Raw genomic sequence first — 55,017 nt, 5'->3', positions numbered from 1 at the left:
TCAATTAACCACAAATAGGTTTATTTCCCAATCATTGTTTTTAACTGTAGAACGGCTTTTTCTGCGCATTTCTCTTCTTCGAGCAGGGCAACGAACCGGCTGCCGATGATAGCCCCCGATGCATACTCACAAGCAGCAGTGAAGGTTTCTCTGTTGGATATGCCGAAGCCTATCATGAGTGGATTTTTTAAGTTCATCTCCGCAATCTTTTTAAAGTAATTACGTTTTTGCAAACTGAAGTCCTGTTGTGCTCCTGTAGTTGCTGCCGAAGAAACCATGTAGATAAATCCGTCGGTATGTGCATCAATCTGTCGGATACGCTCTTCGCTTGTTTCGGGAGTGATGAGCATAATCACTTTAACGTCATATTGTTCGGCTATGGGGCGATACGTCTCCTGATAGTCTTTAAAGGGCAGATCGGGGATGATCACCCCATCTATGCCGCAGTTATGGCACTCTTTGCAGAAGTTTTCGAATCCAAATTGCATGATTGGATTAAGGTAGCCCATTAGAACGAGTGGGATGCTAACCTCCGTCCGAATGTCGGCTAGTTGACTGAAAAGGAGCTTAAGAGACATTCCATTGCGCAACGCTTGATTGGCAGCTTGCTGAATAACGACTCCATCGGCCATTGGATCGCTGAAAGGGATGCCTATCTCAATCATATTTACACCGTGGCGTTCCAAACTGCGGATGACGTCGGTTGTTCCCTCCAGTGTAGGAGCGCCGGCACAGAAATAGATTGATAGTAAATCCTTGGGTTGATTGCTAAATAATTGATTAATTCGATTCATGGATATATTCTTTTTTATTCGTTTCTATTTAAATCGGTAAGAAAAGCCTTGATGCGTGCTACATCCTTCAGTCCCGGTCGAAGCTCGAATCGGCTGTTGATGTCGAATCCTGCCAAAAGCGGATGCTGAAACACATTCAACGCAGGGGCACTGAATGCATGAATGCCTCCACTTAGCAGAAAAGGAGTAATGCCTCGATAGTCCTTTAATACTTCCCAGTCAAACTGTTCGCCCGATCCGCCGTACTGTTCGCATTTGGTGTCAAAAAGTACATAGTCACAGATTCCATCGTAGGCTTCGATACCTTGCAAATCTTTGCTTCGGGCAATGGAGAATACTTTGATCAGCTTAGCTCCGTTTGCTTTCAATGACTTGCAATACTCGGGAGACTCTTGCCCATGCAATTGTATATAGTTTAAATCATATCGGTCGGCATAGGTTCGTACGGTTTGCTTCTCTTCATTCACAAATACCCCAACGCGATGAGCTTGCGAAGGCAAATAGCAGGGCAGCTCATCGACAAAACGGGGAGACTTGGGATAGAAGATAAATCCCATCATATCAATGCCCAGTGCCTCTACTGCTCTGATGTTCTCTGCTTCACGCATACCGCATACTTTGATTAGCTTTTTCATAGGCTGCTTAGCTGTTTTCTATTGAGTGGATAAACTGATGAAGCATCTCGCCGGGTTCATGCTTGCGCATAAATGTTTCGCCAATAAGAAAGCCTTTAAAACCGGCTTCCCGTAGTCGTATCACTGTTTCGGGCGATGATATGCCACTTTCGGATACCCATATCGACTCTTTTGGCAATAGTTCTGCCAACCGGAAGGAATTCTCTATATCGGTATGAAAACTGCCTAGATTGCGGTTGTTAATTCCGATCATATCCGTCTCTTTGGAGATATACGACAGTTCTTCCGAAGAATGGAGTTCGAGCAATACCTCCATACCCAACGCATGAGCCTGTGCGGTTAGTTCATTACATTGTTCGGGAGATAGGGCAGCAGCAATCAGCAATACGGCATCGGCTCCGATAAGGCGTGCCTGATAAAGTTGGTAGGTGTCGATGATAAACTCTTTGCGGATGATGGGCAGATCGACCAAGGGGCGAGCGGTACGTATATCGCGCAAAGAACCACCGAAGAACTTCTCGTCTGTGAGGATAGAGAGAGCTGCTGCACCTGCCGTTGCATAGGCCGGTACAATCACTTCCGGAAGTGCCTCTTCCCGTATCCATCCTTTGGAGGGTGAGCGACGTTTAAACTCAGCGATAATGCCACTTTCCGAATGGGTCAATGCTTTTTTCATGGAACGAGTGGGAGTCAGATCGCCGAGGGTCTCCTGCAATTGTTCCAATGAGATGGTTTGCTTTTGAAACGCTACTTCACAGCGTTTATTGGCAATGATTTCTGATAATATATCTTTCATATTAAAGAATGAGCATAGGGTGAAGGGGTTAAGAATTGAGTTCGATAAACCGTTTCAAAGTGCGTATGGCAGCACCACTGTCTAGTGATTCTTGAGCCAAGGCGATGCATGCTGCTATGGGTTTCTCCGGACAGATTACCTGGATGGCAAAGGCTGCATTGACTACTACTGCATTAGTCTGTGCGGGAGTAGCTGTACCTTTCATCACGCGGTCGAAGATGGTAGCTGCCTCTTCAATGCTGTTGCCGCCGTCAAGCGATGCTTCCGGGCAACGTTCGAATCCTAAACTCTCCGGCGTATAGATCTTCTCGTTTTCGCTTGTAGCTACTTTAAACTCACCGGTCAGTGATATTTCATCGTATCCGTCGAGGCTGTGCACTACGGCAAACCTTGTGTCACTTTCCTGAAATGTATAGCTATATAAACGAAGCAATGGCAGGTTATATACGCCCAGTAGTTGATACGTGGGCAGTGCCGGATTTACCAACGGTCCCAGCATGTTGAAGAACGTGCGAACAGCCAATGATTTACGCACCGGAGCTACTGCCTTTAGTGCCGGATTGAAGAGAGGGGCATGCAGATAAGCGATGTTACACTGCTCCATGGAGTGTCGTAATTGGTCTATGTTGCTCGTAAACCGCACTCCGTGATGCTCCATTACATTGCTTGCACCACTTACCGAGGTAGCTCCGTAATTGCCGTGCTTCACTACCGGAAAGCCTGCTCCTGCCACTACAAAGCAGGCAGCGGTCGAGATATTGAACGTATTCTTACTGTCGCCTCCTGTTCCTACAATGTCGATGGGAGAAAATTCACTCAAGTCTACCGGGATACGCATTTCGAGTAGTGCATCCCGAAAGCCGCAAAGTTCTTCTACCGAGATACTACGCATTAGGAATACGGTAATCAATGAGGCTACCTGTGCATCATTATACCGCCCTTGAGCAATGTTTTGTAAGATGGTGCGTGCTTCGTCGCGACCCAGGTATTGATGCTCGAAGAGCTTATGTAGAATTTGTTTCATAGGTTCAAAAAGTTTTGAATGATGATTTTGCCTTGCGGTGTTAATACCGATTCGGGGTGAAACTGGATACCATGCACGTCGAAGGTGCGGTGACGAAGCGCCATGATCTGTCCCTCGCGGCTGATGGCTGTCACTTCTAAACAGTCGGGGAAAGCTTCCTTATTCACCACCCATGAGTGATAACGACCGACCAATAGTTCGGCATCTAGCCCTGCAAAGAGTGCTTCGTCGCCACTAACGGAGATGGGAGTCTGTATGCCGTGGCACACCTCTTTCAGGTTAGTGAGTTGTGCACCAAACGCCTCGCCTATGGCTTGATGCCCTAAGCATACACCGAGTATGCTTTTGGTAGGTGCGTATCTTTTAATGAGAGGTAGCAATAGTCCTGCCTCTTCGGGGATGCCCGGTCCGGGCGAAAGAATGATTTTATCGAAACCCTCTACGTCGTCCAGATCGACCTGATCGTTGCGGACTACCTCTACGTTGTTTGCTCCCAACTCTTTGACTACATGCAGCAGGTTGTAGGTGAAAGAGTCGTAATTGTCTACTAATAGTATCTTCATAATTTTAATTCTTTAATTGTTCGGCCAGGTCTATTGCCTTCTTCAGCGCTCCCAGCTTGTTGTTGACTTCCTGTAACTCATATTCATCTTGGCTGTGTGCAACGATGCCTCCACCTGCCTGAAACCATAATTCATTGTTGCGGCTCACGAATGTACGAATCGTAATGGCTTGATTCAGCTCTCCGTTGAGGCCGATGAATCCGATGCAACCTCCGTAAGCACCCCGGTTGTGTGGTTCTATTTCGCTGATCAGCTGCATGGCTCTTACCTTGGGGGCACCGCTCAACGTACCGGCAGGGAAGGTATCGATGAAGCTCTTCAGTGGATTGGCATTCTCGTTGAGTGTTCCGCTCACGCGGCTTACCAGATGAATCACGTGGCTGTAATACTGAGGCTCTTTGTAGAACACTACCTCTACGTTGTGGCAGTTACGGCTCAGGTCGTTGCGTGCCAAGTCTACCAGCATTACGTGTTCGGCATTCTCTTTTGGATCGGCCAGCAGTGCTTCGGTCAGTGCTTTATCTTTGAGAGCATCGCCGGTACGTCGGGTTGTTCCGGCAATCGGGTCGATGTATGCCCGGCTTCCTTCGATCTTACAATGGGTTTCGGGTGAGGAACCGAAGATGCGATAGCCGCCAAAGTCAAAGTAAAACAGATAGGGCGAAGGGTTGATGCTACGTAGTGCTCGGTACACCTTGAAGTCATCGCCGGCAAAGGGTTGAATAAAACGACGGGAGAGTACGATTTGGAAGACATCACCACGTAAGCAATGTGCGATGCCCCGACGCACGTTTGCTTTGTGTTGTTCGTCGTTGATGGTGCTTGTTACCGGTGCGGTAGTAGTGAAGTTGTACGAAGCAAAGTTCCGGTTCTCAATGGCCGATTCCAGTTGGTTCAGTCCGCTTGTCTCTCCTTCGCCGAGCATCTCTACCAGTGTCAGTTCATTTTTAAAATGGTTGAAGACGAGTATATACTTATATAATAGGTAGAGCAGGTCGGGTGCATCGTTCTGTTCGTCGTGGCTCTCTTTGACTGCGATGTGCTCGAAATACTTCACTGCATTGAATGTGGTATAGCCGTACAGGCCGCATACCTTCTTGTCGTCACCTTCTACGCGAAAGCGGTTGATAAATGCATTCATTGCTTTCTCTACTGTAAACGTATCGGTAAGAGGCTCTTCCGTACAACTGCCATCGGGCAGTGTAGTGGTGACCCGTCCGCTGTTTACCCCGATACTTGCCAACGGACACAGGGCGATGTACGACATTGAGTTCTCGCCTGCATGAAAGTCCGAACTTTCCATCAATGCCGACTGTGGATACATATCGCGCACCTTAAGGTAAATGCTTACCGGTGTGTGCAAGTCGCCCAGCACCTGTTTGCTGTGTGTGGTATAGTGAATTGTTTTCATCCTTTTAGTTGTTTAAAAGATAAGTTTCAATATCCTTGTCTCCGCGTCCCGATACGGTGAGTACCACCACATCGTCGGGCTTGAAGGTGAGTTTATTCAATGCACCCAGTGCATGAGCCGATTCGAGTGCAGGGATGATACCTTCGAGTTTGGTCAGTTCGTAGGCGGCAGCTATGGCTTCATCATCGTTCACAGCCAGTACAGTTGCCCGTTGTTGGGCTGCCAAGTTGGCGTGTAGCGGACCGATACCCGGATAGTCCAATCCTGCCGAGATGGAGTAGGGCTCTTCGATTTGTCCGTCTTCGTTTTGCATTACAAACGTACGTGCACCGTGAATAATCCCCATCTTGCCCAATTGAATGGTAGCTGCGGTCATACCCGTTTCTATCCCTTTGCCACCCGCTTCGGCCAGTACGATGCGTACGCGTTCGTCGTCCAGGTGGTGGTAGATGGTTCCTGCCGCATTGCTTCCTCCGCCTACGCAAGCAATCAGGTAGTCGGGGTAGTCGCGTCCTTCTTTTTCAAGTAGTTGTTTTTTGATCTCTTCGCTGATAACCGATTGCAGGCGGGCTACCATGTCGGGATAGGGATGTGGTCCTACGGTCGATCCGATGATGTAGAACGTATCTGCCGGATGGCAGCACCAGTCGCGAATGGCTTCGTTGGTGGCATCTTTGAGAGTCATATTGCCCGAAGTTACGGGAACTACTGTTGCTCCCAACATTTTCATCTTCTCTACGTTGATGTGTTGTCGTTCTACATCGGTTTGCCCCATGTATACGATGCACTCCATGTTCATCAATGCACAAACCGTTGCCGTGGCTACCCCATGTTGTCCGGCACCTGTTTCGGCTATGATGCGTGTCTTACCCATGCGTCGTGCCAACAGTATCTGCCCGATGGTGTTGTTTATTTTGTGTGCGCCGGTATGATTCAGGTCTTCGCGTTTGAGGTACATACGGCAACCGTATTTCTCCGAAAGCCTATGTGCCGGATATAGGGGCGAGGGGCGTCCCACATAGTCACGCAATAGTTGATTAAACTCCTGTTGAAAATCCTCACTGGCGAGTACATCCAGGTAGGTACTTCTAAGTTCCTCTACACATTTATGCAATATTTCGGGGATATAAGCTCCCCCAAACTCTCCGTAATAACCATTCTCGTCTGCCTGATAACTCTTTTCTTTTGCTTGATAACTTTTCATGATGCTGTATGATTTTTAATTTATTTTGCGATGTAACATAACGGAAAGAGCCCTGTCGCAGGATGCGACAGGGCTCTTTCTTGTTTTATATCTTTAGTTAGTATATATACACGAGCACTGCTCCCTTACGACTGTAGGAGTTGTAAAGAGCGCCACCAATATGTATTTACTAATAGATTTCTCATTGTCTTGTTGTTGTTTAACGACGGCAAATATAAGCACTTTGTTTGAAACAGCAAGTCTTTTCGTTCTTTTTTTATCTTTTTTATTTGAAAACTTTTTAGCTGCTTTGCTGTTTATATATACATATAATCGAATTACTAACAACAAAAATCATATGAAACAGAGAAAAGTATTAGTGTTTATCGGTGCAGTTATTCTTAGTTTGTTATTGCTTTATTGGCTTTTTATAGCCGAAGACATGAGCGCCTGGATTTCCTAATCGTGCGTATTATTTGAGGTAAAAGTTTAAAAGATAGGTATTGTTTGAAGCAAACCCATTGACTTTCGAATGAAAGATGATGGGTTTCTTTTATATCTATACCTCAAATCCGCAGCTAATTTATAACTGATTCAAATAGCGATTTAATTCACCTAATAGTTCCTACTCGTAGCTTTTCCCCCTGCTTTTCTCCTTGATTTCAGGTTATAGGGCATAGCTTCCCCTTTCCCCAGTTAGCTGAAGGCATAAGTAATCCCACGAAAAGTTGTTTTTACGGACTCCAAAGCAACTTGTATGGTTTGTCGGAATAAATATTGAGTACCCATTGTCTGCCTGTCTTTACCCATTTCGCAGGAACTGTAATGAATCGAAAGATAAATCGTTTGACTCGGCTTACCGGTTCAATATCTTCAAACACGGCTGCAACCTTCTCAATAAGGTAAGCATAAAAGTTTTTAGCCATGGCTGTAAGTAGCAGGAATACTGTATTCTCTTTGAGGAATGAACAGGGAAGATGACTCCACCCGAAATCGTTATTCATCATGTCGAATGTTCTTTCACAGGCTCCACGAGCATTGTAGAAGAGTACAATGTCTTTTTCAGAACTTTCATGGTCATTGGTTAAGATGCACCGATAGGTGTATTCACCATCAAATAGGTCCAATTGGTTGTCCTTACGCTTTTGCCTTTGAATAACAAGTCGGTAGTTTTCTTCTTGCAAAAAGGAAGTAAAAGGTATGGAGGTCACTTCATAATTCTCGAAGTTGATTTCTTCTTTTTTCCAATCTGTGATTTTCGTCATTTCTTCATACAGAGACTGACATTTGCCGGCTCGTATGTAGAACTTGTTGCAGTAGCCATGTGTCATACGGATAATCTCTTCCGAATAAGAACCACAGTCCATCCGGCAACGGTCTATGAATATTCCCCTATCGGCCAAACGACGAAAAGTCCGTTGGAGCGTATCCGCTTGACGAAAACGGACATTTGCGTTTGCGGCCCGATTTTCCACACCAACAATGTTACCACCAATAGTTGCCGTGCCGGGGAAATAACCACGTTTTTTCTTGTAAGAATACTGAGTGTCATACTTTTCTGTGGGAATAAACTGGTGGTCGAAGTCCAAGTTATAAAGCGTGTTTGGCTTGAGTTGTTCTGTTTGAAGGAGCATATCGAGCATCAAACTATTAAGCTGTTCCGCCTTATTGAAAGCATAGCTTGCTCCTTTTTGGGAAGTATAGTGGATATCCAATTCTGCGAGTTCTTTTATGCCTCTCAATAAAGTATCCGGACTGGGGATTTCAGTATCCGGGCGTAATTCAAGATGTTTGCCAAGGTGTTTGCCGATATCTTCGATGTGGTCACCGCCGCAATAGTAGATCCAAAATAGGCTCGAAATAATTTCGCTATATTGGTAACCGGCGTAGGAAGAACGTAATCCTAAAGATTTATCGATCACGGAATTCAGTCCTAAACGAGAAAATTCATCCATTGCGTAAAATATACCCCCAAAAGGAGTGATATTATCTGATTTTATGGCTATTTTTGTTGTCATATGCACAAGTACCTTTATGGTTTGTTTGGTAGCACTAATTTAGGTGAATCTTGTGACATAACCAAACCTTGAGGATGTTATTCATCCTCAAGTGTTTGGATTCTCTGAAAATAATATGACTGCGGATTTAAGGTCTATACAAAAATATGTATATTCGCAAAACTATAAAGGGGTTTCTCCCATAAAATAAGACGTTATGAAAACAATGAATTATTCGCTTGTTCGCACCATCTGTTCGCTTATTATCGGCTTGGTGCTTGTGTTCTGGCCCGATGTGGCCACCCAGTATATTACCATAACCATTGGTGTATTGTTCCTCATTCCGGGAATCATTTCACTGATTGGTTATTTCACCGTTAAGCCCTCTGCCGGTAAGTCGGTTCGTTTTCCTATTGAGGGAATAGGGAGTTTACTGTTTGGTCTATGGCTTGTGGCTATGCCCGATTTCTTTGCCAACGTACTGATGTTTCTGTTGGGCTTTCTGCTTATGATGGGTGGTATTCAGCAAATTGCTGCATTATCTATGGCTCGTCGTTGGTCTACCGTTCCGGCGGGATTCTATGTGCTGCCTATTCTTATTCTTATCACAGGTCTTATCACCTTGTTTAATCCTGTCAGTGCACGCCATACAGTGCTTATTATCATCGGGGTTACTTGTCTTGTCTATGCGCTTACCGAGCTTGTCAACTGGTTCCGGTTCTCCCGTAAGCGTCCTGCTCATCCCTCAAAAGGCCATATTGAGGATGCCGAAATTATCGACCCCGATTAGTCCTCATTTCTCTCTTCGTCGCTCTCGATAATGCGTGATAGATTAAAGTTTTCGAGCGAGACGAAGGGGGACTGCCGCGTTGCACAAGAGTCTATCGTGCAATGTTCGCAATGCTGTTTGTTGCACGGATCTGAGTGAATGGACACCTGTATCCGCTCCGAAAATCGTGATACGAGTGTAGATCGCAGACTGCAACAAGCATCGTGGCTTTCGACTACATTATAATACCAAGGTAGTGTCAAGTCACAGTCAATATACAAATAACTTCCGTACTTTATAATTTTGGTATTGTGCACATCGATCCAGTCTTTTTGTCGATGCTCCTCCATGCACTGTGCCATATCGTGCAGCAATTCGTCGTCGGCCTTATCGAGCAGGTTGGTGATTGTCTTGTATAGAATACCCAATCCCGTAATGATAATGATCGATCCGAAGATCAATGCCAATGCACTATCAATCCAGGCAATCTTGGTGTAGTAAAGCAATAATAAACCGATCACTAGTCCGATGGTCGAGTAGGTGTCTGATTGCAGATGTTTGCCTCCCGCTACCAAGGCGATAGAGCGATGACGTTTGCCAATCCGGATGCTGTACCAGCCCATGATATAGTTCATGGCTCCTGCTACGGCTACTACGATAATACCCACATCCAACTTCTCGATTGTTGCCGGTTCGAACAGACGAAGAAAGCCCTCGTACACAATCAATCCGCCGGCAATGGAAATAAGCAACCCTTCGATCGAGGCAGAAATCAATTCCATTTTACCATGACCGAAGGGGTGATCCTTGTCTTTGGGCTTTGCCGCCCATCGTAAACTGTAAAGGCTGATAAAGCCCGCCGCCACGTTGACAATACTCTCCATGGCGTCGGTTAGTATACCCACTGAGTTCGTGAGGTAGAATGCCAGAAACTTGCCGCATAAGATAAGTACTCCGAAGGTAACAATCCATCGCTGTACTTTCTGTTTTATAATATCTTCACTCATAAAATGAATTTTACAATAAACACTTGAAGCTATAAAGCGGCAAAGGTATACTAATTTTGCTAAATCCCATTCATTATCGGATGAATAAAAGCTCTCTGTATTTCGGCAATGTCCACATTTGATCGTCTACAATCAATTCCAGTTTGTCGATGTGGTAGCGAATATCTTCGAGCATCGGTACAATTTGGTCGTGGTAGATAATGGCTTTCTCGCGTTCACTTTCGATGCGGTTGGCTATCTTGCGAGCCTCTACCATAGCATCTACATGCTCTTTGATGAAAGTGGTGCGGTTGGCTATCTCCTCGATCAGTTCCAGGTTTTTGGAGGATAATTGGTTGGCCTTCTCCTCTGCGAAGAGCTTCTTCATTTTGTATACATTGTTAATCAGATCCGTTTGGTACTGGGTGGCTACGGGAATGATGTGATTCATCGCCAGATCGCCCAGTACACGTGCTTCGATCTGTATCTTTTTGGTATACATCTCCCATTTCACTTCGTTGCGTGCTTCGAGCTCCTTGCGGTTCAATACGCCGGTGGTTTCGAACATGGCTATGGATTCCGGTTTCAGGTAGTTGTCGAAGATAACCGGTACGCTTGTTTCGCAATCCAATCCTCTCTTCAGAGCTTCCTCTTTCCATTCGTCGCTGTAGCCGTTTCCATCAAAATGTATGGCTTTGCATTCGGTAATGTAGCCGCGTATCACTTCCAAAATGGCAGCCAGTTTAGGTTCGCCTTTGTCAATGCGTGCATCTACATCTTTCTTAAACTTCATTAGCTGTTCCGCTACGGCACTGTTGAGTGCGATCATGGCACAAGCGCAGTTGGCACCCGATCCTACGGCACGAAACTCAAAGCGATTGCCCGTAAAGGCGAAAGGAGAGGTGCGGTTGCGGTCGGTATTGTCGATCAGCAGTTCGGGTATTTGTGGAATATCCAACTTCATGCCTTGCTTGCCGCTGAGGCTTACCAAGTCGTCGGTTGTGCTCTCTTCGATATGCTTCAATACACGAGAGAGTTGCTTGCCCAGAAACGAGGAGATGATGGCCGGAGGAGCTTCGTTGGCACCCAAACGGTGTGCGTTGGTAGCACTCGATATGCTTGCTTTGAGCAAGCCGTTGTGTCGGTACACTGCCATCAGTGTGTTTACCACAAAAGTTACGAATCGTAGGTTGTCTTCGGCTGTTTTGCCCGGCCCCATGAGTTGGATGCCCGTATCGGTTCCCATCGACCAGTTGTTGTGCTTGCCGCTACCGTTGATGCCCTTGAAGGGTTTCTCGTGCAGCAATACGCGGAAACCATGACGGCGTGCCACTTTGCGCATGACCGACATAATGAGCAGGTTATGGTCGTTGGCCAAGTTGCACTCTTCGTAGATGGGTGCCAATTCAAACTGATTGGGTGCTACCTCATTGTGGCGCGTTTTGACAGGGATACCCAGCTTAAGCGATTCGATCTCCAGGTCTTTCATGAAGGCTGCCACACGGGTGGGGATGGAGCCGAAATAATGATCGTCCAACTGCTGATTCTTGGCACTGTCGTGTCCCATCAGCGTGCGTCCGGTCATCAGAAGGTCGGGGCGTGCTGCATACAAACCTTTGTCAACCAAGAAATATTCCTGTTCCCAACCCAGAAACACCACCACTTTTTTCACATCGGGGTTGAAGTAGTGACATACCTCTACCGCTGCTTTATCAACAGCACGAAGTGCCTTCAGCAAGGGGGCTTTATAGTCGAGCGATTCGCCCGTATAGGCTATGAAAATAGTTGGAATACAGAGTGTGTCGTCTACCAGAAAGGCAGGCGATGAGGGGTCCCATGCCGAATATCCGCGTGCTTCGAACGTATTGCGAATACCACCGTTAGGAAATGACGAAGCATCGGGTTCCTGCTGCACCAGTAGCTTGCCCGAAAACTCCTCCATCATACCTCCCTTACCGTCGTGCTCTACAAAGGCATCGTGCTTCTCGGCTGTGCCTTCGGTAAGCGGAGCAAACCAGTGGGTATAATGAGTAGCGCCCATCTCGATGGCCCACTTCTTCATTCCCTCGGCTACCTCATCGGCAATACTGCGATCGAGTGCGGCACCGTTGTCAATGGCATCGATAAGTTGCGCATATACTTTGCTGGGCAGATACTTGAACATCTTTTCTTTGTTGAATACGTACTTGGCATAGTACTCCGACGGACGTTCTGCAGGCGTCACCACCTCGACTGCTTTCTTCTTGAAAGCATCTTCTACTACTCTGAATCTAAGTTTTGACATAATACCTAAAATGATTGGTTATTAATACGATTGTTAAATAGTTAATCCGAATACCATATACACCTTGTCATTGACCGGTGATGCGGTTACTTGCACAAAGATAGGCAGGGAGAAGCTGTTGGTTATCTTCAGTTCCTTCGAGGCTTTGAGTGATAGGTCGGTAAGCCCTTTTACCTGCTCTCCGGTGTGAAGATAGGAGGCTGTTGTGGCACCGATCGATGGGGTCAGGGTGATATCAGCCGGACAGGCGATATCGTACTCCGCACTAAAGTAGGTCGAGTAGCATTGCTTGCCCTCTTCGTTTCTATCGCCTCCGGCAAACATGGTGGCTACCGATAGGGTTAAGGGCAATTTCTCGCCAAAATAGTAGCTTGCAGCTCCTTCAAAGTAGTGGCTGTTTTTATAATTTCCATACGATTGACTCTCGCCTGCCCACCAATAATCCGTTACGTTCAGGCTTAGCCCTCCGATGGTGTATCCCAATGTGATATCAATCTCTTTGGGTTCCAGATCGGTGATGCTGGTGCTTCCCCAGGCTGTTAGCGAGAATCCTTTATAAGCCATCCCTAACGTAGGTTGAATCGAAGCACCCGAGCCTTGATCGAATCCGCGCCAGATGTATTTGCTCACCACGTCGGCTCCCACCGATACCTCGAACGTATCTTGTGCCATGCCTATGAGGGGTACAAACAGAGCCGACAGGGCTACTACTGCTACTTTTAGTGTTTTGTTCATTGATGTTTTCATTGTCTTTCTTACCTATACGATTAATTAGAAAATAATAATAAAATGTTGTTTTACAGCCAGTTTTTGATGCGTTGCATGGCTTCTATGCAATTAGCCCGTTCGCCAAAGGCGGTAAGACGAATGTATCCCTCACCACTTGGACCGAAACCTACGCCGGGAGTGCCTACCACATTGGCCTCGTAGAGCATCTGTTCGAAGAATCGCCACGAAGGGGTGTTTTTTGGGGTTTTAACCCATATATACGGAGCGTTTACGCCACCATATACTTCTAATCCCGCTTCCTCGAGTCCTTCTCTCATGATGCGGGCGTTGGTCATGTAATAGTCGATCGTTTCCTGAATCTGTTGTTGTCCCTCGGGCGAATAAATAGCCTCGGCTGCTCGCTGTGTGATGTACGATGCTCCGTTGAACTTGGTACATTGACGTCTGTTCCACAGCGCGTTTAATGACACCCGTTCGCCTGTCAGTGTAGCCGCTGTAAGCTCTTTGGGCACTACGGTATAGCCACAGCGTACACCTGTAAACCCGGCTGTTTTCGAGAAGCTGCGAAACTCGATGGCACATCGCTTCGCTCCTTTTATTTCGTAGATAGAGTGGGGCACGTCCGGCTCTTGGATATACGCCTCGTAGGCTGCATCAAAGAGAATCAGCGTGTCATTGGCAAGTGCATAGTCTACCCATTTTTTCAATTCGGCTTTGGTCAGTGTCGTGCCGGTAGGGTTGTTGGGGTAACACAGATAAACGATATCAATGCGCTTTTTCGGTATTTCGGGGATGAAGTTATTCTCGCTTGTACAAGGCATATAGGTGATGTTGCTCCACTTGCCTGTATTGGGGTCGAGTACGCCCGATCGTCCGCTCATAACGTTACTGTCGATGTAGACCGGATAGATGGGGTCGGTTACTCCCACACTGTTGTCGTGGCGCAGTATATCGCCGATGTTGCCCGTATCACTTTTTGCCCCATCGTTTACAAAGACCTCATTTACCGCCAAGGTGATGCCTCGTGTGGCGTAATCCTTTTTAATGATGGCCTCTCTTAAAAAGTCGTATCCCTGTTCGGGACCGTATCCGTGAAAGGTGCTTGCATCAGCCAACTCCTCTACCGCTTTGTGCATGGCTTCGATGCAAGCCGGTGGCAGGGGACGTGTTACATCGCCAATACCTAGGCGAATGATCTCTTTCTGCGGATGGGTTATCTTGAAAGTATTTATTTTTTTTGCGATGTCCGAGAACAGATAGCTTCCCGGTAGTTTTAGGAAATGTTCGTTTACTAATGCCATAATGCTTTTATTTTAAATGAATGACCCCTTCAAATACGTTCGTTGCCGGTCCGGTCATATATACATGTCCGTTCTGTTCGTTCCATTCGATGGTGAGAGTACCACCATCCATAACGATATCTGTTTTCCGTCCTGCCCGATGGCTTACTGCTGCCGCCACGGCAGTAGCACAAGCACCGGTTCCGCAGGCTTGTGTGATGCCCGATCCCCGTTCCCATACACGCATGCGGATTTGGTTGTCGGGTAGTATCTGGGCAAACTCCACGTTAATTCGTTGCGGAAACAGCGGATGGTTCTCCAGTTTTGGTCCGATGTCTTCAAGGTTTACCTGCGCTATGTCTTCGACAAAGAGCACTATATGAGGGTTTCCCATGGAGACGTGGATTGCTCCGGTACTCCCAGATCTACGTCCGCAATCTCCGATGGTTCGCCCATATCCACTGTAACGGCGGTCACCTCGTTGTTTTTCGTTTGCAGCTTTAACCACTTGATGCCCGAGCGTGTTTCCAGTGAGATTTCTGTTTTTACCGTTAATCCGTGTTCATAAAGATATTTTCCGATGCAGCGGCTGGCGTTTCCACACATCATGGCTTCCGAGCCATCTGCGTTAAAGATTCGCATGGCAAAATCGGCACACTCCGAGGGCTCTATCAGTACCAGTCCGTCGCTCCCTATTCCGGTATGCTGAGCACTCCAAAGAATGGCTGCCTCTTCGGGATTTTCGATCGGATAGAGGCTCGTGTCTACATAGATGTAGTCGTTGCCCGCTCCGTGCATTTTGGTAAATGGTATTTCTTTTGCCATTTTGTCTTTCTATTAAGCTTGATTAGTTTCCTTTTGTTATATTACAATGCAAATATACTTACTTTTGTTTATTAATTGATAATTTTCTATATCTTTTTTCTATAAATTGATTAAAACTTTCAGTTTATGAAAAAAAAGGCTATTCAACTTACATATTGAAACCATACAGAGGTTTCATTTGTTCAATATATATCACTAAAAACAATAGATATGACAAGTCAAGTAGAGGCATTAAAGAATGCGTTAGAAACCAGCCATTTAGTTCTGGTAGAGTTTTATACAAATAGTCAAACGCGCAACGCATGGTTGGCATCGGTGGTAGAGGCTTACAACCGGCAATCCTCCAAGCATATTTCCTTGGTTTCGGTTGATATGAACGTAGATGAGGCTTTGGCCGAGTCTTATCGGGTATCGATGGCTCCCGCCTTTTTGCTCTTATTAAGAAAGAAAGAGTTGTGGCGCAGGTTGGGTAAGCTTACGGTCGATGAACTGCAAGAGGTACTAAGTGAGTTTTGACCTTGTTGCCGAGCAATGCGTATTCGGAGAGTGAGGTTGCTTAATACACAAGTACTTCTCTGAAAACGAAATGGATGGTTAAGTAAACGGTTTACTTTTCCGAACCAATAAATAATCGGATGAATATGGGTTGTTGGTTGGGTAAACGTTTGTATATCAGTATTGAGTCGATTCTTTTTTTGAATGTGCGAACATACAACTTTTCCTTGTTTAAAAAACTAGTATATTAACGCATTGTTAAGTACGTACTGTTGGTATTAAAGAATGTATATTCATTCCTGCCAAAAGTACGTACTTTTGCATAGAAGAAAATACAAAGGAGAGAAGGGTATTAACATTGTTAAAACTCCAGAGGTATAGGCATAAAAAAAGCCCATCTTCCCAGACGAGCAATCTTTGTTAACCTTAAATCTAATACTATGAAAAACACATTGCAAAGGTAGGCACTTTCTCGAAACCTGCAAATTTGTGTGGCGTTTTACTTCTCTTTATAACATGCTTTAATAAAATAAATAATCTTGTTAACAGATATGCTTTGCTTGCTGCTTTTAAATAGACTATCTTTGCAACCATAAACGATGAAACACCTATACCTGAATATCATTAAATGGTTTCTGCCCTTCTTATTTATCTTCTACATGGCAGGAATCACGTTGTTCACCCACGCTCATGTGGTGAACGGTGTTACCATTGTACATTCACACCCCTTTAAGAAAGACAGCCCTCACGGGCATACCACTGTCGAGTTTCAGTTGCTTCACTTCCTGAACCACGTAGTGAGCACCGATGCAGGAGTCTTTCTGTTCTCACTTGCCTTTGTGGCAACGCTGTTGTGCACGCTCTTGTGGCGCTCGCAAGCTGTTCGTCACTACACCTCTTACCGGGGTGTTTTATGCCTCAGAGGCCCTCCTGCCTATCGTTTTTAGTAAGAAATTATCTCAATTACACATTTAAAAACGATTTATAATGAAGATCTTTATAACAATCCTCATAGGGCTGTGCTATGCCCTAACGCCTGCTATGGCGGTTCATCCCGAGCTAAAAAGCTCTGACGCAAACATCATCGGACACGTGCTCGACAAGAAGAGCGGCGAACACCTGTCTTATATCACTATCGCTCTGAAAGGAACAACCATCGGTACCACGACCGACAACTCGGGGCATTACTTTCTTAAAAACCTACCCGAAGGTACTTTCGTGCTCGAGGTTAGTGCCGTTGGTTTCAAAACCCAGAGCCGAAAGATACAACTAAAGAAGGGTAAGACCCTCGAAGAGAATTTTGAACTCGAAGAAGACGCTATTGCGCTCGATGGAGTAGTGGTATCGGCCAATCGTAGCGAAACTACTCGCCGCATGGCACCCACGCTGGTCAATGTGATGGATATGAAACTATTTGAGAATACCAACTCGGCTACGCTTTCGCAAGGACTCAACTTTCAGCCCGGCGTACGCGTAGAAACCAATTGCCAGAACTGTGGCTTCCAACAAGTGCGCATCAATGGGCTCGATGGACCCTATACACAGATATTGATAGATTCGCGCCCTATTTTCAGTGCACTCTCGGGCGTATATGGCCTTGAACAGATTCCGGCTAACATGATTGAACGGGTAGAGGTGATGCGTGGAGGGGGCTCGGCACTTTTCGGTTCGTCTGCCATTGCCGGAACAATTAACATCATCACGAAAGAGCCGTTGCGCAATTCGGCACAGTTGGCACATACGCTGACCTCAATCGGAGGAAGCTCCTCGTTTGATAACAATACCTCGCTGAATGCTTCGCTGGTGACTGATAATAATCGTGCAGGGCTCTATCTCTTCGGGCAAAATCGCCACAGAGATGCATACGATCATAATGGTGACGGATATTCGGAGATGCCCAAACTCAAGAATCAAACCGTAGGTTTCCGGTCGTACCTGAAAACAAGTACCTACTCTAAACTTACGTTTGAGTATCACCATATGCAAGAGTTTCGTCGGGGAGGCAACTTGCTCAATCGTCCTCCGCACGAGGCCGATATAGCTGAGCAGATAGAACATTCGATTGACGGTGGCGGATTGAAGTTCGATCTCTTTACCCCCAGCGAGAAACACCGTTGGAGTGCTTATACCTCGGTGCAACATACCGACCGCGATAGTTACTACGGAAGCAAGAAAGACCCGAATGCCTATGGAAAAACAACCGATCTGACCTACGTGCTCGGCTCGCAATACGTGTATCACTTTGATCGTTGTCTCTTCATGCCTGCCGATCTGACGAGTGGTGTGGAGTACAATCAAGATGACCTGAAAGACGATATGTGGGGCTATAACCGCTATACACAACAAACGGTACGTATCGGTAGCGCTTTTCTGCAAAATGAATGGAAGAACGAGAAGTGGAGTCTGCTGGTGGGCGGACGATTGGACAAGCATAATCTGATTCATCGTGCTATCTTCAGTCCGCGTGCCAACCTGCGCTTCAATCCGACCAAAGACATCAATCTGCGCCTGAGCTACTCTTCGGGCTTTCGTGCTCCACAGGCTTTTGACGAGGATCTGCATATTGAGAATGTAGGAGGAACGGTATCGATGATCGAACGTGCCAAGAACCTCAAAGAAGAGAAATCACAAAGTTTCAGTGCTTCGGCCGATCTCTATCACCGCTTTGGCGCTTTTCAGGTAAATCTGTTAGCCGAGGGATTTTATACCCGTCTGTCGGATGTATTTGTACTCGAGGATATCGGCGAACGTGATGGAGTATTGATTAAGGAGCGTCGCAATGGCTCGGGTGCCCGGGTGATGGGGCTGACCCTTGAGGGAAAGTTGGCTTACCTCTCGCTGTTTCAGTTGCAGGCAGGTGCTACCTTACAACAGAGTCATTACGATGAACCCGAGAAATGGAGCAAAACCGCACCTGCTGAGAAGAAGATTTTCCGTACTCCCAATACGTATGGCTATTTTACCGCTACCTATACACCGATCAAACCACTCTCTATCGCCCTATCGGGTACTTATACGGGGTCGATGCTAGTGCCGCATAAGGCAGGTTATATAGCCGATGATGTGGCAGTGAATACCCCCGACTTCTTTGATCTGGGAGTGAAGGTTGCCTATGATTTCAAACTCTACAAATCGATGGATTTGCAACTGAGTGCCGGGGTGCAGAATCTTTTCAATGCCTATCAGAGCGATTTTGATAAAGGGGTGGAACGCGATTCGGGCTATATCTATGGTCCGGCTAGTCCGCGTAGCTATTTTGCAGGGTTGCGTATAAGCTATTAATGATTCCTCATTCACGAAAAAAAAAGGGACTGTCTCAAAATACTGATGCACCCTCTTGGGCTATAACACATTGTTAATCAATGCTTGTATTTTGGCAAAGAACTCAAATCCTACATAGGAGACTACATATAGATGGTAGAACCTTGAATTATTTGTCTGGCAAAGGTACGCAATAAGTTGGATACTTTTGAGACTATATAGTCCAATTATTAAAGATTTCAAGTATCTGAAGATTAAGAGTGTGTATGTAGCCCCCTTAAAAAACTACACCGGAACTATCTCTGTTGATTGGATAGTTCCGGTGTTATGTATTAATAGGTATATGAGCTATATTATAAGGTGGAATGTACCTTACTTGATTTTACTCATGGAATCAAGGCTTTTGTGTTGAACAAAAACAATCACTCTTTTATCTGGGGTGTAACCTATGGCTCCAGTTTGGATATTATAGTATTTACGCCCTTTCTTAGCCTTTACAACAAACTTACCAAAGTTCGTCAAGCGAATCTCGTTCCCCTCTTCCAAAGACTCTTTAAGAACCTCTAAAAAAGGATCGATAATTTGTATAAGCTCCCATTTTGGATAACGACAGCCGCTATTTCTCAACTTATCGAATAACCTGTCTATGATTTCCTGTTTATTCATGCCTAATTATGTGTTTTAGAATGAATAACGGGAACAAAGCGGTTTGATGTGTATCTCTACCCGCTTGTCTGTTAATATGCGCTGTGCGGCCTGATACATGGGGAGTTTTTCTATCCCCGCTATCTTAAGTGCCTCAACTAGCATTGTGTTCTCAACCATCTGGAGATACTCGCTCTCCTTAATGGTTATATATTTTGTTGATTCCGATTTTATCTTCGCCATGTTATAATTAAAAAAAATGCTTCTCCGGGCCTCCCGGCAGGGAGAAGCTGGGTTCATAACAATCTAAAATCAATCAATTAACTTTTCTCTCCAAAGTCGGCTGGAGTCTCACCCCAACCGTCATTATCCCAGTGTCTGACTTCGATGGATTCGATTTCAGCAGCAAAGGCTTTCAGGAATATCTCAGCCCGTTTCAGTGCGGGATGCGCCTTTTTGGACGCTGTTCGTTTAGCCTGAAACCAAGCGATAGCCGTCATACTATCCGTATAGATGATTCTGGGTGTGTAGTGATTGGCGATGATATATTTCACCGCCTCTACGACACCCAGAAATTCTCCGATGTTGATGGTTTGATTTCCTATGCTCCCGCTGAATAGTTCTTCGCCTGTTGCAATGTCTACTGCCCGAAAGCGCGTCAGCCTGTTTTTAACGGAATGAGCGCCATCGGTGGCTATGCCACACTGAGGGCGCATCATTTGAGTGTGTAGTCCGGAATAATGAATCCGTCGTTCTGCATACGCTTAACAACCTGTTTGGCTTGTTTTGTCAAGTCTTCGATGACGAACTCTGGATTTTCAATATCTTCTCGTTCACGAAGGAGTTTTATGACTCCGGCCAGCGTGCGACTTGATGCACTCTTGCCATCCTTCGGGTCGAAGAATACGGTTTTGTTGCCGAAGGTTACCGTAACCTGATAAATACTCTTGGGGACGATTAGCGTGTCCACCTGCGCTTGAAACAACATGGGTGATGCTTTGACCACCACATATCCACTGCCGTTGTGCATAGGTTTCAGTTCGACAGCGTACAACTTGTTTGGCTGGATAGTTCCTTTCAGTTCTTCTGAAAGTACACATATCTTCTTACCAAAACGGGAGTCTTCACGAACTCCCATTAACTTCTGTGTTTTGGAGTGGCGGGACACAAATCCAATCAGTTCACCCGTCTGCTCCGATTGCGCAAACTTAATCTGCGTTTTTTCTACGATCATTTTTAATTCATCATTTTCAACTTTTTTCGATCAATTTACAATCTATTTTTCAGTCAGTATTCTCTTTGAGGAGACCAAAGTTATAGGATTTTTCTCACTCCTCCAAACTTTATATTCTTAATTTACTGATGGTTATAATTCGGAATATACAGTACAGTACCATATTTACCTTGTTTGCGTTCTGTCTCGGTAAAATGCGTATAACGTTCATCTGTTGAGGAGGTTCGCCAACAATCCCAGTAGCGGTATGTCCGTAAAGAATCGGGCGATGGAGGATATATATCAATTTCTTTTATATACATAACTCCTTGGTCGGTTCCATAGTAGGGTTCTGTGCATCCGCCGCCAGGCAAATCAGGATTAGGACGTAAATACTGGTCTTCCAGCCGTTGTCCAATCACAAAAATATTTACCAGACGAACATCAGGGTCTACGTCGAACTTTTTAGCGTATTCGGCTACCTCATAAATGTCGGTGTTAAAGAAATTGTGATTGAAATGATCGGCGACGGTTTCTACAAATTCTTTTTGGGCTTCTCGGATGTGTTTTCGTGAACTAATTTCCTCTGCCCTTTTCTTAGACACTGCGTTGGTGGTGTACCATAAGAAATCAAAGCCGACTCTGGTGCTGTCATAAACAGCGTGCCGGTCATACATTTCCCGCTGCTTCATATAAGTATCGTCCATCGGGTCGATCTTTTCTCCAAAACAGCTTTTGAATAATCCAATGATAACAATAAGAATTATAAGAGAAGTGGTACCACCAATCAAACCGACCAGAAAACAGCCGTCATTGATTATCCGTACTATCTTGCCCATTCTCTTCCTGTGCTATATTAATAACGAAACTGCCGGATTCATCACGCATCTCAGAGATGCAAACGGCATGTCCGGCATCCAACAATCTATTTGAATATTCTTCTATGTCTGACGCTTGAAACCTGACCGTTTTTAACTCATCTTCTATAAAAGTTTCTAAAGTGAAGACTTTGCCGATAATTTCTGCGTCTTTATCATACGCCTCATAATAATCTCCATTACGGAAGAGGATTAACGTGTTAGTTCCCCGGCGGCTCTTCATTTCTTTGAGCATTTTCATTTTCGCTGCCTGTTTCATATTCATAATTTTTAATGGCTTTTGTAATACAGCTATCACAGACTCCGTTATTCCGCCCCCATTTGTATGCGGTAACGAGTCTGCCACATCGTACACACTGTTTCCCTTTGCTTTGTTTATTACTGTAGATGATAAGTTCGATATAGCTTTTTGATACATCATACTTGTCCATCAATGCCTTGATTATATGTCCTTTCCTGAATCTTTTCTCTTTTGCCAAGCAAGTAAACTCATATTGGATAAGTTTACTACGAACCTTTTGGGGATCGAGACAATCTTGCATACGGGAAAGTAGTGCTAAGTCTATCTTTTTCAGTCGTGCAAGCATAAACAGCTCTTCTTTTGTTAGCTTTTGCTTCATTGCTACTATATACGAAAAACAGCAGTCTATCCCTTTGTTCGCAAGAGCATTATACTTATACGACATTTACAGGAAAACAAAGATATTCGTTTTTTACGTAATTAACTGCTGTTTTGCTTTTAATTGATTATTAATTAGTTGTAGTAATTCCTCAGTATCGGATACTAATTGTCTGTCTCCTATGGGATTTGCATTTTTCATCGGGGTGAAATATATTGCATAGTCGCCATTGCCAGGAACAGAAAATCCTCCGACCGTTGTTAGTCCAATCTTTATTCTATAATAGCCTTTTATAGGGCGATAAGTTTGTGTGGTAGGAATTTTCACGCCTTTTTTGCGTATGATTTCTGCCAGACTTTTGAAAATTGGAATAATGACTTCTTCCAAATAAGATGGAGTCTGAGGCAATATTGTCGATCCATTTCGATTAGCACACTTCTCTTCAATTTGGAGGAGAAATTCATCAATTCTCTTTTTATATGCGTCAGTTAATTCTTGAAAGTTCATTGTTTGATATTATTAAGTTGTTGTACAAGTGAATTTATTCGCTGCTGTAATGGCTCAAGTTCGATAAGCAATGAAGAAGGGATTGTAACATCGGTGATTGGGTATTTCTCAATCTGATGTATCAATCCCTTGATGTTTTACTCCAAACCCATTTGCAAAAATACCAGCTTGTCCCGCTGGTATTTTCGCAGTTGTTCATGTTGTTGTTTGTTCATTAGGAAGATTATTAATTACTTTGTGAATTTCTTTGATGTTACTTCTTACTCGATCAGCCGAGAATAAGCGTTCAAATAATTGTTCTATCGACTCGTCTTCCGAACTGTCGATATGATTTTTGAGCATATCAATTGCCACAACGAAATATAATGGTGTCAGAGGCCCCAAGTTTACCGCATTTTCGATCCGCTCATTCAATGTGGGCGGTTTGTTTTCCTTTTTCTTTGCCATACTTGTTTAATATTTAATGAAACGCACCCAATAAACTTGGTCGGCAAACATTTCGTCGTTACATTCTGCGGCGAATTCATCAGGAGTAAGTTTTCTGGTGGGAATCTCATATTCTACCTCACTCTCCCAGTCATAGATAATTTCTTTATTTGTTGCGTTGCGCTCAAAACAATCCAATGGATATAGAAAGACTGATAACTCCTTTTCTTCGGAAGATGCGAGAGCCTTAACACACTGGTTGTAAGTCTCACTTTCTTCAAAACGAGTGATTTCGAGACACGCCACATCAAGTAGCAGCCTGAGTGAGTGTTCGAGCGGATTGTTGTATGGATCTGTGTTTAAAGCTTCACGCTCTTCGGATAAATCTTGGTAATATCCATAGAGAGTCATCAGCCAATCAATATTGATTTCTGAGAGATGACGATCTGTTTCATCCTCGCCGGTTTTCGTATCTCGAAGAGTACAACTACCATCTGGCTTGAAATCAATAAGCTGATATTTTTTATAGACTGGTGTTCCGGCTCCACTTCTGTCTTCATCCTCTTCTTCGACAAAGACAGTGTGTGGTAACCAACCATCGGGACGATTAGTTATTGCCGTGATGTTAGCGATAATATCTGTTTGTAACTGATTGAATCTTGTTGTGAATGTCATAGTCGTAATTTTATAGGGTTGTTTGTACTTGTCTGAACTTAATTTTCACAGCGACAAAATCGACAAAGAAGTCTTCCATTGTCTCGTTGAGAATGATTTGTCTAAGCCGTTTCATTTCCTCTTCTGCCTGCCATTGGGTGTTGAATTCATGGCCATATTCTTTGAACTCTTCCAGAGTTATTTCTCCGTCCACAAATCTCCGCATATCATCCTCCCACGCCACGTAATCACTGGAATGGTAGCCGTGCATGAATTCAGAAGGAAAATCAGTTGTATAGTTTTCCACTGTAGGGACTTCTGGAAAATTCCGCCATTCAGTGTTGCCAGTCGTTTGGAATTGTAGCTTTACAGGAGCGATTTTATCATTTCTTTGTTTTGCCGGAATAATGAGGGAGCCACAATCAGGGCAATAGACTTTGCTGTCACGGTCGGCGAAGAAAGATTCCCAATCTTCGCAATGAGGGCACTTCTCAATTACGATCTCTTTTTCAATGGTTGCATAAGATGGCCAAGAATCATAATCTGCAAGAGCTTGTAAGTAGGCTGAGTACTCCTCTTGCGTGTTGAATTTAACCTCTGAGACCACTCCTCCATTTAGAGAAAGAAACTTATCTAATGGAACCTGACCTGTCCATTCGTGGTATTTTACAGCATCTTGTCCAAATATTACTATAATCGATATCATGTTACTTTATTTTTAAGGTGAAAAAAGACCGAGAGTGATATTAATCTCGGTCGGTCAAGTGATAGTTTGGGTATTTAGTTAGTCCAGATATTCTTCAAGATGGTAGAATTTGGTGACAATAAAATCTTCCTTCCCAATATCTACAAAATATTTAAGGTCATCGTAGCTATTGAAGTTGAAGAAAATTTTGTCATCTTCGCTCTCAACTACATCCAACGAGAGTTTGATAATTACATCCAGTTGTGAACCATCGTCTTTGTAGGTAATCTGACATTTCAAATAGTGCGGTTCCTGCTTTGTTCTGTTTTTATAGTCAGCGTATGCTTTGTTGGCTTTGGCGAGAAGAGCATCTTTTCGCTCCTTTATCATCGATTGCATAACTTCGACCAACTCCTCAGCGTAGAAATTAGAGATTGGTAGTTCGTAGTCATCTCCATCAAAGGAGGCATTTACCATCAATGATTCATTTTCAGAAAATGATTTGATCTGGCAAGGAATTCCTGTTGCTGCTTCTACGCCACTGTATGTTCTTCCTGCGGGAGACTCTATCTCTCCACCATATATTTTGGCCAGAGAGAGCATCAACTTTCCTATTGTTTCCCGTGCCTGAGTGATAGTGCTTTTGCACTTGGTAAGTTCTTCTATTATGTCCATAATTTAATTGTTGTATTTGGGCTTACATCGCCTTGTTATTTGTAAATCATCATATCCAATACTTTTCAGTTCGGCCAGAAGTTCTGCATACTCACTTTCTTTGGCGGGAGTGGTTGCCGCGATTACTCCGATATAATCGGCATCAGAGTGTTGTCCAACGCGCATATAGGAGCCAACCATCAGATTTTTCTTATTGCCTTGTTCAGGAAATAAGGCGATGATATCACCGCCTTGCTTGAATTTGCGGAAGATTACTTTCATGTTGCTCTTACCATTATGATTCCAAAATGAGAATACCATCCTCTTTACAAAAATCAAAGCCGAGTTCTGCTGCGATGCGGTCATACTCTTCATCATAGAGTTGGTTGTATTGCTCTTGATATTCTTCTTTGTAGCGGGTTGGTGTGGCATCATCAGCTTCTTCGCCTTCTTCGATGTCTGGTTCAACAAATGCTTCAAAAGGCAGACCGTTAGCTTTTACCATTTTTTCAATGGCACAGTCGCTGGCTTGCTCCATGATGAGCGAGTTGATTTCATCTTTATTCACCCCGAACTCTTCGGGTTTGTAATCATTCAGGTCTTTCATTGTTCTAATTTTTAGAGTTATTCATTTTGTCCACAGATTTCCGTTTCAAGTTCAAAATCACCGACATTTCCAAAGTTGTAGTCTGTTTCGCTGATGATGTTTTCCATATCCTCATCGGTGATTTGATTTGTCTTGTCATTGGTAATATCAAGACGTACTGTGATATATACTGTTCTTGTAGCCATAACTTAAATAGATTTTATTTTCCATGTTCCTTCAAATTCCATATCATTATCGTTGTAGAACAAAGCACCATTACTATTCCCAGCTTGGATTAATCCCTCAATCTCCTCTTGTTCACGTTCAGGAATCTCGGACAGTCCCGGTTCGTCATAGGACCATTCAATGATATGGCCTGCGATCTCAGTTATTCCTGTTGATTTAGGAAGACTTAGAGTGTAGGTAATACTATTAAGGATTATACATAGCCAATCGATGTTTGTGCAAGCTAAGTCGAGATTATCACTGGTAAGGGTTGCAGAACTGCAACAATCTTCATCATAGACCTCAACTGCAATGCCGTTGCCCTCGATTGATACCACTTTTACACGGGAATCATAGCCGTACATTTCGTCGTTGAACCATACAACCCAAGGTACCTCATCTGGGTTTTGTGATAGTTGAAGCTCGGATAGATTGTTTTCTTTGAGTATACCAATAATGGCATCAGTGACTTCACAGCGTAATAATTTGGCACGTTCTTGAAATGAATTAATTTTTTCGTTCATATTTTGGATTAATTTTTTCGGTTTCTACTAAGTAATTTATATCTCGACCTTGTGTCTGGTTATAATTGATAAGCATTGCCATATCCTCATCAGACAATTTGCCTGCTCGTTTCATTTTCGATAAATACTTGTTCAGTTCATCTTGATTTGAAAATACTCCGACCAGTTCACGGCTGTTATGAGTATGCCAGGCATCTGTGCTGTATAGCATGATTACATTATCTGAATGTCTCATCGTTTGATTGGTTTGGTTAGGAAAATGATCTCTACTCGTTGAGAACGTATATATTCGATAGAATCAGCGGAAATGATTTGGTTATTAGAAATGAGACCTTGGTCTTCAAGCATTATCATATCTTCCTCCAAAATATCACAAATAATATCTCCGTTAAGGTTTGAGATGGCGTAAATCTTACCGTCCAAATCTTTGAGAAACTCCCTATCGTCTTTGTAGATGTAGAGATGCTTACAAGGAGCCATAATGATTCTCAGATTATGTTCCCGGAACTTCTCTGCTGTCATTCCGGTTCCTCTGAACAGGGATTTTGAGTTTGTAAAAATGCCCTTCATCAGTTGTCTGACGTACTCTTCATGGTTTATTTCTTCGACTTCGGCAAAGCACATTGCCAAGTCGTCAATAGTAACTTTGAAGTCATCCGGTAAGCGATTCCCAAAGCGATCTTGATTGATGGTACGGCGTAATTGTTCATCTTCCATAGCATTGCCAAGTCCGGGATATTCTAAAAATAGGTATTTGTCCTCATACATAGCAACGCCAAAGGCATCAAACAGATAGGCTGTTACCTTTTTCTCGTCAAATTCAGGGAGGTCGGGAGTGTTTAACTCCATTTCGAGAGACATTAGCCCACCCAATGCCTCGATGTGTTTTGCGTTTATATTCATCGTTATACTTATTTGTTCGATTTTAGAATAGTGATTGAAAAAACAAAGGGGTGAAGAAATTCACCCCAATTCAATTATTATTGATTATCAGTTCAGATGGCAACCTGCAATCCGGTCGGAAGTACCAAAGTTCCGAAATCTATACTTTCTGTATGGAACTCTTTTAGTTCCTCTTTGAGTTTGTCTAATGACTCATTGCGAACCACCTCTCCGCCAATCAGTGTGGCGAAAGATATCTGTTCTCCGAGCAGTACGTTTGCGTAGATATCAATACCATATTCGGAGCCTACCTTTTTAATAGCAAAATAGCCATTGATTTGATAAGGTTTCAGAGCTTTGCTCACAGTTGGCTTTACAAACGAAGCATCATAGTCGGCAATCACCTTTTCGAGCCACGTAGTATGGAAAGTGTCGATAGACTTCGAGAATATGACTACCGGGCGGAAGGATTGAGGAGTGCGGCGCGTCATGGTTATTACGGCAGATGCTCGATATCCCCCGTCACTGATTGATAAGAATGAATTGCCCACTTTGCAGTAAGTATTCATTTTTCGTTGTTCTCGGAACTTTGTGTAACTCAACTCCCCTCCGACAAAATCGCTGTTCAGTCCTGTCTCGTCCTCAAAGTCTTTGATAAGCATCGCTGGGATATATTGGCGACAATAGTTGTGATTTCTATAAATCTCATATGCTTTCTCCAATGAGATCAACTCAATACGAACGTATTCAACATATTGGGCGCTGTACTCTAATACATTGTGCACAATCTCACGGGTCTGTAACTCTTTAGGTAACTGCTTAAACCAACGAAAATTTGTTCCATATTTCATACAGTATTCTACGAAGTCCGGTGTCCATATCGTATGTGGAAGTGCCGGCAGGTTACTATTTTTCTTAATGTAAGCCTCGCACACCTCTTTGGTGAGTAGATGAGAGAGAGTGTCGCTATCAATCACCACAACCTCGCTATTAGGCTTGCTGATGGCAGCTATTAATCGTTGTGGTGTCTGAAATACATCTGGCAGTTTCTTGAAAGCGTATGGCACTACCTCAATGATCTTGTCAGCCATCGCATCATCAATGACAGAGAAAATAGCCGCCATAAGTTCTTGGTGTTTCTCCTTTTCAGCTTTTTGTTCAGCAGTTTGGATTCCGTTATATGAGTATGAAGATGGCTCGTGAAACGATATTTTTTGATTTTCGATAGCAGCCATAAATACATCATAATCATAGAATTGTTTAGGTACAAGACTGAAATCTTTAGCGGCAACATTCAAATAGTACGTTTTCGCTTTATACTTATCCGGAGTGATAAACACCACATCCTCTTGTTTAAGATTCGTAGTAGCCAACTTAGAAAAAAACTCTTTGGCTTTTATCTTGATTGGGACATACGAGAGAAATATCTGTACCGGTTTAATATCCGTTTTGGTTGAAGAACTGTGATAGCCACCCCTACGTCCATAATTTGATACGGTTTCAGAATAGATGCTTTTTACTCCTTCAATGGCAAGTTCTACCGACCAAACTTCCGGTGCGAACAAATGTAGATACTTTAAGTTTTGCTTTGTTCGACTCAGCATTGCTTTCAGCATTGTTTTACTTCTAAACTCAACAGGTACGTTGATAATGTTGGATATATCTTTTTGTACGGCAAATTCGCATATCTCTTTGGTGCGAATCTCTTCTGGTAAACTGGATAATTTAAACCCATAGTAGCTGTATGAATTGCTATTTTTCTCAATAACGCTAACAACAACCTCTCCTGTCAGGTATTTATGAGGAAGGCAGTCTAATAATTGAATATTTCCCTCTTCAATAGCAGCAGCTGCTATTTCGGGAGTTATTAGTTCTTCGGGGAGGTTTGCTACCGCTTCATAGATTCTTTTTCCCATTTTATTATTGATTTAGAGGGTGATTGATTGTTGTGATAAGCCTGCCCTTACGAAAGACGAATATTGGTATTTGCTCTTCGTTGGATTTGGCTACGATGTCATTCCAATATTTGAGTTCCCTGGCATATAGGACTGAGAGCTCTCCTTTATCGTTTAGCTGCATGAATTCCAGTCCTTCCAATGAATTTTCCGACAAGTTGGGTAATTCCGTTTCCGGCAGATAAGTAGAAAGCCCATCGGAATAACGATAGTGCCAATTATCATCCTTAAAAAGAAATAGATGTCCATCAAGTTTCAGAAATTCAGCTTCACTGCTATATCGGGGCAGATGTTTTCCCTTTTTTTCTTTGTCATCTCGAATCTCAGCTCTGCAATGGATGCAGTCATAACCTTCGTCCCAGCTATATTTGCCATAAGGCGTAGCTCCAAGCCCAACAAGGTTGCCAAGTTCAAGTAGTGCCTCGACACGTTTTGGGGTTGGATAGAAATTTTTTAATTTGGAAGCCACTCCATTGTAAAACGGAGTCCACGAGACCGAAGTGTATTTGATAACTTCGCTTTCTTGTTGTTTGCCAATATACAAGCTCATAATTTTATTGATTTTGATTGTTTAACTTACTTTTTGTGCTCCCCAGCGAATGTGGAACTTACCTTGATCGTCCTGTTCACGACGGAAGAGGGTTTCGATGATGTCCGGTGAAATGTCGAACTCCTCAAAAATTTCGGACTCCTCTTTGACTTCGCCGCTTTTGATAAACTCGTTCAGTCGCTCTTTGGTGAGTATCAACGCCATTAGATTCTGCTCAATAGACTCCTCGTAGGTCAGATAGTGAACACGGCGCATCCCAACTGAGTCCAGGCGTATAAAGCGAAAATAAAACTGCTCCATTCGAGGGATGTTCCACTGGAGAGACTCGATTATAATGTCTTCACAACTTGGTACGTTTGCTGAACTTTTCAAACTTTGCTGGGTACAGACCAATAGACCGTTCTCTGTTTTCTCGAATTTATCGAGTATCTTCTGCCTCTTCTTAAAATCGACATTGCCACGAACAACAAACAAAGGACGTTCAGGGAAACGTTCACTCAAAAAATTGGTGTATAACTCCACCGCGTCAATTGAAGTACATCCAATTGCCACTTTCCCTTTGAGTTCATACCTAAGTTTGTTTTCGATGGTAATTGCCTTTTGTGGGTATGGCTCTCCAAAGTAGCCGCTCATTTGGTGCGGAACAGAACATGCTTTGATAAGAAGTTGTATCTGACGTACAAGATTCAACTGAGACTCCTTTTTCTTATCCTTAATGGGATTATAATAGAGATGCAGAATCTCGTGGAACTTTTCAAGGATAGTTCGATAAACTGCTCGTTCGCCATCGCTCGGCGTTACGGTGTAATTAATAATTTCGTACTTCTCACCTGCAAACTCTTTGAACTTACGGGTGATGATGGTCTTTTCGATAAGAGCAGCCAGATGTTCTTGGTTATATACGTCTTGGTTTTGCTTTTCGATACCAAACACCGAAGCTTTGCCCGGACAAAAGCAAGCCTTAAAGAGTGTCGAACCACCACGAGCCGGAAATGGTTCGAGGTAGCGGTCATTCCGTTTCATCTCAATCTCTCCGTCTTTGTTTTGGAAGTAGACGTAATAGGCATCACACATCATATTGACAGAGTTGTTATACAGCAGTTCGAATTGAGAGTATAATTCTCCAATATTGTTTCGTGTAGTTGTTCCAGTTGCCAACAACTTATACTTGGCACGACGGAAGATGTTGAGCGATTGCCTTGTGCGCTGTGCTGACGGATTCGTAATCTCATCCGATTCATCGAAGAGCAGGCAGACTTTATTTGAACGTACTTTCATAAACTCCTTGAGCGGTGCAACTAACTCACCAATCATCGTGAGAGAAAGAAGAACATAATAGCCCTTGGGAATATTTACCAGATGTTCCGGCTTGCTGGCTATGATATATTTTTCACTGTGGCGTTTCAAGAATGGCTCCCATGTCAGATGGATGGCGATTGCAGGAGCAAGGATAACCGTGTTTTTAACATTTATCCTCCTGTGCTTGCTATAATAGTAGGCCACTGCCGTTTTACCAGATCCTTGTTGCCAATTAAGCAGGGCATATCTTTTTTGAAAGACCAATCCCATGTCGTGTTTTTGCAACTCCGTGAACGAGCAAGCCTGCATCTCCTTATTAAAGAATGTCAGGGTATTAATATCTTTATCCAACGCCTCGTCCCGCTTCATTGTCGGAAAAATGCTCGATTGCAGTTCATACTCTTTTCGTTTACGTTCGATATATTTCTCGGCTGCTGCATATTGTCGCCTTAGCTTGGCGGTCATTTTTTCGGGGTGTGGCAGTGTTTTTCCAAAAGCCAGAATACCTTTGAGTGAGACTGCTGTTACCTCAACCTTGTCCAGCAGGCGAGGCGCATATCCTTTCAATTTAAAACCATAGTTTGTTTTGACCAATGCGACCTCTTTTCGTGGTACTACATTCTGGTTTTTAATATACCGTTTCAGTACGGCGAGCACCTTTTTGTAGGTTAGTTTGCGTTTGTCCCATTCCTTGCGCTCATCAACTGAACAGCCTTCTGGCGGTCGTTGATTGCGAAACTTAGCGACTAAAGCTATTGATTTATCATAGTGTTTTTGAAGTGATTTGTGAGTCTTGATTTCGTAAAGATATTTTTTTAGCTTATACTCAAACTCCCGATTTTCTGCCGACACCTCCTCTTTGGCTTCCTGTTGGATCTGCAATTTCGATTCTGCCGTGATGCCTTTAGCTTCCGCAATTCGTTCGGCCAGCTCCTCCATTGAGACAAACTCCTCGGCGTTGTACGGTTTCATATCAATGTTTTTCGACTCCCGCATAAAGACCATAATCTTGGTATCGAACTTGTCAACACCCACGCTTTTGAAAGCATCAGCGGAGAGTTTGGTCTGTCCGATGAATGAGAAGTCCCGGTTTATCGCATTGACCTTGGAGCGTTCCCAGAACTCGTTTTGCAGAAATGACACTGGGACGACCATCATCATCAATCCCGACGGTTTGAGCATCCAGTACGCCTTATTGCAATAGTAATACTGCGATTGAACACCATCGAAGTCAAGATTGAACGGCGGGTTACCAATCACTATATCGAAACGTTCCTCCGGATTGTGAGTACATATATTGGCTAGTTCTATGTTTGCGTTGGGATATAGGTGTTTGGCTACTTTTATGGCATCCGGGTCAATGTCGAACCCATAGGCATTGTGCTCATTTGGTAGGAAGTTAAAGAAGTTGCCCATCCCACAACACATATCCAGTACCATCTCATTCGGCTGTGGTTGAATTGCCTCAACCATCTTGCGGCATATTTCATGCGGAGTAAAAAACTGTCCCATTTCGGCCTCTCGTTTTGCTTGAGCAAAGTCGTGATACGATGAGAAATCCGCTTGTTTTAGTTCGTGTAGACCTCCGATACCGGTGTATCCGTTATAGATTTCTTCGGCAGACATGGAGTTGCCAGTCCCTATTGTTGAAAGTATTTTTGCGTTGAGCGTTTTTCTGGCACTCTGTGATATTTGTTGTGGAGTTATTTGATACATTATCTTCTGGTTTATTACATTGATACTAAATAGCCGAACTCTCTGCGTTCCTGCTCACACTGCTCTTTGAAAGCATCTGTTTTATAAAAAGGCACTGTGTTCGATGCGTATTTCTCTGTCATCTCGCGCTTGAAGTAGTTAAAGTGCTCTATAAGCATGTCACTACCCTGATAGATGTCGAGAATATTGATAGCATCGACCACATCACCATCAAGGTTCACACGACTATTGCCATAATCTTTTGCATACTTCTTAAAGCCCTCGGCTCCAAGTATGCGAGCTATACCTTCTAAGGTTTGTACTCGTCTCATATTCTAAAATTTGATTGAGTTAAAAACTTTGTCTATCTCAGCCTGTCGAAGTCCGATGTAGACCTTTGTAATATCTATGCTTGAGTGCCTGAATATTGAGTTGAGCAATATTAGAGACTCGGCACTTCGACCATTGCTTTCGTATACATATCGTCCGAAAGTCTTTCGAAAAGTGTGTGTGGAGAATGCCTTGATCGGTAATCTGTATCTCACCCTAAACTTTTTGAGCAATCGGTTGATATGCTCCAAAGAATAGACTGTTTGAGTTTTTGGGTTTAAAAAAGGCGAACCTTTTTTATCGGGTTCGCCTTGTAGAGTGTATAGCTCTTTGATCTTTTGTTGGACGGAGGAGTTAAATGTGATCCGTCTTCCTTTCTGGGTTTTCTTCTCAGTCTTATCGAGAAATTCTCGGTTAAGTATATCCTGCCATGTGAGGGTTAATACATCTGAGGCTCGTAAAGCAGTACAAAAGGATAACCTGCAATAGAGCTCCCACATATATAGTCCATCATTATGCAGTCCATCTACCAATCGATTGAAGTCTTCTATCGACAAGTAGTCTGCTGTTGTTAGTTTTCCTTTGTCTCTGCTCATGGTTTTTTACGGTAAATTGTCGTTTGGGATCTCTTTTCCGGTGTAAGGGTCATAAACCTCACAAGACGAAAGACATTCGGATTCAATCCCCCATAACCCTTGGTCATAACTATAAAATATCTCTATCGGAATTGGCCTGAGCAAACAGTTTTCGGCTTCGTCCTCCGTCATTCCGCAATGCTCCATCAATTCCTTTTTCTTTCGTTGATATGCTACCGGTGTTTTGTCTGGGGATAGGTAAATATCAACCACATCGCCCTCGTCTTCAGTTATTCTAAGTTCGTCATCCATTATATTACATTTTTAATTATTCTTTTCAGCATTGTGAACCAAATAGATTAGCTCCACAATTTCAGCTTTGTTGTTTCTCATAAATTCAGCAAATCCATCGTCAGTAGATTCCAAGCCCTCTTCTTTACAATACTCGTGATACCGCTCAAACATGGCATCTTCAACGGAATGAGAGTTCACTACCATCCGATTGTAACATATTTCAGGATCTGACCAACTACCTCTCCAGATAAACCTTATTGGTTTTATGCCATACCAATATGGTAGTGATTCACGTCCTCTTTTTGTCGTAATCAACTGCCGCTTCGATGGGACACTCGAAAAACTCAAGCCTCCTTCCATAGGGGCTTTGTTGGTTTTATCTATGTATTCACTCAGTTTCATCTTTTGTGACCTACTCGTTGTTCGTACTTTGCCATTTGCTTCATAATCATATCACAGAACTTTTGACCATCTTCACTGCCGAGACCGAAGTAGTTAACCATTGCCATAATATTGTGACGATACTCGCTCTCCCATTTGATAGCGTAATGATCGCCCATAACCTTGCCGTACGTTTCGGCAAAAAGTTCGCGGGTGAGTCCTTCGCCATCACCGTAGTTATTGACCCATAGGCAAACTCTGGCAAGATAGTTTTGATTTAACTCATCCATATTATTGCTTATTAATCACTGATAATGGAACCCAAATGGCCTGAGAACTGAAATCATCGAATGCCTTGCCGTACTCAATAGATTCGCACAGTTCAAAGATGGACTTCTTTTCGTATTGCAGTTCGAAATATTCCTGGGATTCAGGCCATGTAACCGGAATAAAGAGTTTGTTAGCATCTGGCTCAGTGCCGGTGTGGGCTGTATAGAAGTGTTCTGGCACATACATCGCTCCGTTGTCCTCCGAGTTGTAACTGTCGTACCCAACTTCACAGTCAGAGAAAAACTTGCTATCTTCAGGATATTTGACCAACACATATCGTCCGGTCGGTTCTGTAAACTTCCAACTGTGATCGCAAGAGTGACAATCGTACATTTCACTTTGAGAATCAAATGTGCTGGCACCTTTACCGCACTTAGGACAAATAAATTTAGGGATTTCTAAACCTTCACTGGCAATGATTTCCATGCTCTGCCAGAATAGTTGTTCGCAGTAATCACTTTCCATCTTTTGTGCAAGCTCTCGCATATCTTCATCATCGACATCATCGACATCAAAACCTCGGTGTGTTAAATCTTCTCGGCTTATTGCGGTAATCTGAAAGTATGGCAACTCTTCGGTGAGCTGATTGAGAAAACTCACCTCTGAGGCATTCTTATTATCTTTTTTCTCGAAGTATTGGTGGAGATCTTCTACTAATTTTCGATTCATATAATTTACTATTTAGGTGTTTGCTTTGATTACCTGTTCATTATCGAGTCCGATAAAATTTGCCCCACACTCTGAGCAAGAGTACCCCTCTTCGAGGTTGGTGTCATCTACGTCAATCATTGCATATTTCAATGCTTCTTCCTGACAATCAGGACAAATTTTAGGCTCATTGGGCTTATTGTCGTTGAATTTGCCGAGCAGAGAATCCATAGACCAACCACACAGAGCTATCAGAAGTGCATCACAATCGCCATTCTGATATGCTTTGATAATATTGGAGCCAATGTGATGCGGCTGTTCTTCGTCACTATTAATTTCGTCTAATACAACTTCGGCAAACCTTTCGCACTTATCCGTGTCTTCAAGTATGGATTCAAGGGTGTCTCCGTTATCCTCTTCTGAACTATCGACTTTCCAATAGCCATAATCTGAACCATCTCCGGGGTGGGTTCCAAATGTATAGCCTTCCGGTGCGTATTGCTCAAGCGTTTCCAACAGCTCTGTAAATAGCCATGAGGCATCCTCGCTTTCCCACCAATTAGAGGTTTTATCTTCTTGTGCATAAGCGGGAAGTTGATCCATCAGTTGCACATACTCAGGGGTATCGCGAATGACATTCATAAAAGCAGGAATAAGTTCCTGATATCGCATCGTCCCATGCGACACGCTTTTGTCAAGTGTGGCGTGGATAGTATTTTGAGTTTTTTCGTCTATGAACATGTGTATATTATTTTTTGATGTATTGTTAGGTTGTTTTTTCTCTTCCTCGATAATAATCAGCTTTTGATTTTCCTCGCAGTTGCAGCACCAACAGTCGGCAGGCTCTCGAATCATCTCATCGATAAATTCAGTGGTGGTTTCGTAATTCTCGTTTAGTTTCACCCAAACTTTGGCCTGCACGTCATCAGACCCACAAACCGAACATACTATTTTTGACATATTATTTGATTTAGCCGCTTAGTACCAACTCAGCAGAACGTCATCATTGTTCTGGTCGCTGGTTGTGATTAAATTGTCGAGAGCTGACACAAATTCGTCAATGGTCAATCCGATTTTTGCCAACTCCTTAGTAAGGAACCCCTCTCGTTCCTTGAAGTAGTCAGTTTGATTGATAATTTCGTCTTTTAACCGTACCAGTTCACTTCTCGGCAGGTCGTATTCGTTATCATACTCATCTCCCTTGTTAGTGGTGATTTCGAACTCCATAAAGATTAAGTCCAACACCTCTTGTGATTGGTAGCCACATATAACTGTGGAAGTGTACTGCACTTGATATTTTTTTGCTATATGTAAATTGATACTCATGTATTGATTCTGTTTAATAATGATGTGATTACCAATAGGGGCATTTCTTTACTTGTTTGATGTGAGGCCACCTACTTGATAGAGGAGCCCTGGCATTTGCAGTGGGCTCCTCATCAATGTAGGGGCGACAACTAAATTTACTGATCCACCACATCGTGCCTGCCAAGCAATTAAATTGTTTACTTTCTCTTACGCCACTCTGAGACCTTTTTCTTGATATCAATATTGTTGTCCGCCAGCATCTTTTTCAAGACAGCAAACAGTCGCCATCCTTCACCATTCTTGTACATTTCTGCTTTGGCTGATAGAAATGCAAGAGACTGAAATTTGTCCAGACGATTTCCTGCATCATCAATGGCAACACAGTTATGGAAACGAACGAGGTTCTGCATTGTAAAGAATGCACCAGAACCTTTGTAGGCATCTACCCATGCTTTGCTCTGGGGTGTGTCACATCGCATATTGATACGCATTTCATTAAACTTTTTAGCCGCAGTGTATAGTTGGGAAGCGTTCTTTGCTTGTTTGATATGTGTTATTGCTGCGTATAACGGGTTATACAATTTACTTTGCAAATCTGACACGAAAATATTCTGGCTATTAATGCGCTTGTAAGGTACTCCCTTACATTTTTTCACATTCAGGTTATTCACACGCTCTTTTAGCTGTACAATATAATCATTCGCCATAGCCATAACAACGTCAGTGTTAAACCAACGATTACGATCTGTGAAATTTACGGCATCCCTTTCCGACATTTTCATCTGAGCGTATAACTCATCCATTAACATTTTCCACTGATAATCATAACCCAAACGATGAATCATGTTCGTCACACCTACCGGTTCTTTTGAACGATGAGGTGTATAAGACATCATGTGAAACATTTGAGCCATAACCCAGCGTCTGAACAGACGGCGGTTAGGGACTGTTCCTTGTTCAATGATGTGACTGAAAATAGGATCGTTGTCATCAAGCATGGAAAGTACACCATCCTTGTTTGAACCGATATACTCGCCACCGTTGGCCCCCTTCATGGCAAATAGATTATTTACATCCACGCCGGCACTGCGAAGTGCATCAATACGTTCCTGTGCTGTTTTGGGCAGTTTCGTTGAGGGGCTATGTTCCGTTGCTGTTACCTCCAAACCTAAACCCTTGCCTACAATTGCGATTACAGCAGTAAAGTCGCCCTTTGCAATTTCGGGCTTTGCGCCGCACTTGGGACACAACATTTTTGTCTCTTTTTTCATTTTCTTCTTTTTATTATTGTGATTAATTACAGTTAGTCTCTATCCAGTTTTTGAGTATCACCAAATCTTTATCGACCTTACTTTTCCAGAACCATTTGCCCATCTTTTCTGGGTTCCATTTAAACCCGTTGATAATCTGGCAGAGAACATATAATTCGAGTTCAATTTGTGCTTTATCCCGACGTTCACCATACAACATAGCATCATCACTTAAACTCCTTTCGGGCACTGCCATGAAATATTGGTGCGGCTTGCTTTCGCTGCGCTCTGATGGAACTGAGTTTTTATACCGAGAATACAGTTCTTCCACATTTGCGAAAAACTCATCTTCGTTGCAATCCGTCACCCCCAATTCACCTTCATATCTGCCGTCTTGTATGATAAACTTGCCGTTCAGTTTTAGACTTCGGGACTGGAAATCAATTCTGAAGTTTGCACCGTCCTCGACAGCTTGGATAGATGCTTGATAGATATTATTCATGTTTCCTCAATTATAAATTAGATGCATTCAAATCGCTGACGCATTACTTTATCATTCTGATAAATACAGTTTCTCCTGGTCCTGAACCTCGGTTATAACCAGGTTCAGGGACCAGGTATAATACTGTATGTTAAATTCGACTCCTTGTGCATTAATCGGTTGCGTTACCATTTCTCTTTTAAAAGAAAGTCTCAATTAGGATGGCACATAACTTTACTGTTTTTGATATGAGCAGCTATTCTGCTGGCCCCATCACGTCATATCGGAAGATATACGGAGATGACGTATGGTTCCAGCAGTTGCAGAGCTGCACCATTAAATTTCCTAATCTGGGCTTTCACTTTGTGCTAAGTTCTTTTTGTTGTGATTCTCAGAATATTGGCACATTCCTCTATGAATTTGATGTTTAGCGTGGCTGGAAGCCTAAGCAGCGGCGTCGTATAACGGTAGGGATCACGACGCCGCAGCGGAGGCTTATTGAGCACGATACACTAAATATTATTCCCTTGAATCACGTTTTGTGCTAAGAATAAGAAAGTTCTCATAACAACGACACATTGCTTTATACTCTTGATGTTACCCGCGTTTCCAGCTCAGAAGAGTCTGAAGGCGGTTTATGAACGGCCTTCAAGACTCTGTAGGAGCTGGTTCCGTACGCGGGTTGGTAAATTGTTGTTCCTTGAACTTCACTGATGTGTTTCAGTATCTCTGTGTGAATGTCAAGCAAGCGACACATCTCTTTAATCTCTTGATATTTACAGGTAATTCCAGAACCAAGATGGGATTCACCGGTTGCTAGACCGGTGAATCGTAATATGGGTTCTGGTATACATACCTGTAACATTAAATTCTCGCTCTTCATTCATTAACCGTGTGCTCGGCATTCCTATAATGATGAAACCAATGTGTTATACACAGTATGGCTTGTAAGTATGGCATTCTGCATACAACCAATTGTCAGATAGCCTGATATGTTATTGTTGGTCTTATTGCGGTTTGCTTTTACATTCCGCCCCAAACCTCGGACAATACAGCCATCGCCCTTTGTCTTGATATATCCCAGACCGCCTATCTTGCGTTTTCTTGTCTCGATGGCTCTTAGGCAATCCATCACAAACTTGTTTAGTTCATCTATATCTTTTCTGACGTTGCATACAGGTAGTATTTGTGTTGCCCAGCTAAATTCACCGTTACCTTTATAGAGATACCGATTCACGGAGTTAATAGCTTTTGCCAGAGTGATACCAGGCTTACGGATAGTTCGTGACTCAATTTCTTTCTGGAATGTTTTGATGCGGCTGGACGATAGAGAAATCATATTGCCTTTGATGCTAAACCCCAGAAATTTGAACCACTTGTCAGCCGTTAGATATTCCACTTTTTTAGGGTTGAGAGCCATTGACATCTCACTAAGTCGTTGTTGAAGTACGGTCATTGCTTTCTCGTAATCATCTCCGATAAAAAGCATATCGTCTGAGTAGCGTACATAGAAGCCATTCAGTTGAGACAACTCATCATCGAGGTCGTATAAGAGAACATCTGCCAGCCAACTTGCCACGGCGCAACCTTGTTTCAGCGACTGGAACTTACTTTTGAAATTGTTCTCTTCATCGAAGTATAAGTCGCAGTGGTAATATTTTCTCAATACGTCAATCAGGGCTGAATGGCCATATTTTGTTTCCACATTGTCAAATGCCTCGTCGATATATCGAAGCGGCACACTGTCGAAGTATTTGCTCAGGTCGGACTTCCAACCCAGACAGTCACCACTGGGAGCATTCGTGATTTGAAGACTTACCTCTTTTACAACCTTGCCGCATCCAATACCTGTTTGATATGATTTACAAGACTTATGAAGCATTTCTGGCATCAGGTCGAACAGCAAATCGTTGGCGATACTCAGTATTACACGATCCATAGGTTCATTGACGTAAACCGTGCGGAACTCGCCATTATCTTTTGGTATCAGTGCAGTATGGGGTGGAGAGATTTCATACTTGCCTTTCAGCATTGCATCGGCAATCGCCAGTCTGGTATGCTCATCAGTCAGCCGTATGAGTTGGTCTTTGCGAATGTCTTTGAACACTCCTTTCTCAATTGCTTTCGTCCATCTGTCGATGTCGAAAAACATATGCAAAATTTTATCTGCCATAATCTTCATTTTATTGGTTTTATTCAGAGTAGCTAGTGAATTACTTTTTTGTTTATTTCAGGGTGATTAATTTCTTTCGTCAGCCCAGATACAATTATTATAGCAGCACCCCTCACTATCCGTGTGAACACCAAATTGCACAGTTGCTTTGCCGAAGTCTGTAAGTTGTTCGTCCCACAATCTTTTGACGGTTTCTTCACCCAAGTCCTTTACATATCTCAGAGCATAATATTGAAACTCATGCGTTGTTTCATCGTAAAATGCAGTTGGATTACAATAGATTAAGCAACTGTTAATCATCTCTCGGCAACTTAGTTCGTCAGCAATATGTTTCTCTTCGTATGTTCTGTTGTTAAAACGAGGCAATGAATTTTTAGCCTCTTCAATTTGTTTTCTTGTCATTTTCTGGTATTTATTAATTTGATTTTGAGCTAATCAATCCAGAAAGTTCCGCAGTGTGGGCAGTGGCTTCCACAGGGAACGTTGTTATCATAGTACACCCCTCGGTGTCGGTTGTAGTCCATATCGCCAAAAGTGCATCCTCCGGCTTTGAATACCCGATTCAGTTCTGCTTCACGAGCAATTTGGTCGGCATTTTTTGATTTGGCAATAGTTTGAGGCTTTCGTGGCTTATCCATAGAGAATACAGGGGAGTCTGATTTATCCAACCAATCGCTGCACATTCCAAAGCAGTTCTCAAGGCTATATTTGTCTGACTCTGATGTGTAAAGGTTTTCTCTGACAAATGGGAATGACTTGTCGATTTTTAAATACTCGAAATCCCCGGAACCTTCTCCAGCGTTATACAGTGCGACAGCAATCTCTCCCTTAAAGTGAATCTGTTTAAAATCGTTTTCTGAGTCAGAAGAAAGAACGGCTGTAAGTTCATTACCGAAATAGAGCCTTAGTTCGCCGCCTCCCGATGCGTTTCTTACAATGGAGTCAATTTTCTCAGCTTCGGGAGTTCCTTTTTTGACACCTAACTTTTGTCTGATTTTATATGCGTCCATTGCATAGCTTCCATCTCTCCACGGATTACACATGAAAGCGGAGTGCCAGCCGTCAATTTCAAGTCCGAGTGAATAGAACATGGAGATATTGCCGGTGTTACGTAACAATTCTTCAACAGGTGTCGATTTATCATTTTCACAGAGCCAGTCCCGAATCTCTTCCTCAGTTTCTTCGTATAGCTCTTCGGTTCCATCTTGCTCCATCTTTTGACGTATCTCTTTGAGGTATTCGCCTTCCGGATAATCCCACCATTCCAACACCTTTTCATGTATTGAATCCAGTGAGTTCGAACTGACGGATTTTTGAAGTAGGTCTTTACTCTCACATAAGTTGTCTCGGTAATCCACAAAGTATAGATTCACGTAGCTTGGTAAGTATGTTTGAATTTGTGCATTCATAATGGATTTTGTTTATTGAATTCTACACGCTGTTTGTTTATAAATTCCTGTGTGTCTTTGCGATACATCCCGTCAAGTGAAATATCATACTTCACACCAAATTTCTGTTGAAGCATTGGGGTCATGTGTGTTTCCCAAAGTTCTAACCTCTGCATCTGCCTGTCGGATTCTTCCGCAACTTGGGTAGCAAATGAGAGTATGTTGTCCAGATTGCTCATGTTTAAGTGATTGAAAGGGTTTGCTTCACGGTGTTTAGCTTGGTTTTAGAGAAGATCCAGCCTGCTCCACATTTGAGACGGGCATTAAAACTGCCACCTAAATCACTCAATAGCCCTTTGATGGGCTTGGTGTCTCCAATAACGGCGAAGGATTTTTCGGAGTAGTCAATAATCTCGACACCTTGCACGTTCATGGATTTGGAGTCTGGTTTTGTAGCGGTTGATTTATCCTTCGGACTTGATTCAATAACAGGTGAAAAATCTTTCTCGTAAATACGTTGGTGAATCAGCGTTCTGGCTATCTCACATCTTTCTGCTACATAATCTTCCATTTCGTATGACTTACCGAGCTCTGAATTTAGCGAGACAAGTTCTTCGTTCCTTCTCTCATCGCTTATATTTCTGTCGATTGAGATATGACCAATGCCTCCGTAGCGTTTGATAAAAGGGCTGGTAATAGAGAATGAAGAATCTGTCATTCCATCGAATCCCTTATCTACAAACAATCGGGTGATTTCTTTGACTTGTGGCTCTGATGGTCCCTCATTCCACTCAACAATGTAAGAGTCATAATAATGCTTTCTGACAGAAAACTTTGTAGCTGGGAACTTATGCTTGAGAAGACTACGAAGATTATTGGCTGCGGTTTTTTGTCCATCGTTCTTTGTTACAATGGTGAGAAAGCCATATTCTTTTTCGATGCGTATTTTTTCCTGCTCTAATTCTGCGTTCTTTGCCTGCTCTTCTTGTAGAATCTCCTCACTATCTTTTTGTAGGAGTTTCTGAACTTTTTCACAATCAGTAACCATAGAGGTTTTGTAGTGTGACAACAATCCAGTATATCTCATATAATCGAAACCCTGAGCATCAACTGTAATTGCCCGACCAGATGGGGTACGGATAAGTGTAAAGAGAAAATATATAGTTTCACGTTCAAACTCTGAGAGATTGTCAGAATCCCGTCCTTCTTCTATATCATCAGAGGCACTTCCTCCATTATCTTTTACAATATGACCTCTGTTCTGATAATCAAGTGCTGTAAAATTGTCTTCGCTCATTTCGACAATATCCACGATTTTACCCAGTTCGAGTTTTTCGCTGAAGCTTTTGTGAGTACTCAAGTGGTATTTTAGCATATCCGTCAGGTCGTTAAATTTTGAACCTTTCTGATAGCTATATATGAAATCGCCAATATTGATTTCTCCGGCGGTTTTGGCATTGTTTGCTTCTGCTTGTTCTTGATAGCGAAGATAGTTCTCAGATACAGGGCGTGGAACGAATATAGGATCGCCTTTATCGCTTGTTCCATCAAACCAGTAGATTTTATGCCACTGGTTAAACTCTGGATTGATGTTGGTTTTGAGTAACGCAATCATTGACTCTCTGTCCAGTCCTCCTAAATTGCAGTTACCGCTCATTAGAAAGCAGGTGGCACCATTGTTCCAACTACCCTGTGTGATGCCGAGGTTGTGACCTTTGAGTACCAGTACACTATTGTCAATAGAGAGATAATACCTTTTGCGTTTTGCTGCAAATATGGCTTTGCCCTCCTGTATTGAATCGATTGTTATCTCGTTGATGGAGGTTGCAGCAAGTGAGTTTACTTTTATCACGGTGAGCTTGTCACCGGCTTTTATTTGTTCAATCATCGTTTTAGTTATTAGAGTTTATACTTAGCAGGCAAGCTGAGTGACGAAATACATAATATAATCGGATTCAAGCCCCAAGTTAGAGCAAGCATCCTCAAAGTCTCGGTCTCTTAGGTCGCCTAAATTTTGCATATCTCTGAGATGACGCAGTTCGTCTTCCAGATATTCTTCCGCTTGTTTCTTGTCGCAACTGCATGTGTTACAGATCCTGTCTATTATTCCCATAAGTTTATATTTTTATTGGTTGTTAGTGATTCAGTACTCTTTCGCAGATAGATTCTTGTTTCAAAACCATACTGAACCCAGACATATCGCTGTCTTGCGGCGATTAAGGTCCGTCGAACCTCCATAACCTCTTTCAGATTCTCCTTTATCGGATGGCACATTCTCAAAGGGTTGGCACCGAAAACTAAGCCTCGCACGTTTTTATAATGTTGGTAAATCCACCAGGTAGTCATCCGTTTTACAATGAGGACACCCCCAGAACTGACCATCTTCATCTTCCAGCCATTCCATTTGCTCCTCATTGCCTTGTAGTGGCAGTTCTGGAGCATCAAATTGCGGATTCCTGTCTATTAGAATCGTATCGCAATTATTGCATTTACACAAATAGTCTCGCTCCATATTATTAGGTGTGTGTTTGCCAGCCTTTTGTCGGTACTAATTGTACACACATTGACTGGTCGGGTGAACCATGATATACCAAGCCACCCACAAGACCTTCACGTCCGTCCGGGTAGCGTTGTACGAAAAGGAATGAGAGCGGAGCGAAGTCATAATGCAGTTCGATTTCACACGGGCGGTCAGGATTGCTGGTTTCCCAACTTTTTAATCTATCCAAACATTGTTGCAATGTCGGGTCGTTTGTTTCTGCGGCATGTTTCATTGCTTCGTCATACCGCTCTTGGCAGAATATTTTCATCGTTTTATTTTTTATGGATTATTCACTATGTTAATTTTGTATCGGTTCATCTATTAGGAAGATGAATTTTGCACAGTTTCCAGGCAAAGTACCGGCATCATTATGCCGATAAAACCCTTCAGTTTCAAAATCTACATCAACCGGGTGACCTTCTGATGTTTCCAGAAAGTCCTTTATTTGCTTTTGCTCCTCCTCACTAAGACCTGTATAGTCATCGTTGACAAGGGCACAAGCCCAATAAACAGGGAGAAGGTATATAATAGGATATGCCATAATCGGATTCTTAAAAGGTAAATTCCACATAAACCGTAGTTTCACCTTTGCGGAGCCGTTCATGGTTCACATCGTCGTACAGATGGGTGCTAAACTTTTTTGCTGATGGGATATACTCATCCCGAACCCACACAGGAGCAGTTTCAGAGTCATTCAGTCGGAAAAAATCACCCTTTTTGAGCTGGCGGACTGTTGCAGTCTCAGCCTCATCGTTAGTACGCATAGACTTCTTGATATTCCGATTCATATATCTCGAAATTATATAGGTTCTCTTCGTCACTGGCAAGGTTTTGCCAATGGTCACAAACAAACGATTGAATCACATCCAAGCAGGCATTTGTTTTCTGCTGGAGTAATTCAATCGCTCTATCTTTCCACTCGCCACTCTCGGCAAGTTCCAGTAATTTTTCTTCGCTCATATTCGTAACATTTTAAGAATCAATAATAAATTCATCCTCATAGACTTCGATAATCGCACCGCTACCACAGATTTCTACAGTCCAGCGGTTACCTTCTTGGCTGAGGATTAGAATGTTTCGATAGCCTTTGTATGGGGTTATCAGGGTTGCATATTTTCCTTGCATAATCTTTAATCTATTTGTCAGTTAATATTTAGTTGATTGGAGTATGTTAAATCTCCTGTGGGGGTTCGTCGTTCTCTGATTTATAAAATCGGTCACCTTCAGCCCATTTCATCGCTTCAATGTAAAGTTGAAAGGCTTCTTCCAATGAAAGTGAATCGGCGGGAATCAAAGCGAGTGTTTCGCCCATACAGACATCACTTTTGTGATATTCCTCTTTCACATCATCAAGTGTCAGTTTTTCTTCTTTACATATAGCTTCAATCTCATAGAAATCTTCGTCGCATGTAAGGCATTGAAAGGCATAGCCTTCAGTGGAAGACTTGGTTAATGCTTGTCCGCATTTAGGGCAGAATTTCCGTGTTTTCATATTATTTCCTCCTTAATTGATAGAGCTACCATCCAGACAATGTACATGATAGCATCTTTTCGAGTTGGTAATTCCGGATCATCACAGAGGCTTTTTACAGCCTTGAATAACTGCTCGTCAGAAACTTCTGCCAGTTGTTTTTGCACATACTTTTTGTCGGCAATAACAGAACACGCATCATCAGCTCTACCGGATTCGGGGACTGAATCAACATCTTTCCGAGTCAGCCCGACTTCCTTATGCAAGTAGTCGAGGTAGTAGTAATTAAGCCTGCTCATAGTCGATGTCGAATTTGAGGTGTAACTTCCGGCAAATCTCTTTTGCGGTATATCCTCCGCTATAATCCTCGCCGAACAATTCAAGGCTACCGAAATAGGCGATGAAATCATCTATCTTGTGCTGCATCGGGAACAATACCCATTCGTCCCAATAGCTGCAACAGTTTTCCATAAAGACTTTGAGATGTTTTTTGCCCCAGTCTTTCGTGAAGATTTCGTTGAGAGCAATTTCGCTAATCCAACCATAGCTGTATCTGTTCGTGCCGGATTTATAGACACATTGCCAGCTTTTTACGTTGGGCACATATCTGACAAGCAGACCATATTCAAACAGGCTGGTGGCTTTGTTGAGGTCGCCACCGTGAAAGGTTCTTTGCTTCATATCTTATGATTTTATTGGTTTCATTCAGAGTAGTTGCCCGATTACTTTTTTGGTTATTTTATCGGCAACATTTTTTTGTAGGGCACAAAAAAGCCGGAACACTTTGCAGGATTCCGGCGGGAAATATTGAGTCGCTTTAGGTGTTAGAACCCGAAGCATGGGACACGGGGACAAGACAATACAGCATAGGCTATAATTCCCATCAGTACCAAACCGGTAATAAATACAGTATTGGCAATCAGATCTTCGTGCTTCTGGATCAGGGAATATATTTTTTTCATATTGAGTTTATTTAGAGGCTGGTAAAAACAAAAAAGAGCATAAGACGCTGGTTCTATGCTCTTTCGAGACAAAATTGTTTCTGAAAAGTCCGGCAAATTACCAGACGTGTGAAGCGTTACGCGGCTGGTGTTGGTGGCAATGGTCTCCACTTATTTCGGAGAAACCGCACATTATACACCCGTTGCAATACCTCGTTTTTGAAGCTACACACAGTTACCGTGTCGCGATTCTCTTGCAATTCGCCACTCTCTTTCAGTCGCTGGAGCGTACTCTTGCACGCTTTGAAGTTCTTAAAGCAGCCAAAACTTTTGGTTCCCTTAACATCGTGTAATTCTATCATATTACCGGCATATTTATTTGTTGTTACTTTCTTCACGTAGTCCACTCTTTGCACCACATTTGATACTGGGCATTGAGCATTTATAGAGACGTTTCCATATCCTTACATCAATCGTTTAAGGAGATTCCACGCAGATTCACCGAATTTCCGGCATATAAAAGACCGCAAAGATTCTCCTTTGCTTCCTGCATATCCGTATCGGTTCATTAGGTATCGGACAAATTTGTGGGTAATAAACTCTAATTTGCCTGACCTGTTACTTGCTTGCCTGTTAAAATACGGCGATATACTTACTTCAAAATGAGCCGTAAAGTTGGCAGATACTTCGTTAAAAGCTATTAGTCTGTACATAGTCATAGATAATTCGGGCAGAACTTTCCCACTAAACTCGTGGAAAAATCTGAATGGATTACACGTTACCACATAGGTACGGCATACATAAAAAAGTAGCAGACAGCAGGTCTATTTCAACCCGCTATCTGCATACTCCCCAAACCAAACTAACTGTTACCACGCAGTTACGCAGCGGCTTGAGTTGCTTGCTGGTGCTTGGTCGCTGGTTTTTTCGCTTCTGTTTCAGTAACTTTTTCAATAGGCTTTTCAGCTTCTTTCGGCAATTCCACACGGAAACCGAGTGCGTCGAAACTTGCCTTTGTTGCGGCGTGAATTGCTTTTTTGTAGTCCCTTGCGGTACGTTCTAAATCCTTTTTAGTAGGAACAAGACCGATTTTTTGCCACACGGATTCCTCCAGTTCATAGCGTTTAATACGTTCGCCATTTTTTGTCTGGAAAATGATTTCAGTCGGAGTTGAGGCACGAAGTTTTGACCGGATACCGTCATTGTCGGCACGTAGGTCTGTTTCTTTCTGTTTTACAGCCCAGAAAGTAGCCACTACATTTTTCCATACACGGAATACTTCGTCCTGCGATTTGTCGGCAGGTTCATATTCAGCCCCGAAAAAATGTTGTGCGGTACGTGTTTCTACTCCATCTTTGTTGGTTGATTTGTACACCAATACCACACCTGCAAAGTTTGTTGCCAAATTTGCCAATTGTTCTGCATTTAACTTACAAGTTGCCATAATCTTTTAATTTTTAGATTGTTAATGAATTGTTTGAACCTATGCAATAGTGCATATTGAGGGCAGGCAGGGACTCGAACCCCACATTTTGCCAGAGTATAGCAAAACACGGCAACCTTACCGTCAGCCCATAAAAAATGCACGCAATTCATTCACCTGAAATGCGTGCAATTTTTTCAATATGCCTCACTCAAAAACGTGCCACATAGTTTGCTCCACAAGAATAAAGCGTTATATTTGCAGTGTTCAGACAGCAAATAGATACTATTCTGCATCGTGGCAAACCCTTTGGTACTCCAATTTCGCAAAGGTGTTTCTTTGGCACGTCCCGCACCTTTTCCAGTGCGGCAGCTAACAGCAAGGCGGTGGGCGGCTGGTGATTTCAGTGCATAACATTGGCATACACTCTTTCTCAAGCTCCGTGCGGATTGTTTTTCCCGCATTGTGAACTTTACTCCGGCTGCAACTGGGCAGACTTATGGCACTATTTTTTCACTACCTTGTTTCCATACAACTCACGCTCCCAAATTATTGCGTTTTGTGTATGCGGTCAAAGTACACGTACTTTGCCGTTCCTACTTGCTACATTGGTTTGTAGTTCCGTGCGGTGTGGTTGTTTAACACCCTCTTTAATCGCTCCAAAGCGAACGGACGTTTTTTGCTTTTCCAGAGTGCAAAAAAAATGTTTCCAATAAAAAAACTCTTTTGTTTCTCGCTTTTGCGGTCTGTTTTTCTTTTTTTCCTAAAACTATTTTTTAATTCGTTTTTTGATATTGTTTTTTGTTTGCCGTTCGGCTTGTTTCGTTTGCCGTTCGACATGATTAAGTATAACACCGTTTTTTCAATCTCCAAACTTTTTGAATATTTTTTTTTCGGTGTGGCTCTTTGCATACGTCAAAAATAGACTTGAACACACACGCACGCGAGGGGGAGGCTGTAAGTAGTTGAATATCAACTTAAAAAGAAAAAGATTGATTTTTGAAAAAATATTTTTCTTTCTGTTTTTTGGTTTTGGGTATGATTATGAGTGTATGAAAAAATGAAAGATTATTCAACTATCTGATTATCAATGTATTAGAATTGTTAAGAAACGACAATTGAATAAGAAAATTATTTTTTACTTTCAAATTTTGAATATACAGAGAAAAGAGGTTTACTTTTGTACAAAGTAAACCGTCTAACTAATTGAAATACAATGGTGTGATAAAAATAAAAAGATGAGGGAGGGTGTGCCTGCCGGTGCGAGGTGTATACGTGAGATGGGGGTAATTTTTCAAGTCTCGTTTTAGGATTTACTTACTTATCGTAAGTAAGTAAACGGAGTTCCAAAGACACCGTTCTCAGCTCCTTAATGATGGGTTTTGACTTATACAGAGAATAGGATGCTTTGCTTCTATGTATATATGAATAAGCATGAGGTAAGTAACAATGGAATACACAAGAGCTTAATAGCCAGCCCAATTTATTTCATCAACTGTATATGTTGGATAGGGAATCTTTATTGTCGAGGTGTATATATTACAATTGACGTTTTTTCGCCTGGTTGATTTCCGCTACTTATTTGATATTTTTACAATGAAAAAAGCGAAGCGGGAAAATCTCACTTCGCTTTTCTGTTTTTACTCATCAGGTTGTTCCGGTTCTTCGGGAGTTCCCGGTTCCTCAACTGAAGGAACCAGCCCTGTTGCTTCTTTGTAAATAGGGCGAGGATGGTTCCCGTGATTCTCTGTGTCGTGCAGGGGTGCATCGCTATGATTTGTGAACGGTGGCATGACGAGATAACGCTCTATCCAGTCTTTGTACTTCCATGCGGAGATTTCCCGGAACCATACTTCATAGTCTATCCAGTAAGCTTGTAGCATATTGGTGGTTTGCGGCATATCGAAGTAGGTCAGGTTGCAGCGTTCGTTAAGTGCCGGTTCCTTACCTTTTGCATTCTGAATGGCAACATTGATGCGCTGGAAGACCTCGAAGGGTTCACACTCCTTGTCCGGATCGCTATTGTTCAGGTTGTTCAGAATGAATCGTACCCGCATGGTGGCCCGACCTTCGCCGATGCGTTGCTGCTGCACCAGATAGCGGACGTTGACAAAATGGATAAAAATAGCCGGGAAAGCGACCTCCATCTCCATGTTTGTGTCACGAATGATGCGCAGGTACTGTCCGTTATCAATAGCAATAGTTTTGAAGAACGGTGGTGAAGTCGGAACTTCAGGATTCTCGCGAATGGTGAGCAGTGCCCGTTTGACGGCATAATACATTTCAGCAAACGGGTTCTTTACCACTTCCTCTGGTGTGGTAACTTTCCTATTCTCAGTGCTAACCGGAGGTGTTGCTGTGATGGCTTGTTGCTTATCTTTTATCATGTATGTGGGAATCCTTTAAAAATTATTGGTGTTAATACTGAATTTATATGTTCTAAGACTTTGAGGCTATGACCGATAAACTGCCTCTGTACGGGACGGCGTGATGAGTATTGGTTCACGGTATATAGTCCAAATTTGGGGTCGGTGTTGTGTACTGCTGCATAACTTTGATTGCGTCCCCGTTTCTTGCCTCGTTTACCTTTAATGGCCTTGCTCTCTTCACTCGTCCAAATGTCATAACTATAACGACGACGGTAATCCCGTTTCCCGAAAGCACTGTATGAACCGTACTGCCCTTTTTCTCCTTTAATCTTACTTTTCAGTTCTTCCTGATCAATTAGAACCGGATGAGTGAATTTCTTTCCCCATTTCGACTCACGAGGAGCCCATTTTGTCCCACTGCCGTAGAAGCCACCTTGGGTAAATGATTCTCTAAAACAACTTAAAGCATATTCACCCGCCTCTGTCGCAAAGTCCTCAGCATTCTTAGCCAGTATGCTGTGCCACTGCTTTGATCTTATATCCTTGGCCCAGAGATTACAGAACTGTTCTAAGGTTAACTTGCTCATGCGATACCGAATTTACGTTTGATACGCAATTTTATTGCTTCAACTTCAACGGGGACAGAGATGGCAAAGTACACATGCGCCTTTGAGAATATCCGGCCACCAGTGGCAAGACTTTCCGAGAACACCGGATTTACCTTTCCTTTAAAATCGGGTTTTAAGATAGAGCCAAAAACAGAACCGTAACCATCCGAGGTCAGATAACAGCGGCACGCCCATTCAATCGGTGGTATCAGTTCCGGCGGAAATTCACTCTTGAGGTATGATATGCCATCAAACGACTGGTGCCATGCCCGAACCCGCTCATCGTTCTGGGTGTTGAAAGTAACTATGCTGTCCATCGATATGCCCATCCACCATGCTGCTATGGTTGCCGAATGTAGTACCTGAGCATTTTCAGTTTCCGCATAAGTTTCGTTATACTTCTGGCACACCAACTCGTATGTTTCCATCTCAGCAAGGCTTAACGTGTCAGGTAGTTCTTGCATCATAGCGACCTCTTCGACTGCTGCGAAATCGACCAAGTTGTCGATGGCTGCAACCAATGTATCGCGTTCCAGTTCCTCCCGCTCGGTGAGGTGAATGTTCTTGCTTTGCAGAATCTCCAATGCCCTGTCAAAGTCAATGCGTAGTCCGGTAAGTGCCCGGCCTATCAAGAACGAAGCTCGAAGAGATATGATGTCATCGAATACTTCAAGCCGCTGGGCACTGTTTTCGTAGTTATACACCATACGGCGAAAGGCATCCAGAATCAGCAGGTATTCTTGATGCGCTTTGTCGCCTGATTTTATTTCAACTCTCTCTGCCATTTGTTACTGTTTTAGGAAGTTGGCAATTTGGCTGCTTCTGGAATGGCCGTAGCGTTTATAATATTCTTCGTCACTCATCACTCGACGGTCATTGTTTGACTTTGATCCAATACCGGAGCTGACTCCACCACTTGTCATCGGGACAGCGTTTAGCTGTTTACCCACGTTGATACCGAACTCTTTCTCGATCTCATCGGCTGAGACCTCGTATTTATCAGTGATAAGTTGGTAGAGTTTGATCCGGTCTTCGTTGTTCATCTCAATGCGGTTAGAGTATTTGAACTCTAATCCTTCCGGGATGTAACCCATTGCGACCAGACGAGGCATCACCTCCTCATTCATAATGTTTTCGATGTATCGACGATAGACCTCAATACGTTCCCTGAAAATATCTTGATGTGCTTTGGTGGAACCTACATAAGACTGGGTTGCACCCGCCATTGACTCAGAGCCCAAAATCAAATTGGAAACTTCACGATTGACGAACTCGATTAAGCTGGTGTATATCTTCTCCGAATTGGACATGGTGAAAGTCTTGATATCCACCTCATCTTCTATGCCCGTGATCACCACTTTGTTTTGAGCGGCATTTGCGATTTCATTGGCAAGACGTTTGCGGTCAGCGTTGCTCTCACTGACAGTCTTCCCATGAATGATAGGTTGTCCATAAGTATGGCTAAAGTTCACGTAGTTCGCAACCGTAAATTTCTTAGCCAGAATCAAAGGGGTTGTGGCGGAGAAAAGGCCGATGCCGCCGGAGTTTACCAATACATAGTTGGAACGATAGGCTTTGGAACTGACATTCCAATTCGGAAGCCAAATGCCCTGCCGCTTCACTACTGTGTGCTGGTCTGGCAGAACGTTACGTCTTTCGATGAGATTGACCTCTGCCAGTTTTCCGGTCTTGGGGTCAATGTGTGGCATTATCTCAATCAAGGAAAAACCATAGAGCTTTGACTCTACGATTCCTTTTATGATTTTATCAAATTGGGAACCTTGAACCCTCTGTGTATATTGGATATCCTTAACATACTTACCCTTGTCATTCATCCGGGCAAGCATATACCTGTCACCGAGAATCTGGCTTTCAAGTGTTTCAATAACGGCCCGGATATGGGCATCCTGCTCCAGACAAGCTTCGTATAAATCTACAAGTCTTGAACGGTCATCAAGTATGGTTCCGAGTGTTATATCCTGCCGGACGGATTTATATCGGTTATTACGTTCAATCTCTCGAACGTATTCCGTGATGGTCTTTTTAGAGGTGCGAAATATACTCTCAAGTAACTCACCATTGAAAGAATTTTGGGCTGTAACTACCTGCATGTATCTGATTTTCTAGCAGAATAGCCTTACGCACATAAAAAAGTTGAAAGTAAAATCAGAGTATCTAAACAATGCAAATGTAATTATATCATAAACAGTTACTTAGTCAGTGATTTATACGACATTAAAGTATATCAAAAATAGCTACTTTCTTGCATCTAACACGCTGTACAATAGGTATTTAGCTAAATAAAAAAGCGTTTTTTTTGAGTGAATTATCTATCTTTGCAGCGTAATTATTAACTGTAAAAACAAAAATGAGTATGAATGAAACTTAAAACCGTGACTTCCTTTACTTTGAAGTATAGGGAATTCCCGGAATTGCTGTTTGGGAAGTCCGAAAGTGGCACTGTATATTTTGATGCCACCCTTTATGTTCTTCAGAAAGGAGATTCACAGAAGCATTCACCAGTAGATTTCATTCGCAAGTTTACACACTGGTTTGAAAGTGTAAAAGCGGCTTATGAGATACCTGACAATGAGGTTGTGATAACGGATGAGGCAACCGGACACGTATTAATTGATGAGTCGCTGGCTTTACTCTTTGTGGCATATATTGACCCTGCTTTCGGGGTATATATGCTTGAACGAGTTTCAGAGATGCTTCTGGATGGTGTAGCACTTTCGGACACCCGAATCATGCAAATGATCAGAGATAGATTAACGAAAGAAACATTATCTAATTTAATTGAAGATTTATGAAACGAAGTCCATTTCACAAACCGAAGCCGGTTTTAATTTTTAATGGAGCCTATGTTCTGGTAGGCATAACGCGCTCCATTCGTAGTGCCTCCGAGATTTCCGGAGGCAACCCGCAAGCCATCTCGTTCGCCTGCACGGGGCGAGCCATTTCTGCGGGTAATTTTTATTATCGCCATATCCATCCCGACATCGAAATAGAGATTACGGATTTGGATACGCTCAAGTTACAGGAATACGATAAAATGTGTAATGTAGAGCGGCGATACCATTCTGTGCGGGAAATGGCCCGACGCAGGAAAATAGCAGATGATAAAAGAAAAAACAATTTAAACGATGACGCGGATGAAAACAAATAGTAGTATGGGTGTTATCCGTTTTGAGGATGCGCCGATCAGAGTGATATACAGTTCACAAGAAGCGGTCGAGTGGCTTTGCCTAAATGACTTACTTAAGGTTCTTGACCGCACTTGTATGATGGACAATGGTACGGCAATGAAACTTTGTCGTACTTCCTTTCGAATCCCCTTCAAAGATGGAGGGCGGAACCGCTGGGGTGTAAAGCCCCACGATGTACATAACTTGTTGCGTGTGGTGCAACCAGAAAATGCGATTGTCGGGAAGTTATGCGAACGGATGCAACAATGGGTCAATGACCTGCCTAC

The 55,017-nt window shown here is 43.0% G+C and carries 71 protein-coding genes and 1 pseudogene; 7 read left to right on the top strand and 65 right to left on the bottom strand.

What is annotated here, in order from left to right:
- Positions 1-20: 20 nt before the first annotated feature.
- From trpA to TY03_RS11640, 8 genes are all read right to left on the bottom strand, one after another.
- Positions 21-794, bottom strand: coding sequence for a tryptophan synthase subunit alpha (gene trpA, locus TY03_RS11675; RefSeq protein ID WP_042370077.1), 774 nt, complete (start codon positions 792-794; stop codon positions 21-23).
- 14 nt (positions 795-808) lie between these two features.
- Entirely contained in the window at positions 809-1,429 is a 621-nt protein-coding gene (locus TY03_RS11670; RefSeq protein WP_042370076.1) for a phosphoribosylanthranilate isomerase, read from the bottom strand.
- Positions 1,430-1,436: 7 nt separating this feature from the next.
- Positions 1,437-2,225 carry an indole-3-glycerol phosphate synthase TrpC gene (gene trpC, locus TY03_RS11665; protein ID WP_042370074.1) on the bottom strand — a complete coding sequence of 263 codons (789 nt, stop codon included), beginning with the start codon at positions 2,223-2,225 and terminating at the stop codon, positions 1,437-1,439.
- A 28-nt stretch (positions 2,226-2,253) separates the two neighbouring features.
- Complete coding sequence (trpD, locus tag TY03_RS11660; RefSeq protein WP_042370073.1) at positions 2,254-3,249, bottom strand: anthranilate phosphoribosyltransferase; 996 nt, start codon at positions 3,247-3,249, stop codon at positions 2,254-2,256.
- Positions 3,246-3,812, bottom strand: a complete 567-nt coding sequence (locus TY03_RS11655) for an anthranilate synthase component II (protein WP_042370070.1) — start codon at positions 3,810-3,812, stop codon at positions 3,246-3,248. Before TY03_RS11655 ends, trpD begins: the two co-directional genes overlap by 4 nt.
- Positions 3,813-3,816: 4 nt before the next feature.
- A complete protein-coding gene (locus TY03_RS11650; RefSeq protein ID WP_042370068.1) occupies positions 3,817-5,223 on the bottom strand; it encodes an anthranilate synthase component I family protein in 1,407 nt (468 codons plus the stop codon).
- Positions 5,224-5,227: 4 nt separating this feature from the next.
- Entirely contained in the window at positions 5,228-6,427 is a 1,200-nt protein-coding gene (gene trpB, locus TY03_RS11645; RefSeq protein WP_042370066.1) for a tryptophan synthase subunit beta, read from the bottom strand.
- A 713-nt stretch (positions 6,428-7,140) separates the two neighbouring features.
- Complete coding sequence (locus tag TY03_RS11640) at positions 7,141-8,424, bottom strand: IS1380 family transposase (protein WP_042366226.1); 1,284 nt, start codon at positions 8,422-8,424, stop codon at positions 7,141-7,143.
- Positions 8,425-8,620: 196 nt separating this feature from the next.
- Here TY03_RS11640 and TY03_RS11635 point away from each other — a divergent pair, with 196 nt between their 5' ends.
- Positions 8,621-9,193 (top strand): HdeD family acid-resistance protein, encoded by a 573-nt coding sequence (locus TY03_RS11635; protein WP_042370064.1) that lies wholly within the window; start codon positions 8,621-8,623, stop codon positions 9,191-9,193.
- On the opposite strand, the gene TY03_RS11630 is transcribed toward TY03_RS11635, so the two are convergent.
- The 5 genes and pseudogenes from TY03_RS11630 to dapF all read right to left on the bottom strand — a co-directional run bounded on the left by TY03_RS11630 (position 9,190) and on the right by dapF (position 15,276).
- Positions 9,190-10,179: a cation diffusion facilitator family transporter gene (locus TY03_RS11630; RefSeq protein ID WP_042370062.1), complete on the bottom strand. Its 990-nt coding sequence runs from the start codon at positions 10,177-10,179 to the stop codon at positions 9,190-9,192. The genes TY03_RS11635 and TY03_RS11630 overlap by 4 nt on opposite strands.
- Positions 10,180-10,252: 73 nt before the next feature.
- Positions 10,253-12,442, bottom strand: a complete 2,190-nt coding sequence (locus TY03_RS11625; RefSeq protein ID WP_042370060.1) for a glutamine synthetase III family protein — start codon at positions 12,440-12,442, stop codon at positions 10,253-10,255.
- A 33-nt stretch (positions 12,443-12,475) separates the two neighbouring features.
- Complete coding sequence (locus TY03_RS11620; protein WP_052332474.1) at positions 12,476-13,189, bottom strand: TorF family putative porin; 714 nt, start codon at positions 13,187-13,189, stop codon at positions 12,476-12,478.
- Between the two features lie 50 nt (positions 13,190-13,239).
- Positions 13,240-14,472, bottom strand: a complete 1,233-nt coding sequence (locus TY03_RS11615) for an LL-diaminopimelate aminotransferase (RefSeq protein WP_042370058.1) — start codon at positions 14,470-14,472, stop codon at positions 13,240-13,242.
- 7 nt (positions 14,473-14,479) lie between these two features.
- Positions 14,480-15,276: pseudogene (gene dapF, locus TY03_RS11610) on the bottom strand (diaminopimelate epimerase).
- A 210-nt stretch (positions 15,277-15,486) separates the two neighbouring features.
- On the opposite strand from dapF, the gene TY03_RS11605 reads away from it, so the two are divergent.
- The 3 genes from TY03_RS11605 to TY03_RS11595 all read left to right on the top strand — a co-directional run bounded on the left by TY03_RS11605 (position 15,487) and on the right by TY03_RS11595 (position 19,053).
- Entirely contained in the window at positions 15,487-15,792 is a 306-nt protein-coding gene (locus tag TY03_RS11605; protein ID WP_042370056.1) for a thioredoxin family protein, read from the top strand.
- A gap of 578 nt (positions 15,793-16,370) precedes the next feature.
- Positions 16,371-16,718, top strand: a complete 348-nt coding sequence (locus TY03_RS11600) for a hypothetical protein (protein ID WP_042370054.1) — start codon at positions 16,371-16,373, stop codon at positions 16,716-16,718.
- A 40-nt stretch (positions 16,719-16,758) separates the two neighbouring features.
- A complete protein-coding gene (locus TY03_RS11595; protein ID WP_042370053.1) occupies positions 16,759-19,053 on the top strand; it encodes a TonB-dependent receptor in 2,295 nt (764 codons plus the stop codon).
- A 351-nt stretch (positions 19,054-19,404) separates the two neighbouring features.
- On the opposite strand, the gene TY03_RS11590 is transcribed toward TY03_RS11595, so the two are convergent.
- From TY03_RS11590 to TY03_RS11350, 52 genes are all read right to left on the bottom strand, one after another.
- Entirely contained in the window at positions 19,405-19,698 is a 294-nt protein-coding gene (locus TY03_RS11590) for an HU family DNA-binding protein (RefSeq protein ID WP_024997366.1), read from the bottom strand.
- Positions 19,699-19,997: 299 nt separating this feature from the next.
- Positions 19,998-20,393 (bottom strand): ribonuclease H family protein, encoded by a 396-nt coding sequence (locus TY03_RS11580; protein WP_024997368.1) that lies wholly within the window; start codon positions 20,391-20,393, stop codon positions 19,998-20,000.
- The gene (locus TY03_RS11575; RefSeq protein WP_024997369.1) at positions 20,393-20,911 is read right to left on the bottom strand and encodes a hypothetical protein; all 519 of its coding nucleotides are present in this window, start codon (positions 20,909-20,911) and stop codon (positions 20,393-20,395) included. Before TY03_RS11575 ends, TY03_RS11580 begins: the two co-directional genes overlap by 1 nt.
- Before the next feature lie 122 nt (positions 20,912-21,033).
- Positions 21,034-21,729, bottom strand: coding sequence for a hypothetical protein (locus tag TY03_RS11570; protein ID WP_024997370.1), 696 nt, complete (start codon positions 21,727-21,729; stop codon positions 21,034-21,036).
- Complete coding sequence (locus TY03_RS11565) at positions 21,701-22,189, bottom strand: MutS N-terminal domain-containing protein (RefSeq protein ID WP_081698261.1); 489 nt, start codon at positions 22,187-22,189, stop codon at positions 21,701-21,703. Before TY03_RS11565 ends, TY03_RS11570 begins: the two co-directional genes overlap by 29 nt.
- Before the next feature lie 292 nt (positions 22,190-22,481).
- Positions 22,482-22,895 (bottom strand): hypothetical protein, encoded by a 414-nt coding sequence (locus tag TY03_RS11555; RefSeq protein ID WP_024997373.1) that lies wholly within the window; start codon positions 22,893-22,895, stop codon positions 22,482-22,484.
- A gap of 195 nt (positions 22,896-23,090) precedes the next feature.
- Entirely contained in the window at positions 23,091-23,342 is a 252-nt protein-coding gene (locus TY03_RS11550; RefSeq protein ID WP_024997374.1) for a hypothetical protein, read from the bottom strand.
- Positions 23,343-23,348: 6 nt separating this feature from the next.
- Positions 23,349-23,996: a hypothetical protein gene (locus TY03_RS11545; RefSeq protein ID WP_024997375.1), complete on the bottom strand. Its 648-nt coding sequence runs from the start codon at positions 23,994-23,996 to the stop codon at positions 23,349-23,351.
- A 10-nt stretch (positions 23,997-24,006) separates the two neighbouring features.
- On the bottom strand, positions 24,007-24,681 hold the full coding sequence (locus TY03_RS11540; protein ID WP_024997376.1) for an antitoxin VbhA family protein: 675 nt from the start codon (positions 24,679-24,681) through the stop codon (positions 24,007-24,009).
- Positions 24,682-24,759: 78 nt separating this feature from the next.
- Positions 24,760-25,335, bottom strand: coding sequence for a hypothetical protein (locus tag TY03_RS21480; protein ID WP_024997377.1), 576 nt, complete (start codon positions 25,333-25,335; stop codon positions 24,760-24,762).
- 3 nt (positions 25,336-25,338) lie between these two features.
- Positions 25,339-25,596, bottom strand: a complete 258-nt coding sequence (locus tag TY03_RS11530; RefSeq protein WP_024997378.1) for a hypothetical protein — start codon at positions 25,594-25,596, stop codon at positions 25,339-25,341.
- Between the two features lie 13 nt (positions 25,597-25,609).
- Entirely contained in the window at positions 25,610-25,921 is a 312-nt protein-coding gene (locus tag TY03_RS11525; protein WP_024997379.1) for a hypothetical protein, read from the bottom strand.
- Positions 25,922-25,938: 17 nt separating this feature from the next.
- A complete protein-coding gene (locus TY03_RS22660; RefSeq protein ID WP_162831802.1) occupies positions 25,939-26,106 on the bottom strand; it encodes a hypothetical protein in 168 nt (55 codons plus the stop codon).
- A gap of 3 nt (positions 26,107-26,109) precedes the next feature.
- Positions 26,110-26,649 (bottom strand): hypothetical protein, encoded by a 540-nt coding sequence (locus TY03_RS11520; RefSeq protein ID WP_024997380.1) that lies wholly within the window; start codon positions 26,647-26,649, stop codon positions 26,110-26,112.
- Positions 26,633-26,884 (bottom strand): hypothetical protein, encoded by a 252-nt coding sequence (locus tag TY03_RS11515; RefSeq protein WP_024997381.1) that lies wholly within the window; start codon positions 26,882-26,884, stop codon positions 26,633-26,635. The genes TY03_RS11520 and TY03_RS11515 overlap by 17 nt, the downstream gene beginning before the upstream one ends.
- Entirely contained in the window at positions 26,881-27,552 is a 672-nt protein-coding gene (locus TY03_RS11510; protein WP_024997382.1) for a hypothetical protein, read from the bottom strand. Before TY03_RS11510 ends, TY03_RS11515 begins: the two co-directional genes overlap by 4 nt.
- Before the next feature lie 92 nt (positions 27,553-27,644).
- On the bottom strand, positions 27,645-29,447 hold the full coding sequence (locus TY03_RS11505; protein ID WP_024997383.1) for a hypothetical protein: 1,803 nt from the start codon (positions 29,445-29,447) through the stop codon (positions 27,645-27,647).
- A gap of 4 nt (positions 29,448-29,451) precedes the next feature.
- A complete protein-coding gene (locus TY03_RS11500) occupies positions 29,452-30,036 on the bottom strand; it encodes a hypothetical protein (RefSeq protein ID WP_024997384.1) in 585 nt (194 codons plus the stop codon).
- 21 nt (positions 30,037-30,057) lie between these two features.
- Positions 30,058-33,051: an N-6 DNA methylase gene (locus tag TY03_RS11495; RefSeq protein ID WP_024997385.1), complete on the bottom strand. Its 2,994-nt coding sequence runs from the start codon at positions 33,049-33,051 to the stop codon at positions 30,058-30,060.
- A 14-nt stretch (positions 33,052-33,065) separates the two neighbouring features.
- Positions 33,066-33,362 (bottom strand): hypothetical protein, encoded by a 297-nt coding sequence (locus tag TY03_RS11490; RefSeq protein WP_024997386.1) that lies wholly within the window; start codon positions 33,360-33,362, stop codon positions 33,066-33,068.
- A 3-nt stretch (positions 33,363-33,365) separates the two neighbouring features.
- Positions 33,366-33,956, bottom strand: a complete 591-nt coding sequence (locus TY03_RS11485) for a tyrosine-type recombinase/integrase (RefSeq protein WP_024997387.1) — start codon at positions 33,954-33,956, stop codon at positions 33,366-33,368.
- A gap of 6 nt (positions 33,957-33,962) precedes the next feature.
- Entirely contained in the window at positions 33,963-34,247 is a 285-nt protein-coding gene (locus TY03_RS11480; protein ID WP_024997388.1) for a hypothetical protein, read from the bottom strand.
- 12 nt (positions 34,248-34,259) lie between these two features.
- Positions 34,260-34,631 carry a hypothetical protein gene (locus TY03_RS11475; protein WP_024997389.1) on the bottom strand — a complete coding sequence of 124 codons (372 nt, stop codon included), beginning with the start codon at positions 34,629-34,631 and terminating at the stop codon, positions 34,260-34,262.
- Positions 34,628-34,900, bottom strand: coding sequence for a hypothetical protein (locus TY03_RS11470; RefSeq protein WP_024997390.1), 273 nt, complete (start codon positions 34,898-34,900; stop codon positions 34,628-34,630). The genes TY03_RS11475 and TY03_RS11470 overlap by 4 nt, the downstream gene beginning before the upstream one ends.
- Before the next feature lies 1 nt (position 34,901).
- Complete coding sequence (locus TY03_RS11465) at positions 34,902-35,609, bottom strand: hypothetical protein (RefSeq protein ID WP_024997391.1); 708 nt, start codon at positions 35,607-35,609, stop codon at positions 34,902-34,904.
- Positions 35,610-35,621: 12 nt separating this feature from the next.
- Positions 35,622-36,548, bottom strand: a complete 927-nt coding sequence (locus TY03_RS22425) for a DUF4866 family protein (protein WP_148297758.1) — start codon at positions 36,546-36,548, stop codon at positions 35,622-35,624.
- An 18-nt stretch (positions 36,549-36,566) separates the two neighbouring features.
- Positions 36,567-36,914 (bottom strand): hypothetical protein, encoded by a 348-nt coding sequence (locus TY03_RS11455; protein ID WP_024997393.1) that lies wholly within the window; start codon positions 36,912-36,914, stop codon positions 36,567-36,569.
- A 179-nt stretch (positions 36,915-37,093) separates the two neighbouring features.
- Positions 37,094-38,167 (bottom strand): hypothetical protein, encoded by a 1,074-nt coding sequence (locus TY03_RS11450; RefSeq protein WP_042370044.1) that lies wholly within the window; start codon positions 38,165-38,167, stop codon positions 37,094-37,096.
- A gap of 22 nt (positions 38,168-38,189) precedes the next feature.
- On the bottom strand, positions 38,190-38,648 hold the full coding sequence (locus tag TY03_RS11445) for a hypothetical protein (protein WP_024997394.1): 459 nt from the start codon (positions 38,646-38,648) through the stop codon (positions 38,190-38,192).
- Positions 38,649-39,534: 886 nt separating this feature from the next.
- Positions 39,535-40,803, bottom strand: a complete 1,269-nt coding sequence (locus tag TY03_RS11440; RefSeq protein ID WP_148297763.1) for a reverse transcriptase domain-containing protein — start codon at positions 40,801-40,803, stop codon at positions 39,535-39,537.
- Between the two features lie 63 nt (positions 40,804-40,866).
- The gene (locus tag TY03_RS11435) at positions 40,867-41,202 is read right to left on the bottom strand and encodes a hypothetical protein (protein WP_024997397.1); all 336 of its coding nucleotides are present in this window, start codon (positions 41,200-41,202) and stop codon (positions 40,867-40,869) included.
- A 29-nt stretch (positions 41,203-41,231) separates the two neighbouring features.
- Positions 41,232-42,209 carry a hypothetical protein gene (locus tag TY03_RS11430; RefSeq protein WP_024997398.1) on the bottom strand — a complete coding sequence of 326 codons (978 nt, stop codon included), beginning with the start codon at positions 42,207-42,209 and terminating at the stop codon, positions 41,232-41,234.
- Positions 42,206-42,427, bottom strand: a complete 222-nt coding sequence (locus TY03_RS11425; protein WP_034781655.1) for a hypothetical protein — start codon at positions 42,425-42,427, stop codon at positions 42,206-42,208. Before TY03_RS11425 ends, TY03_RS11430 begins: the two co-directional genes overlap by 4 nt.
- A gap of 2 nt (positions 42,428-42,429) precedes the next feature.
- Positions 42,430-44,076: an LPD29 domain-containing protein gene (locus tag TY03_RS11420; RefSeq protein WP_024997399.1), complete on the bottom strand. Its 1,647-nt coding sequence runs from the start codon at positions 44,074-44,076 to the stop codon at positions 42,430-42,432.
- 24 nt (positions 44,077-44,100) lie between these two features.
- A complete protein-coding gene (locus TY03_RS21895) occupies positions 44,101-44,301 on the bottom strand; it encodes a hypothetical protein (RefSeq protein ID WP_034781652.1) in 201 nt (66 codons plus the stop codon).
- Between the two features lie 201 nt (positions 44,302-44,502).
- Complete coding sequence (locus TY03_RS22420) at positions 44,503-44,700, bottom strand: hypothetical protein (protein WP_148297759.1); 198 nt, start codon at positions 44,698-44,700, stop codon at positions 44,503-44,505.
- A gap of 4 nt (positions 44,701-44,704) precedes the next feature.
- On the bottom strand, positions 44,705-44,998 hold the full coding sequence (locus tag TY03_RS11410) for a DUF4120 family protein (protein ID WP_024997401.1): 294 nt from the start codon (positions 44,996-44,998) through the stop codon (positions 44,705-44,707).
- A gap of 30 nt (positions 44,999-45,028) precedes the next feature.
- Entirely contained in the window at positions 45,029-45,271 is a 243-nt protein-coding gene (locus TY03_RS22415) for a DUF6926 domain-containing protein (protein ID WP_027317873.1), read from the bottom strand.
- Positions 45,272-45,281: 10 nt separating this feature from the next.
- Positions 45,282-45,518 carry a hypothetical protein gene (locus TY03_RS22410; RefSeq protein ID WP_148335644.1) on the bottom strand — a complete coding sequence of 79 codons (237 nt, stop codon included), beginning with the start codon at positions 45,516-45,518 and terminating at the stop codon, positions 45,282-45,284.
- A complete protein-coding gene (locus TY03_RS11400) occupies positions 45,484-45,690 on the bottom strand; it encodes a hypothetical protein (protein WP_024997403.1) in 207 nt (68 codons plus the stop codon). The genes TY03_RS22410 and TY03_RS11400 overlap by 35 nt, the downstream gene beginning before the upstream one ends.
- Before the next feature lie 12 nt (positions 45,691-45,702).
- Positions 45,703-45,855 (bottom strand): hypothetical protein, encoded by a 153-nt coding sequence (locus TY03_RS22655; RefSeq protein ID WP_162831803.1) that lies wholly within the window; start codon positions 45,853-45,855, stop codon positions 45,703-45,705.
- Positions 45,856-45,901: 46 nt separating this feature from the next.
- The gene (locus TY03_RS11395) at positions 45,902-46,222 is read right to left on the bottom strand and encodes a hypothetical protein (RefSeq protein WP_230201966.1); all 321 of its coding nucleotides are present in this window, start codon (positions 46,220-46,222) and stop codon (positions 45,902-45,904) included.
- Positions 46,219-46,500 carry a hypothetical protein gene (locus TY03_RS11390; protein WP_024997404.1) on the bottom strand — a complete coding sequence of 94 codons (282 nt, stop codon included), beginning with the start codon at positions 46,498-46,500 and terminating at the stop codon, positions 46,219-46,221. Before TY03_RS11390 ends, TY03_RS11395 begins: the two co-directional genes overlap by 4 nt.
- The gene (locus tag TY03_RS11385) at positions 46,487-46,882 is read right to left on the bottom strand and encodes a hypothetical protein (RefSeq protein WP_024997405.1); all 396 of its coding nucleotides are present in this window, start codon (positions 46,880-46,882) and stop codon (positions 46,487-46,489) included. The genes TY03_RS11390 and TY03_RS11385 overlap by 14 nt, the downstream gene beginning before the upstream one ends.
- 143 nt (positions 46,883-47,025) lie before the next feature.
- Positions 47,026-47,163: a hypothetical protein gene (locus tag TY03_RS22405; protein ID WP_154657476.1), complete on the bottom strand. Its 138-nt coding sequence runs from the start codon at positions 47,161-47,163 to the stop codon at positions 47,026-47,028.
- Positions 47,164-47,279: 116 nt separating this feature from the next.
- Positions 47,280-47,504 carry a hypothetical protein gene (locus TY03_RS22400; protein ID WP_148297760.1) on the bottom strand — a complete coding sequence of 75 codons (225 nt, stop codon included), beginning with the start codon at positions 47,502-47,504 and terminating at the stop codon, positions 47,280-47,282.
- Positions 47,505-48,022: 518 nt separating this feature from the next.
- A complete protein-coding gene (locus TY03_RS11380) occupies positions 48,023-48,586 on the bottom strand; it encodes a hypothetical protein (protein WP_024997406.1) in 564 nt (187 codons plus the stop codon).
- A gap of 176 nt (positions 48,587-48,762) precedes the next feature.
- A complete protein-coding gene (locus tag TY03_RS11375) occupies positions 48,763-49,002 on the bottom strand; it encodes a hypothetical protein (RefSeq protein ID WP_148297761.1) in 240 nt (79 codons plus the stop codon).
- Positions 49,003-50,205: 1,203 nt separating this feature from the next.
- Entirely contained in the window at positions 50,206-50,952 is a 747-nt protein-coding gene (locus TY03_RS11365) for a hypothetical protein (RefSeq protein ID WP_024997409.1), read from the bottom strand.
- Positions 50,949-51,521 (bottom strand): hypothetical protein, encoded by a 573-nt coding sequence (locus TY03_RS11360; RefSeq protein WP_024997410.1) that lies wholly within the window; start codon positions 51,519-51,521, stop codon positions 50,949-50,951. Before TY03_RS11360 ends, TY03_RS11365 begins: the two co-directional genes overlap by 4 nt.
- Positions 51,518-52,327: a hypothetical protein gene (locus TY03_RS11355; RefSeq protein WP_226992570.1), complete on the bottom strand. Its 810-nt coding sequence runs from the start codon at positions 52,325-52,327 to the stop codon at positions 51,518-51,520. Before TY03_RS11355 ends, TY03_RS11360 begins: the two co-directional genes overlap by 4 nt.
- Positions 52,328-52,330: 3 nt before the next feature.
- Positions 52,331-53,653, bottom strand: coding sequence for a phage portal protein family protein (locus TY03_RS11350; RefSeq protein WP_034781647.1), 1,323 nt, complete (start codon positions 53,651-53,653; stop codon positions 52,331-52,333).
- A 267-nt stretch (positions 53,654-53,920) separates the two neighbouring features.
- Between TY03_RS11350 and TY03_RS11345 the strand changes: the two genes are divergently transcribed.
- From TY03_RS11345 to TY03_RS22650, 3 genes are all read left to right on the top strand, one after another.
- The gene (locus tag TY03_RS11345; RefSeq protein ID WP_024997412.1) at positions 53,921-54,355 is read left to right on the top strand and encodes a hypothetical protein; all 435 of its coding nucleotides are present in this window, start codon (positions 53,921-53,923) and stop codon (positions 54,353-54,355) included.
- The gene (locus tag TY03_RS11340) at positions 54,352-54,711 is read left to right on the top strand and encodes a hypothetical protein (protein ID WP_024997413.1); all 360 of its coding nucleotides are present in this window, start codon (positions 54,352-54,354) and stop codon (positions 54,709-54,711) included. The genes TY03_RS11345 and TY03_RS11340 overlap by 4 nt, the downstream gene beginning before the upstream one ends.
- Positions 54,698-55,017, top strand: a 320-nt coding sequence (locus tag TY03_RS22650; protein ID WP_042370035.1) for a hypothetical protein, incomplete at its 3' end; no start/stop codon positions are given. The genes TY03_RS11340 and TY03_RS22650, both read left to right, overlap by 14 nt.

The organism is Bacteroides neonati (genome assembly GCF_000499785.1).
Taxonomy (GTDB): Bacteria; Bacteroidota; Bacteroidia; order Bacteroidales; family Bacteroidaceae; genus Bacteroides; species Bacteroides neonati.
This window is presented reverse-complemented; position numbering and strand designations above follow the sequence as displayed.

What these genes read in the sequence shown, in the direction of transcription:
- trpA (WP_042370077.1), bottom strand. Translation starts at nt 794, where the DNA reads ATGAATCGAATTAATCAATTATTTAGCAATCAACCCAAGGATTTACTA.
- TY03_RS11670 (WP_042370076.1), bottom strand. Translation starts at nt 1,429, where the DNA reads ATGAAAAAGCTAATCAAAGTATGCGGTATGCGTGAAGCAGAGAACATC.
- trpC (WP_042370074.1), bottom strand. Translation starts at nt 2,225, where the DNA reads ATGAAAGATATATTATCAGAAATCATTGCCAATAAACGCTGTGAAGTA.
- trpD (WP_042370073.1), bottom strand. Translation starts at nt 3,249, where the DNA reads ATGAAACAAATTCTACATAAGCTCTTCGAGCATCAATACCTGGGTCGC.
- TY03_RS11655 (WP_042370070.1), bottom strand. Translation starts at nt 3,812, where the DNA reads ATGAAGATACTATTAGTAGACAATTACGACTCTTTCACCTACAACCTG.
- TY03_RS11650 (WP_042370068.1), bottom strand. Translation starts at nt 5,223, where the DNA reads ATGAAAACAATTCACTATACCACACACAGCAAACAGGTGCTGGGCGAC.
- trpB (WP_042370066.1), bottom strand. Translation starts at nt 6,427, where the DNA reads ATGAAAAGTTATCAAGCAAAAGAAAAGAGTTATCAGGCAGACGAGAAT.
- TY03_RS11640 (WP_042366226.1), bottom strand. Translation starts at nt 8,424, where the DNA reads ATGACAACAAAAATAGCCATAAAATCAGATAATATCACTCCTTTTGGG.
- TY03_RS11635 (WP_042370064.1), top strand. Translation starts at nt 8,621, where the DNA reads ATGAAAACAATGAATTATTCGCTTGTTCGCACCATCTGTTCGCTTATT.
- TY03_RS11630 (WP_042370062.1), bottom strand. Translation starts at nt 10,179, where the DNA reads ATGAGTGAAGATATTATAAAACAGAAAGTACAGCGATGGATTGTTACC.
- TY03_RS11625 (WP_042370060.1), bottom strand. Translation starts at nt 12,442, where the DNA reads ATGTCAAAACTTAGATTCAGAGTAGTAGAAGATGCTTTCAAGAAGAAA.
- TY03_RS11620 (WP_052332474.1), bottom strand. Translation starts at nt 13,189, where the DNA reads ATGAAAACATCAATGAACAAAACACTAAAAGTAGCAGTAGTAGCCCTG.
- TY03_RS11615 (WP_042370058.1), bottom strand. Translation starts at nt 14,472, where the DNA reads ATGGCATTAGTAAACGAACATTTCCTAAAACTACCGGGAAGCTATCTG.
- TY03_RS11605 (WP_042370056.1), top strand. Translation starts at nt 15,487, where the DNA reads ATGACAAGTCAAGTAGAGGCATTAAAGAATGCGTTAGAAACCAGCCAT.
- TY03_RS11600 (WP_042370054.1), top strand. Translation starts at nt 16,371, where the DNA reads ATGAAACACCTATACCTGAATATCATTAAATGGTTTCTGCCCTTCTTA.
- TY03_RS11595 (WP_042370053.1), top strand. Translation starts at nt 16,759, where the DNA reads ATGAAGATCTTTATAACAATCCTCATAGGGCTGTGCTATGCCCTAACG.
- TY03_RS11590 (WP_024997366.1), bottom strand. Translation starts at nt 19,698, where the DNA reads ATGAATAAACAGGAAATCATAGACAGGTTATTCGATAAGTTGAGAAAT.
- TY03_RS11580 (WP_024997368.1), bottom strand. Translation starts at nt 20,393, where the DNA reads ATGCGCCCTCAGTGTGGCATAGCCACCGATGGCGCTCATTCCGTTAAA.
- TY03_RS11575 (WP_024997369.1), bottom strand. Translation starts at nt 20,911, where the DNA reads ATGATCGTAGAAAAAACGCAGATTAAGTTTGCGCAATCGGAGCAGACG.
- TY03_RS11570 (WP_024997370.1), bottom strand. Translation starts at nt 21,729, where the DNA reads ATGGGCAAGATAGTACGGATAATCAATGACGGCTGTTTTCTGGTCGGT.
- TY03_RS11565 (WP_081698261.1), bottom strand. Translation starts at nt 22,189, where the DNA reads ATGATGTATCAAAAAGCTATATCGAACTTATCATCTACAGTAATAAAC.
- TY03_RS11555 (WP_024997373.1), bottom strand. Translation starts at nt 22,895, where the DNA reads ATGAACTTTCAAGAATTAACTGACGCATATAAAAAGAGAATTGATGAA.
- TY03_RS11550 (WP_024997374.1), bottom strand. Translation starts at nt 23,342, where the DNA reads ATGGCAAAGAAAAAGGAAAACAAACCGCCCACATTGAATGAGCGGATC.
- TY03_RS11545 (WP_024997375.1), bottom strand. Translation starts at nt 23,996, where the DNA reads ATGACATTCACAACAAGATTCAATCAGTTACAAACAGATATTATCGCT.
- TY03_RS11540 (WP_024997376.1), bottom strand. Translation starts at nt 24,681, where the DNA reads ATGATATCGATTATAGTAATATTTGGACAAGATGCTGTAAAATACCAC.
- TY03_RS21480 (WP_024997377.1), bottom strand. Translation starts at nt 25,335, where the DNA reads ATGGACATAATAGAAGAACTTACCAAGTGCAAAAGCACTATCACTCAG.
- TY03_RS11530 (WP_024997378.1), bottom strand. Translation starts at nt 25,596, where the DNA reads ATGAAAGTAATCTTCCGCAAATTCAAGCAAGGCGGTGATATCATCGCC.
- TY03_RS11525 (WP_024997379.1), bottom strand. Translation starts at nt 25,921, where the DNA reads ATGAAAGACCTGAATGATTACAAACCCGAAGAGTTCGGGGTGAATAAA.
- TY03_RS22660 (WP_162831802.1), bottom strand. Translation starts at nt 26,106, where the DNA reads ATGGCTACAAGAACAGTATATATCACAGTACGTCTTGATATTACCAAT.
- TY03_RS11520 (WP_024997380.1), bottom strand. Translation starts at nt 26,649, where the DNA reads ATGAACGAAAAAATTAATTCATTTCAAGAACGTGCCAAATTATTACGC.
- TY03_RS11515 (WP_024997381.1), bottom strand. Translation starts at nt 26,884, where the DNA reads ATGAGACATTCAGATAATGTAATCATGCTATACAGCACAGATGCCTGG.
- TY03_RS11510 (WP_024997382.1), bottom strand. Translation starts at nt 27,552, where the DNA reads ATGAATATAAACGCAAAACACATCGAGGCATTGGGTGGGCTAATGTCT.
- TY03_RS11505 (WP_024997383.1), bottom strand. Translation starts at nt 29,447, where the DNA reads ATGGGAAAAAGAATCTATGAAGCGGTAGCAAACCTCCCCGAAGAACTA.
- TY03_RS11500 (WP_024997384.1), bottom strand. Translation starts at nt 30,036, where the DNA reads ATGAGCTTGTATATTGGCAAACAACAAGAAAGCGAAGTTATCAAATAC.
- TY03_RS11495 (WP_024997385.1), bottom strand. Translation starts at nt 33,051, where the DNA reads ATGTATCAAATAACTCCACAACAAATATCACAGAGTGCCAGAAAAACG.
- TY03_RS11490 (WP_024997386.1), bottom strand. Translation starts at nt 33,362, where the DNA reads ATGAGACGAGTACAAACCTTAGAAGGTATAGCTCGCATACTTGGAGCC.
- TY03_RS11485 (WP_024997387.1), bottom strand. Translation starts at nt 33,956, where the DNA reads ATGAGCAGAGACAAAGGAAAACTAACAACAGCAGACTACTTGTCGATA.
- TY03_RS11480 (WP_024997388.1), bottom strand. Translation starts at nt 34,247, where the DNA reads ATGGATGACGAACTTAGAATAACTGAAGACGAGGGCGATGTGGTTGAT.
- TY03_RS11475 (WP_024997389.1), bottom strand. Translation starts at nt 34,631, where the DNA reads ATGAAACTGAGTGAATACATAGATAAAACCAACAAAGCCCCTATGGAA.
- TY03_RS11470 (WP_024997390.1), bottom strand. Translation starts at nt 34,900, where the DNA reads ATGGATGAGTTAAATCAAAACTATCTTGCCAGAGTTTGCCTATGGGTC.
- TY03_RS11465 (WP_024997391.1), bottom strand. Translation starts at nt 35,609, where the DNA reads ATGAATCGAAAATTAGTAGAAGATCTCCACCAATACTTCGAGAAAAAA.
- TY03_RS22425 (WP_148297758.1), bottom strand. Translation starts at nt 36,548, where the DNA reads ATGTCAAAAATAGTATGTTCGGTTTGTGGGTCTGATGACGTGCAGGCC.
- TY03_RS11455 (WP_024997393.1), bottom strand. Translation starts at nt 36,914, where the DNA reads ATGAGTATCAATTTACATATAGCAAAAAAATATCAAGTGCAGTACACT.
- TY03_RS11450 (WP_042370044.1), bottom strand. Translation starts at nt 38,167, where the DNA reads ATGAAAAAAGAGACAAAAATGTTGTGTCCCAAGTGCGGCGCAAAGCCC.
- TY03_RS11445 (WP_024997394.1), bottom strand. Translation starts at nt 38,648, where the DNA reads ATGAATAATATCTATCAAGCATCTATCCAAGCTGTCGAGGACGGTGCA.
- TY03_RS11435 (WP_024997397.1), bottom strand. Translation starts at nt 41,202, where the DNA reads ATGACAAGAAAACAAATTGAAGAGGCTAAAAATTCATTGCCTCGTTTT.
- TY03_RS11430 (WP_024997398.1), bottom strand. Translation starts at nt 42,209, where the DNA reads ATGAATGCACAAATTCAAACATACTTACCAAGCTACGTGAATCTATAC.
- TY03_RS11425 (WP_034781655.1), bottom strand. Translation starts at nt 42,427, where the DNA reads ATGAGCAATCTGGACAACATACTCTCATTTGCTACCCAAGTTGCGGAA.
- TY03_RS11420 (WP_024997399.1), bottom strand. Translation starts at nt 44,076, where the DNA reads ATGATTGAACAAATAAAAGCCGGTGACAAGCTCACCGTGATAAAAGTA.
- TY03_RS21895 (WP_034781652.1), bottom strand. Translation starts at nt 44,301, where the DNA reads ATGGGAATAATAGACAGGATCTGTAACACATGCAGTTGCGACAAGAAA.
- TY03_RS22420 (WP_148297759.1), bottom strand. Translation starts at nt 44,700, where the DNA reads ATGGAGCGAGACTATTTGTGTAAATGCAATAATTGCGATACGATTCTA.
- TY03_RS11410 (WP_024997401.1), bottom strand. Translation starts at nt 44,998, where the DNA reads ATGAAAATATTCTGCCAAGAGCGGTATGACGAAGCAATGAAACATGCC.
- TY03_RS22415 (WP_027317873.1), bottom strand. Translation starts at nt 45,271, where the DNA reads ATGGCATATCCTATTATATACCTTCTCCCTGTTTATTGGGCTTGTGCC.
- TY03_RS22410 (WP_148335644.1), bottom strand. Translation starts at nt 45,518, where the DNA reads ATGAATCGGAATATCAAGAAGTCTATGCGTACTAACGATGAGGCTGAG.
- TY03_RS11400 (WP_024997403.1), bottom strand. Translation starts at nt 45,690, where the DNA reads ATGAGCGAAGAAAAATTACTGGAACTTGCCGAGAGTGGCGAGTGGAAA.
- TY03_RS22655 (WP_162831803.1), bottom strand. Translation starts at nt 45,855, where the DNA reads ATGCAAGGAAAATATGCAACCCTGATAACCCCATACAAAGGCTATCGA.
- TY03_RS11395 (WP_230201966.1), bottom strand. Translation starts at nt 46,222, where the DNA reads ATGAAAACACGGAAATTCTGCCCTAAATGCGGACAAGCATTAACCAAG.
- TY03_RS11390 (WP_024997404.1), bottom strand. Translation starts at nt 46,500, where the DNA reads ATGAGCAGGCTTAATTACTACTACCTCGACTACTTGCATAAGGAAGTC.
- TY03_RS11385 (WP_024997405.1), bottom strand. Translation starts at nt 46,882, where the DNA reads ATGAAGCAAAGAACCTTTCACGGTGGCGACCTCAACAAAGCCACCAGC.
- TY03_RS22405 (WP_154657476.1), bottom strand. Translation starts at nt 47,163, where the DNA reads ATGAAAAAAATATATTCCCTGATCCAGAAGCACGAAGATCTGATTGCC.
- TY03_RS22400 (WP_148297760.1), bottom strand. Translation starts at nt 47,504, where the DNA reads ATGATAGAATTACACGATGTTAAGGGAACCAAAAGTTTTGGCTGCTTT.
- TY03_RS11380 (WP_024997406.1), bottom strand. Translation starts at nt 48,586, where the DNA reads ATGGCAACTTGTAAGTTAAATGCAGAACAATTGGCAAATTTGGCAACA.
- TY03_RS11365 (WP_024997409.1), bottom strand. Translation starts at nt 50,952, where the DNA reads ATGATAAAAGATAAGCAACAAGCCATCACAGCAACACCTCCGGTTAGC.
- TY03_RS11360 (WP_024997410.1), bottom strand. Translation starts at nt 51,521, where the DNA reads ATGAGCAAGTTAACCTTAGAACAGTTCTGTAATCTCTGGGCCAAGGAT.
- TY03_RS11355 (WP_226992570.1), bottom strand. Translation starts at nt 52,327, where the DNA reads ATGGCAGAGAGAGTTGAAATAAAATCAGGCGACAAAGCGCATCAAGAA.
- TY03_RS11350 (WP_034781647.1), bottom strand. Translation starts at nt 53,653, where the DNA reads ATGCAGGTAGTTACAGCCCAAAATTCTTTCAATGGTGAGTTACTTGAG.
- TY03_RS11345 (WP_024997412.1), top strand. Translation starts at nt 53,921, where the DNA reads ATGAAACTTAAAACCGTGACTTCCTTTACTTTGAAGTATAGGGAATTC.
- TY03_RS11340 (WP_024997413.1), top strand. Translation starts at nt 54,352, where the DNA reads ATGAAACGAAGTCCATTTCACAAACCGAAGCCGGTTTTAATTTTTAAT.